The organism is Phycisphaerales bacterium (assembly GCA_020852515.1).
Lineage (GTDB): Bacteria > Planctomycetota > Phycisphaerae > Phycisphaerales > UBA5793 > UBA5793.
The window spans coordinates 403,701-461,371 of record JADZAS010000013.1; the positions used below are offsets into that span (position 1 = coordinate 403,701).

The following is a 57,671-nucleotide window of genomic DNA, read 5'->3' on the forward strand; positions in this document are numbered from 1 at the left end:
ACGACCGGCGGTCCGGAAGAAGCCCAGCGCGTCGCGGCGGCATACGAACAGACGCTCGGCCAGTACCTCGAAGCCTTGCTCGACGCGATTCGCACGACCGATGACAAGGTCTCACTCAGCGTGCTCGGCCTGCCGCTCGAATCGCGGCGCAGCCTCGACCCCAAGGCGGCCAACCGCAACTACAAGGGGGTGCTCGATCGCGTCGATGCGTTCGTCGCCGCCAAGAGCATTGTTCTCTCAGGCGGCACGGTGACCGAACGCATCGCCCTGCGCGACGGCCTGCCCAGCAGCCTGGCCCTGCGAGACGGCCGGCCGGTGCTCTACCGCGCCAACGGCTCGTGGCGCATCGCGCTCAACTCAGAGGCCCTCGCCGACCAGCCGCTGCGGACCATGGACGCCGACCAGGCGCAGGCCGCGGCCCAGGCGGGCGAAACGACCGAGGCGTCCGAGGGCGGCCTGATCGTCGTCGACGACGAAAGCGCAATGGAGGGCGACCCCTTCGCCGAGCCCATCGAGGATGACGTGTGGGCGGAAGAAGGCGAGGATGACCTGACCCTCCTCGCCTCAGCGACCGAAGGTGGCACGAGCGGCTCGAGCACCTCATCCGACGCCCACTTCAAGTTCCACACCGGCGACAACACCCCCATCGGCCGGCGCCGCAGCAGCGGCGGCGGAGGCGGCGGTAGCGGCGGCGGCTCGTTCGTCGTCGGTGGTGGCGGCGGTGGCGGTGGCGGCGGTGGCGGCGGAGGAGGCGGCGGTGGCGGAGCCGGCGGCCTGGAAGGTGAAGGCGGCTCCGAAGGCGGCTCAGGCGGCGGCGGCAACTCCGGAGGCGGCAACTCCGGAGGCAACAACTCCGGCGGAGGCAACTCCGGCGGCAACCAGGGCAACCAAGGCACCGAACCCTGGAACTCCTGGAACCACCTCCACGACTTCACCGGCCTGCCCATGACCGAAGACGGCTGGACTGACCTCCTGGCCATGTACCAGCACCCGCTCTACTACAAAGACAGCCGCATCATCTACGTGTCAAGCTCCGACGGCAACGACGCCACGGCAGTCTACTACACCCCGGAGGCCCCCATCGTCGGCCCCGACCCGTTCAACCCCGTCGGCCCCCTCCAGCCGTTCAAGACCCTGGCTGCAGCGTACAACCAGCTGCGCGATGGTTACCCGGACATGATGCTGCTGAAGCGCGGGGATGTGTGGGAGGAACAGATACCAACGTGGCAGATTTCTGGCCGCTCGCCATTGGAACCGATGATCGTTTACACATACGGTCCATTGGACACCGACCGTCCCACTGTCGGTGCGTTCCGGACACGCTATGGCCCCACTCATCCGCAGTACGCCTTCAACCATATCGTGCTGGCAGGCTTGCACATCAACGCGCCGAGCGGTATTGGGAGGGAGATTGGAGGAAACGGGTGGCTCATCGAAGATCTCTTCCTGCCGGAACATACCAATACTGGCATGTCAATCCAGGGTGTCGGTTCGATCCCGCTGCAGAATGTGGCCATCCGCCGCTGCGTGGTTGCCGATCGCTACGCGATTCCGGGAAGCGGCCATGTGCAGGGTGTCTTCGTGTCGGCGACTCACGGCCTGCTTGTCGAAGAGAATATTTTTGACCATAACGGCTGGCACGAGACGATTCCCAGCGGCGCCGCCACCATTCATAATCATAACGCCTACATTCAGCACACTTGCTCGGATGTCGTCTTTCGCAAAAACATCTCAGCCCGATCATCCTCTCACGGCGTGCATCAACGGCCGGGTGGGCTGATGGAGGACAACCTCTTCCTGCAAAACCCCATCGTCCAGATGGGCTACAGTCACAGTGCCAATGCCAATGGGCCATGGAGCGGCATTGTGCGGCACAACGTGATTCTGGACTCACGAGACATTGACGACAGTCCGCGAGGGTTCGGATTGTGGCTTGAGACTCTCAAGGGCGCTGAGATCTATGGCAACGTCGTGGCACATCAGCGGACGGGCACTTCCAATATTCGGGCAATCGTCTATGGCCACACGAGCCCAGAACTCCACCATGCTGAAGACATTACCATTCGCGACAACGTTGTGTATCGCTGGGAGCGCGGCGGCTACGGCGCAGGCGAGGGGATTCGGATTTACAAAGATGATGCCCCAATCCTGAACTTCGTCATCACCGGCAACATCATCCGCCAATTCGCCGGCTCCGTGATTCATGTGCCCACCGATCCTGGGTCACTCAGCGAAATTGCGGTCAGCAATAACAGGTATTTCGCAGAGAACTCCTCTGTTTTCGCTCCAGGCTCGACATTCATCGGTTGGGTTGCTGCCACGGGAGACAGCGGATCAGTCTTTTCAGAACCGTCTTTTCCTGATCCCGAGCGTGACATTGAGGCTTACATGTCCTCGATTGGCCGCCCGGCCGAGAGTTACGAAGCAGCTCTTACTGCATTTCTCGCCGAAGCCGCCAAGCAGCGACGCGGCTTCTGGAGAGCGGAATTCACTTCCCGTGCGGTCAATGCCTTCATCCGCGAGGGGTTCGGATTGCCTGCCGTGCCCGCGAATTAGCGCAGTGGGCGCTCACAGGCGGCATTGCCATAACTCAACGATTGCGGGGTGAGATCAGCGTACGAGTTGGTCGAGGCGCATCGACTGCGAGTATCACCATTGCCTCAGTCGCCTGCTGTTATTGAGTTCGTCGGTATACCCGGAAGTGGAAAAACCACAATCGCTCGCGCCCTCTTGAGTGCACTTGATGAGGCCGGCGTCTCGGTCCGATACGAAACTAACATCTTCAATTGGACCACTTCTACGTCAGATTATCAACTGCGCCGCAGGTGGCGTCGTCTGCTTGTCGACAATGCCTTCATCGCCGCGGTCCGAAATCCCGCTCTTTACTTCTCGATGCTTCGCTTCGCCTTGAGCATCCGCCCTTTCACCTTCAAGAACGTTCAGTACGGATGGCTGATCCTGGGCTGGGTGCGCCGCACTTCCACCAGTATCAGCTCTACAGGTACTGTGAATACAGTCAACGTGCAGGATGAAGGCGCCTTGCATCTTCTCACTAGACTTGCCATGTACGGCGATCGATACTCCGAATCTGCGCTGCGAAGTATCGCCTCGCAGTTGGCGGTCGCGCTGCCTCGGATTATGGTTGTCGTATCTCCGATCTGCATTGAGACGGCAGTCACGCGGTACGTGCTTCGCAAGGGCCTTTCATTGGCCGACTCGCTTAGGATTTGCCGAAACGGTGCTCTCACTTTTGAGGAGGCGGTTGCTTTGCGCCGTCGTCACCAGGAGGCAGTGAAGGCGATTGCGATGCGTTTGCACGAGTCGATGCCCGGCCGGCTGATTCAGTGCCTCAATGATGATACGCCGATCCAAGACCATGCAGCCGCCATCTTGGACGCCCTTCCTCGGGGCTGGTGCCGTGGCGCCGATAGCACGGAGGTCGCCCATGCAGCTTCACCCAGTTAGGCGGCAGCCGATTCACCTCATCAAGAGGGACGTTCCGTTATGACGCAGAAACGTGCCGTGAGAATGCTCGTCCCGGAGAGGCTCCGACGCGCCGTCTACGAGCGGCTTGGCGCTCGACAACGCCGTCTTCGCCCTCTTCGCCTGAGCAACGTCCTCGAGAATCACTTACGCTACGAGGGCGAGCTCTACGAACCGGTACGGTACTCCGATCGTTTGCGCGAAGGTAAGCGCGACTGGACTCAGCGATGGTCGATGATTAGCCGGGTGCTTCAGCAGTATGATGCCGGATCGATCCTAGATATCGGGTGTGCAGAAGGGTGGTTCTTGCGGCGGGCGGCAGAGGAGTTTGGCTGCTTTGCTTTGGGTATTGAAATCGACGACAGGCGACTATTCAGAGGCGAGGTTTCGCGACTAGTTGATGAGAGCGAGTGTCATGCGATCATGAAGGCCAAACTGACTCCGGCGAGCATTCTGCGACTGCCGACAGTTGATGTCGTGTTGTGCCTGTCCGTGGTTCACCATGTCGTGCGCGCCGAGGGAGTTGAAGGCGGAAGGGCATTCCTGCGATCAGTTGCCACACGTGCACGAAAGGCGCTCGTGTTTGAAATGGGTTGCCGCGAGGAGCACGAGATGTCGTGGAAAGAAATCATGCCCGAAATGCCCGAGGGCCAGGATAGGTTTATGATAGAGTACCTGCGCTCAGCCGGCTTTCACAACGTGCGCGTGCTTGGCGCGACGCCATCACTTCGACATGAAGCGACACGATCGCTCCTGGTGGCCGAACCATGCGACCGTCAATTGGCGAGTCGCGAAGCCGAGGCTCAAACCGTGACGGAGAAGCTATGAGCATCGCCGAGCTTCCGCAGTGTTGCTACGTGGTTACGGCGCGAACGGGGCGTGATCTACTGATCATGACCCATGCGGCCCTATTGACACTTCGGCATCACCACGCCGGAGCGAGGGTTGTCTTACTGACTGATGTTCCGACTCAGTCTTCCTGCCGTCAGCTCTATCCGGCACTCATGGACGCCGTTGATGAGACCATCGTCATTGACTCTGGTCTGGAGAACGGCCCGGCTTCATCGCGCTTCGTCAAGACCCGGATGAGGGAGGCCGTCAGGGGAGACCTGATTTACTTTGACATCGATACGGTTGTCTTGCGACCTGTCGACGCATTGGTAGATCACGACTGTGCGCTCTGCGGCGCGGAGTATGACCTTTCGAAGGGCGGTCGATTCGATTCGGTTCTGCTTGACAAGTTCCGTCGGGCGGGATGGCCGGCGCCGGTGTGCCCATATCTCAGCAGCGGCGTGCTGTTCATGCGCGACGACGAACAGGGTCGGCGCGTCGGCGCGCGTTGGCACGAGTACTGGAGAGCGACTCGCGAGATCATGGGCGACACCGATCAGCCGTCTCTGCACCGCGCGACGGTGGAGGCGGGTGCCTCTGTTCACCTTGTGCCTGAGGACTACAACCAACCCGTGCGTGACATGCCCCAGAAGCTCAAGAGGCCCGCGGTGTTGCATTACACGACGCGCGCGGCCTTGAACAAGCCCTACGTGTTGATGCATCACCTAATGAGGCATCTCGAGGAGCACGGTACTCTCGATGTTCGGGCATTGGAGCGTGCGCGTGATCGGAATGATCCGTGGGTCTCACCGGGCCCGGGGATCAAAGGGAATTGGTACACGGGGCGGTACGGCGCGGCTGCGAGAGAAGCTGCGCGCCGGGCGGTTCGATTCGCACTGCGAAAGGCATGAAGCAGCCGTTGACCAGATCGTTGGCAGTCCAAGGCGCCTTGTGGACGCTCGGCGGCTACGGCTGGAGCCAGATCATGCGCCTCGGCAGTCACCTCATCCTCGCCTGGCTGCTGGCGCCGGAGATCTTCGGCCTCATGGCGCTCGTCAAGGTCTTCATGCAGGGCATGGAGATGTTTTCCGATGTGGGCATCAAGCCCAGCATCATTCAGAGCAAGCGCGGCCACGACCCTGCCTTCCTCAATACCGCGTGGACGATTCAGATCATTCGCGGGCTGGGCCTGTGGCTGTGCACCTGCCTGCTGACCTGGCCGGCCGCAGCCATGTTCGCGCGCAACGACGAGACCGCTTGGGCGCTGCTTTACCTGCTGCCGGTCGCGGGCTGCGGGACCGTCATCGCCGGTTTCAGTTCGACGGCCCTGGCGACGCTCAACAAGGACCTGCGGCTGGGCCGGTTGACGACGCTCGAAATCGCCTCACAGATGGTCTCTCTCACGGTCATGGTCCTCTGGGCGCTGGTGAACCCGTCCGTGTGGGCGATGGTCGCCGGCGGACTGGCGAGCGTCTGCTTCAAGATGATCGCCAGTCACTTCATCGTTCCGGGCCACCGGGTTCGGGTGGCGTGGGACCGCGAGAGTGCGCAAGAACTGTTCACTTTCGGCAAATGGGTGTTCCTGAGCACTGCGTTTACGTTTCTGGCGCTGAATCTCGATCGGATCATCCTCGGCAATGTTCTGACCCTGGCTGACCTTGGGCTCTACAGCATTGCGTTCGTATTCGCGAAGGTGCCCTTCTACGTCTGCACGCGGCTGGGCGGGACGGTGCTTTTCCCGGTCTACGCCAGGCACCGCGACCGGCCCGAGCGGATGGTCGAGGTTGCGCTGCAGGCGCGCGAGGTGGTGCTCTGGGCGGGGGCAGCAGTGTGCATCGCCATGGCGGTGGTGTCACCGCTCTTTTTCGAGACCCTTTGGGATGAGCGGTACCACAGCGCCGGCGGGATCGCGCAGTGGATGGCGCTGTACATCTGGAGCATGATCGTGCTGCTCACGATGGACCGCCTGCCTCTGGCACTGGGCAATTCCAAGGCGCTGTTTTATGCGAACGTCTGGCGGACCGCAGGAGTCGTGTTCGCCGTTGCGGGCTATGCAGTGTGGGGGCTGGCGGGATTCGTCATCGGTCTGGCGCTTGGGCCGGTGATCGCGCATGTTTATGTGCTGCGGGAAGTGCCCTTCGGGCGCGAGGCGCTGACGCGCCAGGCGGTGAGGTTCACGCTCGGGGCGGCCGCGTACGGCCTGCCCGCGGCGCTCATCGCCAATAGACTGGATTCGGCATACGAGTTCTGGATTCGAGTCGCAGCGACGGCGGGTCTCGCGGGCATGCCGCTGGCAGTGGCGGCGGTTGTCGTGCGCGGCCAGGTCTGGGGAAGGCGCGAGCCAAAAGCGTCCGCCTCGCCGGCGGTAGTCGTTCCGGAGGCGCCATGATCGCTCCCGTTGATCTTGCGCGCTGGGAGCCGCTGATCCGCGAGGCGATTGAGTCCGGGCGGACCAGCGAGTGCGGCGGCTGCGAGTTTCTGCGGGGGCGCACACGCGGCCGTGGAATGCTGATGCGCATCACCGACTCCGGCGGCGACTCCGTTGTCGTCAAGGCCTGCCGGCAGCGGGACCTGAAGGAGCGGCTCCAGGGGCTTTCGGGCCTGAGCATGGCGCATCGCGAGTGGCGAGCCCATGAACACGTCGTGCGATCCGGGATTCGCGCGCCGCGACTGCTTCAGTTTCTCCGGCTGAACCTGAATTCGGGGGAGCGGTTCGAGGCGATCGTGATGGAGGATCTCGGACCGACCTGCAACGGCATGGTGCATCTCAAGGAGTTGATCGCACAAGGCGATGAGGATGCGGTCGAGAGCTTTGAAAGCCGGGTGGTGGGTCTGACGGAGCGTCTGCTCGCCGCGAAAGTCGTGGATGTGGATCACCAGTTCCGCAACATCGTGGTCGGCCAGGACCGGGAGCCCATGCGGGTTGATTTTGAGTGCGCTCGCGTGTTCAGAGGCGCGAAACCGCCTGCGAGTTCGCATGGCGCGATGCTTGGGTGGTTGATTGTGAGTCATGCATTCACCTGCCAGCCCGAAACCTCGCGCACCGAACGCTTTGCCGACCATCTCAGACAGTGTCTGCGGCCACCGGAGGCGGTGCTGGAAGTAGCAAAAGAACGCGTGAATAGAACTCTCGAACACCAGCGTCTGGCGAACGGAATTGACTCCCGGGTGCGTCTTGAGTGGTGACAAGTGACGCCGCTGATCCCGATCGCGCTGTTCGGCTGGCCGGCAGCGGTGCTGGTGCTCTTTGCCATACTCCAGGCTCGGGTGGCGGTGCTGGTGTCCTATCTGGGCGCGTGGCTTTTTTTGCCAATGGCTGCGTACGAGTATGCCGGTCTGCCCGGTTATGGAAAAATGGAAGCCGCGTCGTACGGCGTGCTTGCCGGAGTGATCCTCTTCGACTCGGCGCGACTCGGTCAGCTTCGCCTGAACAGGTTCGACCTGCCGATCGCAGTGTGGTGCGTCTCACCCTTCTTTACGTCTGTGCTCAATGGCCTCGGAGCGTACGACGGCGCGTCGATGGCCTACGGCCAGGTCATCAGCTGGGGCGTGCCGTATCTGATGGGTCGGCTCTACTTTTCCGACATGGAGGGGCTGAAGGCGCTGGCGATCGCGGTGGTGATCGGCGGCCTGCTTTACGTGCCGCTGTGTCTGTTTGAGATTCGAATGAGCCCCCGGCTGCACATCTGGGTGTATGGATTTCACCAGCACTCGTGGGGACAGTCGCACCGGTTCGGCGGATGGCGGCCGACCGTGTTCATGCAGCACGGCCTGGCTGTGGCGATGTGGATGACGACTGCTTCAATCGTGGCGCTGTGGATGTGGTGGTCGGGGGCGCGCCGTGGGCTCTGGGGAATTCCCTTGGGCTACATCGCTGCGGCACTGTCGACGACAACAGTTCTGTGCAAGTCCATCGGCGCCATTGCGCTGCTGGCGATCGGCGCGGCCGCGATGGCGTCTGTCAAAAAGCTGCGAACCGGAATAGTGGTCAGTCTGTTGCTGGTGGCGCCTGTGATGTACATGGGCTTTCGAGCATTGGGAGTCTGGGATGCTGCACAACTGATGTCTCTCGCCGACGCGGTGGCCCCGAGCCGGGAGGGATCGCTGCGGTATCGTTTAGAAGCAGAAAACATTCTCAGCGAACACGCGATGCGCAGGCCCTTCTTCGGCTGGGGAACGCACAGCCGCAACCGCCCATCTTCGATGGGATACGACGTCGATAACATCGCGACCGACGGCTTTTGGATCATCACATTCGGCCAGCAGGGCGCTGTTGGACTCGTTTCAGTGGCGGCGCTGATCTTGCTGCCGGCGTGGATGCTGTTCCGACGAACGCCCCCATCACTGTGGTCGAGTCGCGAAGTCGGGCCCGTCTTCGCGCTCGCGTTGTGCCTGGTGCTGTTCATGGTTGATTCGCTCTTCAACGCCATGATGAACCCAGTCTACGCAGTCATCGCTGGCGGCCTGTGCGGGGCGACGAGTGTCGGCGCTTTGAGGCCTGGCTTTGCGCGCCCTGCGCGTGTCGCCTCTCATGACTCCGCGATTCTCGCTTCCCGAATGGCGCACAAAACTTACTCATGAATGTATTCGCAACAAGTGTGGTGCGGCAGGACGTCAGCGGCGCGGTGGCTACCGAAGTGGATGCTCTAAATGATGAGAACTCGCACATCACCATGGAGGTCCTTGAACCTCTTCTGCGACCGTCGCTCGAAGCGCTTGAATTGCAGCTCGGTCCGAACCTCTCGCTTTCGCCGCTTGGCCGTCTCAAGCCTGGCATCGACTCTACGACCAAAGGACTCATCGAGAATGGTAGTGGTGAGGCCGTGGCCGTCGTCGTCTGCTCGCGGCCGTCATCACCCCTGCTCGTCGCGCGGGGTACGGAGCGTGCCGAGCGCATCCGCTCAATGCTCGGAGAGCGATTGGGTGCCGCGATCATTGCGCCGATTTACAGTGGCGTCATCGACGGACGAAGTTACGTCGTCCTGCCTGTGGCGCGCGATCTTCCTTCAAACCGGCTCGTGCTGCGGTGGCGGCTGTGGAGTTTGAGGCGAACGCTTCTCGACTGGCTGGCAGACGCGGTCCGGGCCGCGGCGATAGCGCAAAGAATTACGCCACAAAGCGACAGTCAGTTTTCACTGGCCCTCTCACACCTTGGATCACAGGCGTTCCTGGACTCCGCAACCAAGACGGCGGTTAATGAGTCGCTCAATCGCCTGCATGCGGGTCAGTGGTCGCCATTGCACACTTTCGACCATAACGATCTGTGGTACGGGAATATTTTGCAGCCACTTACTTCAGCAAAGCGCGACGGCACCAAGTGGCCATTTGTGCTGATCGATTGGGCCGGAGCGAATCCTCGCGGCTACGGCGTGTACGATCTGATCCGCCTCTCCAGGTCGCTTCAGCTTTCTTCCGCGCGACTCGGCCGTGAACTGGTTCGGCATGCCAGGGCGCTTGAGTGCGAGCCTGCAGACCTTCGTGGCCACTTTTTGGCTTCGATGGGACATCTTCATCGCCACCTTGAGCACTTTCCGCTTGAGCGCTTCGTGGAGGTCTTCAAGTCCTGCTGGCTGACACTCGATCGCGGATTGGACACGGTTCCTTCAAAGGCGCAATGATTCAGGCGCATCGGAACTTTGTTGGAGGATCGTCGACGTCGTCGCGGCCGCGCGGGTGGCAGAGCGTTCGCCGACCAGTGAAAGCTGCGCTTGGCTGCCTGGGCGTGCCGGATCTATACGCAAGACTTTCGCGCCGTCGCGGGGCGATTATTCTCATGTACCACAGTGTGGCCGGGCCCGACGAGGCGGCGTGGATCGATCCGGCGAACCACGTGCCTGCCGATGTGTTCGAGGAGCAGATGCGATTCCTCGCCGAGAGACGGAAGGTGCTGCCGCTGCTGTCGATCGTTGACATGCTCAACCGAGGCGCGTCTCCTCCTGCCGGCAGCGTCGCCATCACGTTTGACGACGGCTATCTCGACAATCTTCTGGTCGCGGCCCCGATACTTGATAGTCTCGGTCTCTGCGCAACGCTGTTTCTCGCGACCGGATACGTCGAACGTGCCGATCCGCAGTGGATCGATGTCGCATACGCCTGCTTCGCTCATCGAAAGAACGCCCGACTGGAGTGGGCCGAGGCGCCCGCCGGCACTTGGCTTCTGGACTCTGTCGATGTTGAGCGGCAGGCATACGGCGCCGTGTGTGATTCGCTTCTCAAAGCCGAACCAACCACTCGGCGAACGCTGCTGAACGATTTGCACACCCAACTTGCACCATCGCAGGAGCCGCCTCGCCTCACGCTAGATTGGTCTGATGTGCGACGGCTCGTGCAAGAATACCGCTGCTTTGAACTGGGAGCGCACACGGTTGATCACATCGATCTGACCGGAACCGAAGACCTGGCGGAACATCAGGTCCAAGAAGCATGCGCCGCCATCGCCCGACAGTCCGGTCGACAAGCGCGGCTTTTCTCGTTCCCTTACGGTCGAAGCTCGCCTCGCCTGCGCGATGTGCTCAAACGTTCCGGACTCGCAGGCGCATGCGGCGGCGGCCACGAGACGGTCATCGACTGCGGTTGCGACCCTTTTGCGATGTCACGTGTTCCCGCCCCCCGAAGCATGCACCAATTCGAATTCCTCACCAGCACCGCCAATACCGGAATCCTTCGCCGCTGCATGCGATAGCCGATGCGCCCGCTGGTTTCCGTCATCATCGTTACGTACTACTCTCGCTCAACGATCCGTCGTTGTATCGACGCGCTGCGTTCATCCGTGGACGCTGGGATCGCACGCTGCATTGTCGTGGACAATGCCAGCGACGACGGCACAGCTGAAGAGGTCGAGGCCAGCTTTCCCTGGGTTACGCTGGTTCGGAGTCCGCACAATCTGGGATACGGCCGAGGCTGCAACCTCGGCTTTCAGCGCTGCGATACAAAGTACGTGATGATTCTGAACCCCGACACGGTCCTCAGCCGGGAGGCGATACAGACTCTCTGCGAGTTTATGGAAGCTCACCCCTCCTGCGGCATAGCTGCCCCGGCAATCCTTGAGGACAACTCGCACCTTCAGGCGGCGGGACTGATGACGACACCATGGACGGTTCTCCGCGCCGCGATGGGATCTCGGCAGGCGTACACCCGTCGCCGAGTAATCATGCCCGGCGAAGAGGCGTTCCGGACGAATTGGGTCTGCGGCGCTGCCATGCTCATCACGAGCGATCTGTTCCGCTCACTCGGGGGATTCGATCCTTGCTTCTTTCTGTACTTCGAGGAGACCGATTTGTGCCGTCGTGCGACGTCGGCTGGCGCGGAGATCTGGGCGGTCGGTGCGGCGTCGATCTCCCACGTCGGCGGCGCGAGCGCCGAGGCAACTGGTGCCGCGCGCGTCGGCTCATGCATCGCAGCGTACTACTTCCCCAGCCGGTATTACTACCTGAAGAAGCATTTCGGGGTGGCTGCTGCAGCGATGACCGAGCTTCTTGAGACCATTGCCCTGCGAACTCGCGGGCTGCTGCGGTACATCTTGCGCGGCAAAGCGTTGAATGAACAGCTTCGCCGCCCGCCGCTGTTTCAGTCACCCAAGTGTCCATCGCCGAAAGCATGAAGTACTTCGCGATTCCCGCCCGTGAACTGTCAGATGATCTCATCGAGCGATGGCGCCTGATCCAACAGACCAATGATACATTTGCCAGCCCCTACTTCTGTCCTGACTTCACGCAAGCGGTCGCCCGGGTGCGACGTGACGTGTACGTCGGTCTTATTGAAGACGCCGGGAGAGTGGTCGGCTTCTTTCCCCACCACCGCCGATGGGATCGAGTCGCCCGGCCGGTCGGGCTGCGCCTCTGTGATTACCACGGCGTCGTCGTCGACACGAGTGTTGACTGGCGGGCGGAGGACCTGCTGCGCGGGTGCCGCCTCGTCCGCTGGGAGTTTGATCATCTTCCTGCGCGGCAACACCAGTTCTCAGCTGGCTTCGCCAACGAAGAGATCTCGCCCATCGCCGAATTGCACCACGGCTTTGACGCCTTCAAGCAGGCGTGCGGCAAGAATGGACGAAAGCAGATCCGGGAGGCCGAGCGCAAAGCGGAACGACTCGCGCAGCGCGCGGGACCCCTGCGTTTCGTGGAGAACTGCGACGATAAGCGTCCGCTGGAGTGCCTCTTGAAGTGGAAATCGAAGAAGTGCCAGCAGACTGGGGTCGTTGACTTCTTCGCCATCCGTTGGTGCCGAGCGCTGATCGAGCAGTTGATGGCGATGAAGCTCGCTGGCTTTGGCGCGCCTCTCTCCGTTCTCTATGCGGGTGACGATATCACGGCTGTTCATTTGGGACTGGCCACGGCCCGAGTACGACACTCGTGGTTTCCAGCGTACGACGAGCGCTTCGCCGCGGACTCGCCGGGTGCGATCCTCCTGCTTCACCTGTTGAAATGCGCTGCGGAGGCGGGAGTGGATCACTTCGACTTCGGCAAGGACGTTTCCGTGTACAAGAGCCGGTACATGACCGGCGCCATCCCGCTCGCTCAAGGTCGGTTCGAGGTGCCGTCAGTCGTCAACTGTGCCGCACGCTGGCGCTCGCAGATCGAATCTTGGAGTCGCCGTTCCCGCCTGCGAGCGGTACTGCGGCATCCGGGGCGCCTCATCCACGCTCTCGAGCATCGTGGCCGTTATGATTGAATCGCCCGCCGGTAGGAGGGGTCCAGATGTCTCAGCTTACCGACGTCGCTTCGGCGAGGTTGTAGGCCGGGGGTGGCATGGCGTATTCCGGCGCATTCAGTCACAATACCGGCGTCTGTTTCGAAAGCGGAACCATGTTTATGTGCATGAGGGACCTTTTTCCCCGCCGCACAACAGTTCCTTACGGTTTGGCCAGTATGTACGCTGTGAAGATCTTCCGATGTGCGTCGTCGAGTCGATTGTCACGCACGGCGGCAAATCGATGCTCGATCTCGATTTCCAGGAGATGCGTCAGAACGCCGTGATGTGGGTCGCATTCAGCAACGGCGATCCTGTCGGCATGCTGTTTACTCGACAAGGGCAGCACTTCGCGAGGTGGTTCGTTGATCTCAATCCTGACGACATCGTCATTTTCAGAATGCGCACTTATCCGGAATACCGTGGCCGCGGAATAGCTCCTGCACTGATGACGCATGCTATTTGGTCGCTCTGCGCGAATGGAACGCGAGCATTTATCGATTGCCGCGTGTACAACCAGCCTTCTATTCGGTCTATTCTTAAATCCGGGTTCAGGCGCATTGCCACGATGAAGCCGCTGAGGCGCGACGATGTGCTTCCCGATCGTGATGGACGACCGGACGCGTGAATAGCTACTCGCCCATTGAGGAGCGGCGCACGGGATCGCTTGCACTCTCCTGTTCGGCTGCTGCAACAACCTGCTCGGAAGGCCTCGTGCCAGTTCACGATGCCGGTATTCAAACACCCAGCTCGACTACCGCGACAGCGGGCCAAGCGGCCTCCGTCAGCGACGTCGATTGGGAGACATTCGTTGCGTCTCACGATGATGGGCATCATGAGCAGTGCGTGGAGTATTCGCGACAAAGAGAGAGCCGGGGATTTGCTCGCTCTCGAGTGGCGATCTGCAGAGGCGGAGCGGTCGTAGCCGGCTGCAACGCGATCATCGCCTCTACTCCAGTCGGCCGTCTCGGGCTCATCCAGCGTGCTCCCATCGTGCAGGACAATTGCGCTTCCCTCCTGACCGCGACGGTATCTTCTCTGGACGGGTTGGCGAGCGATAAGAGTCTCGCTGTGCTGCGGATCGACACCTTTCCGACGCAGACCGCAGTCCATCAGGTGCTGCTCGATGCCGGCTATTGCTGGTCTGCACCCTGGTGCGGCAAGCGCGCATCGCTGCTGATCTCGCTGCGCGCCGGCGATGCAGACCTTCTTTCACAGATGAAGACCAAGGGGCGCTACAACACACGTCTTGCGGAGAAGGCCGGTGTCATCGTCGAGACCGGTTCGCTGAATGAAGTGCCGGAGTTCTATGAACTCCACAGCAAGACGGCAGCTCATCATGGCTTTCCGGTGTTTCCTCTCGAGTACTTTGCGTACCTCTGGAGACTCTTCGCCACGCGGAACCGGATGGCCTTCTTCATCGCGAGATTCAATGGCCGACCGGTGGCAGCAATCTGCAACACCGTCGTGGGATCGCGAATGTACTACGGCTGGGGCGGCATCGATCGGGATCCTTCGTGCAGCCGCCTCATGGCCAATTACCTGCTTCACTTTCGAGCAATGCAGTGGGCTCGAGAGCACGGCTGCACCCATTACGACCTCTGCGGCGACACCGAGTTCAAACGGAAGCTTGGCGGCGAGCCGATTCTCTGGCCGCTGCCCTTGCGAAAGTTTTACGGCCCCTTCGCCGGCCTTCGCCGCTGCGCGTTGGAGACCTGCTGGAAGCGGCCGCTGCTGCGGCGAACTGTGGACCAGATCGCGTGGCGTGCTGGCTGCCGCCCGCGCCTGCCCTACTGAGATGCACAGCGCTCTTCACCGTACATTGCCCGCGTCGCTGGCGTCCTCCGTTCCGCACGAACGGGCGAGCGAGCCCAGTGAAACCGAAAGAAGAGCGCAAAGCGGCGCCGACTTTGACGCCGATGAGTGGAACGCGTTCGTTGCCGAGGCCCTCCACGGGTACCACGAGCAGACCTACATGTACGCGATGGTTCGGCAAAACTTTGGATTCGCGTGCCGACACGTATTCATTCGTCAGGCGGGAAGGCTCGTCGCCGGTGCTCAGGTTCTCCTGCGACGAACGCCGATCGGGCTCCTCGCGCACGTGTGGCGAGCCCCCATTGCCGTGGAAGATCAGCCCGAGCTGCTCGACCAGGCGGCGCGGGCGATTGACGATGCCGCGCGAGAGTGGCGCGTCGCTTCGATCCGGATTGATACGCTGCCGACACAGGATGCGGCGCGGCGGGCCCTGCGGGAGCAGGGATTCTGCCCCAGTGACGCGTGGATTGGAAAGAAGACCTCGCTCGTGATCCCGCTGGTTGGGAGCGACGATGCATTGCTCGCGCGCATTCGCCGCAAGACCCGTTACAACATGCGCATCGCCGCGCGCGAGGGAGTGGACATCCGGGTTGAGATGACCGGCAAGATCTCCGAGTTCTACGAACTCTACCGCCAATCCGCGGCGCACAACGGATTCGTTCCCTTTGAACAAAGGTACTTCGAGCAGATCTGGCGCACCTTTGCGCCGCGCGGCCGAGCGATGATGTGCACTGCATCGCTCGGCGACCGGCCAATCTCGATGCTGTTGAGCATGAAGTGCGGTGAACGCCTGTACCCCTCCTGGATCGGCACGGACCGTGACGCTCTCCACCGCAACCTGCAGGTCGGTGGTTTGCTCTACTACGAGGCAATGCGCTGGGGACGCGACCACGGCTGCTCGCTGCTGGACTTCCAGGACGCGATGCCGTACAAGCGTCTTTATTCGGATCAGGAACTCTCCTGGCCGGTGCCGATGCGGAAGTACTACGGCCCGCTCCGAGCCGCCAGATCGCGTGCGGTCGAATGCTCATGGTCAAGGCCAGCCCTTCGCCGCTCGATCACGGCCGCCGCGCAACGTCTCGGACTGCGGCCGCGAATGCCTTATTGACCATAGTGACGCACGACGCAAACTGTCCAATTCACTTTCGGTCCGGAGACGGCGGGTAACTCCGATGCCCGTGAGGGAGACTCACCAAATGCAACCTATTTATCTTTACGACACGACTTTACGAGATGGTACTCAAGGCGCCAACATCAGCTTCAGTTCCGCCGACAAACTGGCAATTTGCCATCGACTCGATTCGTTCGGAATTCACTATATTGAGGGTGGGTGGCCAGGATCAAACCCACGTGATCTGCAGTTTTTCGAGCTTGCGAGAAAGGCACGCTTCAAACACGCCAAGCTGGCCGCATTCTCTTCCACACGGCGCGCACATACAGATGTCACTGCAGATGCGAATATCCGGGCGTTAATCGACAGTGAAGCGCCCGTCATCGCGATCTTTGGCAAGAGCTGGGACGTACATGTTGAGCGAGCACTGTGCACAACTCTGGACGAAAATCTGCGCATGATCGCTGAGTCGGTCGCGTACATGAAGCAGCGTGGCCGCGAGGTGGTCTATGACGCCGAGCAGTTCTTTGATGGATTCAAACACAACCGCGACTATGCGCTGCAGACGTTGTTTGCTGCGGTAGATGCAGACGCAGATTTCATCACGCTATGCGATACCAATGGCGGCACTTTGCCAAGCGACATCAGTGCGATCACGACCAGCGTGCGTGACGCTCTGAGAGTCAGGTACGGCAGTTCCCGAACTGTCAGACTCGGCATTCACACTCACAATGACTGCGGCATGGCCGTAGCCAACACAATCGTCGCGGTACAGGCTGGCGCTGAGATGGTTCAGGGAACGATCAACGGATATGGGGAAAGAACGGGCAATGCTGATCTGACCTCCGTAATTCCTGTGCTGAAGCTGAAACTCGGGCTAAGCTGCGTGTCGGATGATCAACTCGCCGGGCTAACAGATCTGGCGCGTTACGTGAGCGAGACGGCGAACATGATTCCGCAGAACTCACGCCCCTTTGTAGGAAAGAACGCGTTTGCTCACAAGGCGGGCGTCCACGTCAACGCGATCATGAAGTTCCCTGAATCGTACGAGCACATGGAACCCGCACTGGTCGGCAATCAGAGGCGCATTGTGGTTTCGGACTTGGCGGGGAAGAGCAACATGGAGTTCAAGGCCAAGGAATTTGGCTTTGAGTTTGGAAAGGACGGTTTGGACAGCCGCACACTAGTCGCGGAAATCAAGCGCCTTGAGCAAGAAGGTTACCAGTTTGACAGAGCCGAGGGGTCCTTCAAGGTATTGATGCAAAAGCTCACGGAGCGATTCCGTCCGTTGTTTGAGCTTGAGGCGCTGCGAATCACCATCGAGAAGGACCGACACGACAGCAGTCTCGTTCATGCAGTACTGAAGATTCGGGTCGGCGACAGCATTGAGATGACCGCTGCGGAAGGAAGCGAAACTGTCGATGTGCTCGACAGGGCGCTACACAAAGCTCTGGATGTCCATTACCCGGAGCTCCAGACTCTGAAGACAATCGACTACAACATCAGAGTGATAGAGGGACACAATGGCTCTCCATCACGTTCCAGAGTCTCGATCGAGTCACGGGATGGCGATCATCGGTGGAGCACGATGGGCGTCTCTCCAAATGTGATCGAGGCCTGCTGGACGGCACTGGCAGATAGCTTTCACTATAAGCTCATCCGGCCGCAAAATGCCTCACCAATCGGCTGACGCTTCCGTGTCATTTGCTGTCAGGATCAGTTCAAGAATGGGTAAGGCAATCATTCTCGATGGCTGATACCGCCGTCATCATTATCGGACGCAATGAAGGCGAGAGACTGCGAAGGGCGATTGCTTCAATCCCACAAAACGAGGGCCATTCTCTTTACGTGGATTCCGGCTCCACAGATGGCAGTATCGAAATCGCGAGATCTCTCGTTGCGGTGCACCAACTCAATCCTTCGACTCCCTTTTCCGCCGCACGCGCCAGGGCGGAGGGCGTGGAAGTATTGGCACGAGAGTACGCCAGAGTCGATTACATCCAGTTTCTCGATGGTGACTGCGAGCTTGCTTCCGAATGGCTGCGACAAGCCGCGGCCTACCTTGATCAGCATGAAGACGTCGCCATCGTCTGCGGGCAACTCAGTGAAGCACAATCCGATGTGTTGCTCTATCGCAAGCTGAGTCCGCAAACCTGGAAGCAGCCCGCAGGTGATGTGGAGGCTTGCGGCGGCATCTTTATGATTCGAGCGCTAGCGTATGAGGCCGTCGGAGGGTTCAACCGCTCACTGCTTACCCGCGAGGAAAGCGATCTCTGTGCCAGGATCAGAGCCGCAGGGGGACGAGTCGTTCGGCTGGATCTCCCGATGGCCTGCCACGATTCGGGAATTGACACCTTTTCACAGTGGTGGGCGCGGGCCGTCTGGGGTGGGTATGGCGATGCGCTGAGCATCCGCAACAGTCGCGCAAACCGGCGGCGTCTTCGCCGAATGTGGACGGCTCTACTGCTACCACCCACGCTTCTTGTCATTGGGTGCTTTGGGATGATCTGGTCACTCTGGTTTGCGGCCGCCATCGTCTGCGGACTGGCGGGTATTGGAGTGCAGTTCACGAGAACAGCTGTCGCGCGTTGGCGACAGGGCGACTCAGTTTCCTACGCGCTCCAGTTCTCCGCTTTTTCGTCCCTGCGGGTGATCGCGGGGGGAGTCGGCTTTCTGAGATACTACACCCAGCGGGGTGCGACTGCGAAGCGCCCCGACCCGCGTCCGGGCCTGGACGCGACGGTAATCGATGCGGTGTCAGAGCACGATCGGTGTGCCGCCGACGCTGTCTGAGAACAATCGATGAGTGGCAATCGCACTGTTGTTGTACTCGGAGTCACTTGTAACGGGCTCTCCGTCGTCCGAAGTTTCGGACGACGTGGCATTCCCGTTGTCGCGGTCGATTCCTACACGGACCGCGCTGGCCTCGGTTCGCGCTATGCCAAGGTCATATTCGCTCCGACCAATATCATTGAGGACGAATCGCCCTGGCTTGACTTTCTGATCAAACTGGCCTCCCGCGAAGCGGAAAAGCCGATTCTCTTTCCAACCGAGGATGCCTATGTGTTGTTTATCGCGAAGCATCGCGAGGAACTGGGCACCTGCTACGACTTCAACCTACCGCCGGACGAAGTTGTTCAAGCATCCGTCAGCAAGCTGGGCACTCACGCACTCGCAGTCAAGTGCGATATTCCGACACCGTGGACCTATCTAGTGCAGACGTATGAGGACTATGAACGGATCAAGGATCAGGTTTCGTTCCCATGCGCCTTAAAGCCGTCGCTGGCACACGTGTGGTTGCGAAAGTACACTGACGAGAAGCTGCTGGTCATTGAACGACCCGAGCAGTTGCACGAGCGACTGCGAGAGCTGATGCGCCTTGGGATTGAAGTGATCCTTCAGGAGATCATCCCGGGTGGGGATGAACAGGTGTTCGTGTTCGGTGTCTACGTCGGCAGAAGCGGACAGGTGCTCGGGCACACCGTCATGCACAAGCTGCGCCAGTGGCCGGTCGATTTTGGAGTCGGGGCATTCGACGTGAGCGTGATTGAACCTGGACTGAAGGAGACGGCGTTCGAGTTGATTCGCAAGTCCGGTTACCGCGGAATGGCGTCAACAGAGTACATGCTTGACCCCCGAGATGGTCTCTACAAGCTCATCGACATCAATCCGAGAACCTGCATGATCGGGGAGCTGGCGATCGCGAGCGGAGTCGATCTTCCGTACCTCTACTATCGCGATGTCATCGGTGACCAGGTGGAGCCAGTGGAGCCGTGCAAGCTTGGGGTGAAGTGGTTCTGCTTCGAGTGGGACCTGAAGAGTTTCCTAGAGCACAGACGCCGTGGCGAATTGACCCTGCGAGGCTGGCTGGCCTCATTGCGCGGGAAGCGTGTGTGTGCGTACTACGCAGCGGACGATCCAAAGCCGTTCTTCACGGCGATGATTCAGCTTGTGCGGCGCACTTTCAGCAATGCCATTGGTCGCTCCGCGCCCAGATCAAATGAGCCGTGTCGGCAATCCGTACTTTCAGGTTCCGAGTGCCAGTCCTGATGCAGCAGGTGCGAACGCGTCTCGATCGAGCCGCCTCGAAAGCGGGAGTCTTGCGGGCGTACGAAGACTGCAGATCTCCTGGTGTGGCTGTGTTGATGTACCACCGCGTCCTTCCGGCGGGGCAGGCACGCGAGTATCCGCTGGCTTCGCTGGCGATGCCGGTTCACGCGTTTGAGGAGCAGGTCGCGTGGTTGGCCGGGCGGTATCACGTCGTCTCGCTTCGCGATGCGGCGGAGATGCTGCACCGCGGCGAGGCGCCAGAGAAGCGGGTCATCGCGCTCACGTTTGACGACGGCTACGCGGACAACTTCGAAAACGTGGGGCCGATCCTGGAGCGGTATGGTCTGCGCGGCACGTTCTTTGTCACGACCGGATTCGTCGAAGGCAGCGAGCCGATGTGGTTTGACATCGCGGCGGAAGCCTGGCTGAGAGGTTCGCCCAGCGCCCGGGAGGGCATGGTTGCATCCCTGCCGAAGCCGCCCGACAGACGCGTGGCACGGGAGGGCGGCATTCGAGTGTGGATGCAGGGCTTGAAGCAAGTGCGGCCCGGCGAACGGTTGGCGCTGATCGACCGAGCGACCAAACTGGCTCCGGGCGGGGCTGATCCGGCCAAGTACCGCGCGATGACGCGCGAGCAGGTAGCCGAGCTGCACGCGCGTGGACACGAAATCGGCTCTCACACCATTACGCACCCGATTCTGACGCAACTCGATGATGGTGAATTGCTTCGCGAACTTGTGGAGTCCAAGGACACACTCGAATCGTGGATCGGCGACGAAGTGTCGAGCTTCTGCTACCCCAATGGAGACTGGGACGAACGCGTGAAGGCGGCCGCGCTCGAAGCCGGGTATCGCGTCGCCTGCACGACGACGCCTGGCTTCAACCGGCGCCAGACGGATCGCCTGTTGCTCAGCCGGTTCGACATCACTCCGCAGAGGGTGCTGAATGCCGATGGCACTCACGATCTGCTCGGGTTTCGTGCGGAGGTTTGCGGGTGGCGGCACCTGTGCCGAAGGCTGATGTTTCGATGAGTTCAATCTTGGCAACACCTTCGATTGCGGAACAGCGGGCCGGCGAGAGCCGGGGCCCGGCACTCGGCGCTGCAACAGTCCGCGCAACCCTGATCGGCAGCGGCAAGATCTCTGAGCAGCACATCCTGGCGCTTCGGCATCGGGTCGGATGCGAAGTTGCGGCGATTTGCGACCTTTCGCCAGCCATGGCGCGCTTCACGGCGGAACGGTTCAGCATCCCGGCGACGTTCACTGACTTTGAGCGCATGCTCAGTGAGTGTGAGCCGCAAGTCGTGCACGTTCTCACCCCTGCCGCGTCGCATGCACGGATCGTGCGGCGATGCATCGAAGCCGGCCGGCACGTGATCGTGGAAAAGCCGGTGGCACTGTCGCACGAGGAGTTTTGCTCACTGCGGAGCCTCGCCGAGTCTAAGGGGGTTCTCCTCATCGAGAATCACAACTACCGGTTCAACCGGCCGTTTCTGTGGCTGGAGGAGCGGGTGGCCGACGGCGCCGTGGGCGAAGTTGAAGAGGTTGACGTCCGGCTGGCTCTGCGCATCCGCGACGGTGGACGGTACGCCGATGCCAACGCGCCGCATCCGAGTCATCAACTACCGGCGGGAGCAATTCATGAATTCATCTCGCACCTGTGCTATCTCGCGCTGCGGCTTTGCGCGGCAGAGCCGGATCACGTCCGCGCGGCGTGGCGCAACTTAGGCGGCGGAAGCATTTTCAAGTACGATGACCTGGACGCGGTCGTCGGATTCGGTCGGACGACCGCACGACTCCGCTTTACCTGCCGTCAGTGGCCGGATGAGTTCAGCGTTGCGGTGCGAGGCAGTCGTGGTCAGGCATTCATCGAAATGTTCAACCCGACCTGTCGACTCGTGCGACAGCGAGGCGGGAGCCCTCACCTCGTGCCCCTGTTCAATTCACTCTCGAATGCGCGCTCTTGCCTTGCTTCTGGATTCGGCGGCGTGTGGGGCAAGATCGCCGGAAGGACCGCGTACGAGGGCCTCGAGCGACTCCTGAACTTGACCTACGACGCCATCGAGAGCGGCGGAGACCCTCCCGTAACTCTCGATGACATGGACCGCACGAGCCGGTTGATCGATGCGCTCCTTGCACTGGAGAATCAGGTTTGAGACTGCTGATCACGGGTGCGGGAGGGTTCTTGGGCCGCGCTGTGGTAAAGGCGGCAGTGGAGCGTGGGCACTTTGTTCGAGCACTTGTTCGGCCGGCTGCCGGGCCGATCCCTCGAGAATGGGCGGGTGAAGAACATATCGAAGAAGTCCGGCATGATCTGCGACAGCGTCAGGGTTGTTCATCATTGCTCAATAATGTTGACGCCGTCATCCACCTTGCCGCAGCGAAGTCCGGCGACCTGTACGAGCAGTTGGGCGGAACGGTGGTCGCGACGGAGAACCTGCTGGACGCGATGACTGCAGCCGGAGTGAGTCGGCTGGTGTTGACGAGTTCCTTCGCGGTGTACGAGTACCTTGACCGGTGGTCATGGAGTCGACTCGATGAAGACTCTCCGCTGGCGAAATGCCCCACAAACCGCGACGAGTACTGCCAGACGAAACTCTTCCAGGAGCGGCGTGCTCGAGAACACGCCGAGAAGCACAAGTGGCGCCTGGTGGTGCTGCGGCCGGGGGTCATCTTTGGCCGAGGCAATTTATGGTCTGCTCGACTGGGTACTCAGGCGGGGAGATGGTGGATGTGTACGGGGCTGCTCAATGAAACTCCGCTGACCTATGTTGAGAACTGCGCCGAGGCGATTGTGTTGGCGGCCGAGCATGAAGGAGCAGTTCGCGAACTCGTGCTCAATGTTGTGGATGAGCGGCCGCTGGCGCTGACGTACATCAACGAGGTCCGGCGAAAGGTCGCGCCCGGCGCATTCATCGTCCCCATGCCCTGGATGCTGATGCGGACGATCGCCCGCTTTGCCTGGCTCATGAACAGGATCGTGTTCAAGGGCCGAGGAAAGCTCCCGGGGCTGCTTGTGCCCGTGCGGCTGCACGCCCGCTGCCGACCGCTGCGCTATCCGAACGATCGCATCCGCACCGTGCTCGGCTGGAAGCCGCGTTATTCATGGCGCGAGGGCCTGGATCGTTCTGTGCGGCAGTCCGCCCAATCGGCGCCACCGGCGGTCGAGGAACCGGCGGCTGTGCCTTTGAGACAGGCTGTCTGATGACCTTGCGCGTGGCCTATCTCTGCGGCGAGTACCCCCGTGCGACGGATACGTTCATTCAGCGCGAAGTCGCGGCGCTGCGATGCGAAGGGTTCGAAGTTGAGACGATCTCCGTTCGACGACCTGCGCAGCGAGAGGCTGGGACTGTCGAGCAGGAGGAAGAACGGCGGCGGACGCACTATCTCATACCTTGCGGGCCTGGGCGGCTGCTCACTGATCACCTTGGATGCTTCATCCGATCGCCGTGGCGGTATCTACTCGCGCTTCGAACGGCACTCGTAGTGAGATCTCCAGGATTGAAATCGCTTCTTTATCAGCTCTGCTATTTTGCAGAGGCGGGCCTCGTCGTAGCCGAGTCGCGCCGGCGACAGGTCAAGCACATCCACAACCAGGCGCCCGACGCAAGCGGCTATGTCGCCATGATTGCAGCGGAGATGGGTGATCTCACCTATAGCTTGACGCTTCATGGATTTGGCGCGCTGTCAGAACCGAGCCGCTGGCGGCTGCGCGAAAAACTTGAACGGAGCCTGTTCGCGATCTGCGTTAGTTCTTGGGCGCGGGGCCAAGCTATGCTTTGGAGCGATCCTGTGCACTGGGATAAGTACCACGTCGTGCACTGTGGAATCGATGCGAGCCAGTTTCAGCCGCACACGCACGATGGTCGAGGCAAACGCCTTCTGTTCATCGGGCGGTTCGATCCCGTCAAGGGCCTGCCCCTGCTGATCGAAGCAATCGATCGGCTCGCGAGGGATCACCCCGACGTGCACTTGGATCTGGTGGGCGATGGCCCTTTGCGCGGTGACCTCGAAGCCATGGTGTGCGGACTGGAACTGGAAAAGTACATCACGTTCCATGGCTACCTCTCTCAGGCAGAGTGTCGCGTTCGACTGCAGCATGCAGATGTGCTGGTGATTTCCAGCTTTGCTGAGGGCATCCCCGTCGTGCTCATGGAGGCGATGGCGTCCCGCGTGGCCGTGTTAGCCACGAATATCGCAGGCATTCCCGAACTGGTCGAACATGGCGTGAGCGGCGTGCTCGTGCCGTCTGGAGACGGCGAGGCTCTGGCGCAAGGACTCGACCAACTGCTTGCCAGCCCTAAGTGGCGCGAGCAATTGGCGGACGCGGGTCGGCAGCGCGTGGAGCGCGACTTCAGGTCCGATCTGGAGGCGGCGCGTCTCGTTCACATCTTTCGGGAACGACTTGCCGGCAGGCCCGTGTCGGTGCGTCCAATTGTTCGAGGCACAGATCGATCGCATTGGCAAGAGATTCCAACACCAACCCCAGTCGGGACGGGGCAGTGAATAGCGGGTTTCCTCGAAGCGAAGGGCTCGCTGCACACCCGGAGGCGTGCTTCGAACCCAGCGGGCCGGCATACGTGGCGATCTCCCCCTGCCGGGATGAGGCGGCGTACATGCGGCAGACGCTCGACTCTGTGATTGCCCAGACAGTGCGTCCGTCGGTTTGGGTCATTGTCGACGACGGCTCGACGGATGGCACGCCCGGGATTCTTGCGGAGTACGCGGCGCGTCATGAGTTCGTTCGGGTCGTGCGACGGGGGGATCGCGGGCGGCGCAGTGTTGGGCCGGGCGTCATCGATGCGTTCTACGCGGGTCTGGAGACGGTCGAGCTCGCCGACTTTGACTTTGTTGTCAAACTTGATCTCGATCTTGATTTGCCATCCGGTTACTTTGAGGAACTGATCTGCCGCATGGAGGCCGATCTTTCGATCGGCACGTGCAGCGGTAAGCCGTATTTCATCGATCCTCGCAGCCGGAAACTCGAAAGCGAAATGTGCGGCGACGAGATGTCTGTCGGGATGACGAAGTTCTACCGCCGCGAGTGCTTTGAGCAGATCGGCGGGTTCGTGCGCGAGGTGATGTGGGACGGGATCGACTGCCATCGCTGCCGGATGCTGGGGTGGAAGGCGTGCAGCTGGGATGATCCGGAGTTGCGGTTCATTCACCTTCGGCCGATGGGCACGAGCGACAAGGGCTGGTGGACGGGGCGCATGCGGCACGGGGCCGGGCAGTATTTCATGGGCACGGGTCTCGCGTACATGACGATCAGCGCGTTGTATCGCATGACGCGGCCGCCGCGCGTGCTTGGCGGGCTGGCGATGTGGTGGGGCTATGTGAAGGCAATGCTCCAGCGCCGGCCGCGCTATGACGATCTCGAGTTTCGCCGGTTCCTCCGGGGCTACCAGTGGCAGTGCCTTTTCAAGGGCAAGCGCCGGGCAACCCAGGAATTGGATGAACGCCAGGCGGCGGTGTTTGAGCAGCGGATGAAGGCTCAGTCCGCCTCGAGCAGCCGAGTGACGCGAGGCGCCGCTGTCGCGGCCGGATAGCGGCGTGATGACCATCGTTTCAAAACCCTCAAACGTCTTCTCCGCACCACGTCCCATACGACTTCTGGGCGCGCGGCTCGATTCGACGACGGAGCAGCAGTGCATCGCGCATGTACTCGACTCACTCGATGAGGGTCGAGGCGGGTGGATCGTGACCCACAACCTCGATCACCTCCGCCGGCTCACGCTCGATGGCGCGTTTCGAGCGCTTTGCGAGCAAGCGGACATCCGTGTCGCGGATGGGATGCCGCTTGTCTGGGCGAGCTGGGTCCAAGGTACGCCGCTGCCGGAGCGCGTGGCGGGTTCGAGTCTCATCTGGACGCTCAGCGCGGCCGCGGCGATGCGAGGCAAGTCGATCTTTCTGCTTGGCGGCGACGGCGAGAGCAGTTCGCGCGCCGCCGAGGCGCTGCGGAGCAAGTGGCCGAATCTCAAAGTTGCGGGCGTGGACCCGGCTCCAGTGGGCTTCGATCGAGATGCTGCACGGATGGAGCAACTCAGGCGGAGACTCATCGCCGCGGGGCCCGACATCGTGTATGTCGCGCTCGGCTCGCCCAAGCAGGAACAGTTGATCAGCGAACTGCGCAGCACCCTTCCCCAAGCCTGGTGGATCGGCGTGGGGATCAGTTTCAGTTTCGTCTGCGGCGAAGTGAGGCGGGCGCCGCGCTGGGCTCAGCGGGCCGGCCTGGAGTGGGTGCATCGCCTGGCCCAGGAGCCCGGGCGTCTCTGGCGGCGATACTTGTGTCAGGGCATCCCTTTCGCCGCCCGGCTGTTCGTTTCTGCAGCACTCAAGCGATTCGCGGTGCGTACAGAAACATGAACCGCCGCGTAACCGACGGATTCGCAACGCAACCGCAGGAAGCGCCAGTGCAAATGTCGCACACAGAACTCCAATCCCGACTCGACTCCGCGACCGCCACGATTGGCGTCATTGGCTTGGGGTACGTTGGGCTGCCGCTGGCGAGTGCGTTGCATGCCGGGGGGTTCCGGGTCGTCGGGTTCGACGTCGATGCGAGCAAGATCGAAGCCCTCGCGGCGGGGCGGAACTACCTCAAGCATCTCGGGCAGGAGATGACGGCGGCTGTGGCGGCGAGCGATCGGTTCGAGGCGACGACCTCGTTTGCGCGGCTGGGCGAGCCGGATGTAGTGATTGTCTGTCTTCCGACTCCGCTTGGCGCGCATCGCGAGCCGGATCTGAGTTACGTGATTGACGCGGGGGAGCGCATCGGCGCGACGCTTCGCCGCGGGCAGTTGATCGTGCTCGAGTCGACGACGTATCCTGGCACAACCCGCGATGAGTTTCTGCCGGCGGTGGTTGAAGCGGCTCGCCGGGCAGGTCGCGAGTCACTCGAATGCGGCAAGGACTTCTTTGTCGCCTACTCGCCGGAGCGCGAGGATCCGGGCCGGCAGTCGCACTCGACGCGCACCATTCCCAAGCTCGTCGGCGGCCTGGATGATGTCGCGACTGATCTCGCGGTGCGCCTGTACCGCCGGGCCGTTGAGCAGGTGATCCCAGTGCGATCTGCGGAGGTCGCGGAAGCGGCGAAACTGCTTGAAAATATCTTCCGCTCGGTGAACATCGCGATGGCCAACGAGATGAAGATGATTCTGGATCCGATGGGGATCGACGTGTGGGAGGTAATCGCTGCGGCCTCGACCAAGCCGTTCGGCTTCATGCCGTTTTATCCGGGGCCGGGGCTCGGCGGGCACTGTATCCCGATCGATCCGTTCTACCTGACGTGGAAGGCCAAGGAAGTGGGCCGGCCGACGAAGTTCATCGAACTTGCCGGCGAGATCAACACGTCGATGCCGCATTACGTGATGGGCAAAGTGACCGATGCGCTGAACCAGCAGGGCAAGGCGGTGCGCGGCTCGCGCGTGCTTGTGCTCGGGCTGGCGTACAAGCCGAATGTGGACGACATCCGCGAATCGCCTTCGTTTGAGTTGATCGAACTGCTGCGCGATCATGGGGCGCTGGTGGAGTATTCGGATCCGCACGTGCCGCAGACGCACCAGATGCGCAAGTACGATCTGCGGATGAAGAGCGTCGAACTGTCGCGCGAGTCGATCGGTTCGTTCGACGCGGTGCTGATTGCGACGAATCACGATGCGTTTGACTATGAATTGCTTGCGGCGCATGCGCGGCTCGTGATCGACACCCGCAACGCGATGCACGCGTTCGAAGCGCAGATGGGCGCGCGGCTGGTGAAGGCCTGAGCGAACGCGCAGCGCCGCCACGCGGCAGCGCGACGGCGACAGCACTTCGAAGATCGCGCCACTTTCGGGCAATGACGGCACCGAGATTCTCAATCTCGAAATGACTCCCTTCGACACAACTCAAGGCAAAACGAACGGCTCGCTGCTGCCGGAGCTGGCGCGCCTTGCGCCGGCGGCCGGAGGTTGCGTCGAGGCGTTTGTGCTGCTCGGCGGCGGACTCACGCCCTCGCCGCTGACGGCGGCTGCGCAGTGTTCGGTGCTCGATCTGCTGGTCGGGCCTGGCGATCGCACCGTTCTCAACCGCTGGATGGAAGTCATCGACGGGCTTGGAGATCTGGCTGCGGATCGGCTGTCGATCATCGTCGCCAACGGGGAGGACATTCCCCCGCCGCGTCTGTCGGCGGAGGCGGCGAGGCAGATCGAGGTCGTGGTCGATCAGGAGAGCTACCGCGGCGCGGCGGGCGTGGTGCACGATGTGTCGCAGCATCTGAGCGACGACTCGCTGCTGCTGGTGGCCGAGGCGGCGCGGTGCCCGGACTTTGACCTGGCGGCGCTGGTGAAGCATCACCGGTCCAATGCCTACGAAACAACGGTGCTGGTCAATCCGGACGGGACACCCGCGGGCGTGTATGTGGTTGCCCGCCACCTCATGCGCTACGTGCAGCGCGAAGGGTACATGGATCTGAAGGAACAGTGGCTGGCGAAAGTCATCGCCGGCGAGCATCGCGTGGGGGCGTTTCGATTGATTGATGGATACTCGCGGCCGCTGCGCACGCGGGAGCAGCTGCTGCATGCGGCAAGGCTCAGCGCGCAGCCCGCTTCGCAGAGCAGGTCGGCTCGATTTCGGCTTGAGGCTGCAGCGCGGCGAAGCGGATTTCAGTGCATCGCAGCGGATGCAACGGTGGACTCAACGGCGGTCGTGGTTGATTCGATCATCATGGCGGCGGCCAATGTCGGCGCGGGCAGTATCGTGACGCGGTCGATTGTTTGCGCCGGAGCGGTCGTGCCGGCCGAGGCGCGGCTGGTGGATGAGGTGTTCACCGCCGGCCACTCTCAAGTCGATGCGGCACGCAAGAACGGAAACCACCGGGGGCCGACACGTTGAGCACACTTCGGCGCACATGGGACTTTTCACTCGGGCTCTGGCTCGGCGTGCTGACACTCGTCGCCGTCGCGGCCACCATCGACCTCTGGCGCGACATCTTCGCCATCGGCTGGCAGGATCCCGAGAATTCGCATCTCATTCTGGCGCCGTTCGTCGCCGCCTGGCTGATCTGGGTGCGGCGCGAGCGGATTCGCTTCGTGCGGCCGAACCCGAGCGTGTCTGGCCCGCTTGTCGTGATCGCGGGTTGGATCAGCGTGCGTATCGGCTACCAATATGGCATCATCGTGGCGCAGCACGGCGGAGCACTGCTCATCGTCTGCTGCGCCGCACTCACGATGCTCGGGCCCCAGGTCGTGCGGCTCTTCCTGCCGGCTGCCGCGGCGCTGCTGTTCATCCTGCCGGTCCCCGGGCGGATTCGTGAGGCCATTGCCCTGCCGCTGCAGGAGCACACCGCGCAGATCACCCATTACCTTCTGACCGCCATCGGCATTCCGCTCGAACGCGGCGGCAGCGTGCTGACCATCAACGGTACCGAAGTCGCCGTGGCCGAAGCCTGCAACGGAATGCGCATGGTCACGGCGTTGATGCTCATCACGTTCGCGTTTGTGTTCTCGGTGCCGATGCGGCAGCGGATCCGGCTGTTCTTTCTCATCCTCAGCCCGGTGATCGCGCTGCTTGTCAACGTGATCCGCCTCGTGCCGACTGTGCTGCTCTACGGCTACGCCAGCGAATCGGTGGCTACGACGTTTCACGACATCAGCGGGTGGATCATGCTTTTCGTCGCCCTGGGGATTCTCTGGGCGATGCTCGGGCTGCTGCGGTGGCTGGAGATTGCGGTGTCGCCGCATCCGATCGGAGAGGAGGACTAGATGACGCGAGGCAACCGCCATCGACTCCGCTCGCGGGGCATTCCGCTGGTCACGCTGGCGCTGCTGATGTGCATGTTTGCATTCGGCGGACTCGGGCAGGACCCGCCGACGGGAGCGCCGGACTACTTCGCTCGCGTGGCGGCAAAGATGGATGAAGTGCCCTTCAGGGTCGACAACTGGTTTGGAGTCAATCTGCCGTACACGGACGTCGAAGTGGAAATGCTCCGGCCCAACAAGATGCTTCAGCGCACCTATCAGGATCAGACGACGGGGCAGAAGGCCAGCCTGTCGATTGTGCACTGCACGGATGTGCGCGACATGGGCGGCCACTACCCGCCGGTCTGCTATCCCGCGCATGGATGGAACCTGGAGTCGAGCGAACTCTCCGAAGTGTCTGTGCAGGGTCGGCCGCAGAGCGTGCGCGTCTACGTATTCTCGCGCATGAACCGTGGAACGAGAGAGGCCATCCGGATCGTGAGCTTTTTCATCATTCCGAACTCATCGGACATTCGCAGCGAGAGAGACGGGCTGGAGCGTGCCGCCAAGCGGCCACAGGCGGCGGGGCTTGGCGCTGCCCAGGTGCAGATTCTGACGCCCGATTCGCAATCGAAGGAAACCACCGCAGAGATGGTGTCGAAACTGATTGACGTCGTCGAGCCTGTCATCGCGACAGTCCAAGAAGGTGTGAAATGAACGCAGACGGACAGATGCAGGTTCACCGCGTGCAGGTCGGTGACGGCCTGGTCGGGCCGGCAGCCGAGGAGCGCCAGGCCGGGGCGGTGGCGCTGCTCCACCGCCGGCTGCGCGGCCGGTACCCGATCGCGATCATCCTGGCCGCGGTGTTCGCGTCGATCGGCATCGTTGGCGGCTACCTCTCAAGCGGGCCGCAGTACACGAGCGAAGGGTTCATTCGAATTGTTCCAACGCTGCCGCGCTTGATGTACCGCACGGAAGAGAACGAGATGCCGCCGCTGTTCGGCGAGTTTGTCGCCTCGCAGGCCGAGATCATCGACTCCCCCCGTGTTCTGCAGCAGGCCGCCGACGATTCGAAGCTCACAGAAATAGGATGGCCCATTGGCGGTGACGGCGCTTCAAAACTGAAACGAAGCATCGACGTCAACTATCGTCGCGGGACTCAGATCATTTTTGTGAGCGCGACGACCGATTCGCCGCGCGAGTCGGAGCGGGCGGTCAACGCGGTCATCGAAGCCTACATGGCTCTCTATGGCGACACTTCCGACTCTGAGGTTACCGAGAAGGTAAGTCTTCTGCGCTCCCGCCGCACCGATCTTGAGAACCGCCTCACCAGTATTCGCGGTTCCATCCTCGCGTTCAGCGACAACTACGGCTCATCCGATCTGGACTCGATCCTGGCGGCGCGCACGCAGGAACTCATTTCCATTGAGCAGGACATCTTCACTGTAAAGCAGCGCATTCTCGGGCTGGAGACGGCCGAGCCTCGTGAGACCGGCTCCCAAACAGGCGAGCCTGATCTCTCACTGGAGTACCTCGCCAAAATGGATCCTACCGGCCTCGGAGAACTCGTACGCCAGCGCGAGCAACTCGACGCGCAGATTGAAGAAGCCCAACGCTTCGGCCCGCGTCATGTTCAGACCCGCCGGTTGATCGAAGAGCGCGACGTCCTGAACTCGCAGATCAACAAGCGGCTGGAGGTCGTTCGCGGCTGGGCCCGCGACGGCAGCCTCACTCCAACTGAACTGGCCGGCAACACCGGCGATCTGACGCTTCAGCAGGCGCAGGATCTGCTCGCGAGGCTGGAGACCGCCCGCAATGCCGCCTTTGAGGAAATGCAGCGAATCTCCAAAGCCATGAGTGAGATCGACGCGAAGCGCGAGGAGGCGGAATCCGTAAAGGGCTGGCTTGCCGAGACGGCGCGCGCTCTCGAACAGCTGCTCGTCGAGACACAGAACTCGACTCAGGGTCGCATCGACCCTTCGCTGGGCGACCTGCCGACCCAACCCTCCAAGGACCGCCGCTTCCAGCTCGCCGTCCTCGGCGGCATGGCTGGCGCGGGCTTCGGCGTCGGCCTTGTGCTGCTCTTCGGCCTGCTCAGACCGAGTTTCCGCTACCTTGATGAGATCGAAGAAGCCGAGACGCTTCTGCCCGTGCTCGGCACACTGCCCGATCTGAGCAGCGAAGCTGAAGACCTCGAATCGATGGCCACGCTGAGCGTCCATCACTTGCGCAACATGCTCGCCATGCAGGCCCGGCCGCGCAAGCAGGGCGGAACGGCGTTCATGGTCACGAGCGCCCGGCCCGGCGACGGCAAGACGAGTCTGACGGTTGCGCTGGGCATGTCGTTCGCCGCCCAGGGCGTCAAGGTGCTCCTGATCGACGCCGACCTCATCGGCCACGGCCTCTCGCCGACGATGCGCATGGATGGCAAGGTCGGCCTGCGCCAGGTTGCCGGCGGCGCCTCGCTGGCCGAGTGCATCGTGCCATCGCGCATCGCCAATCTCTCCGTGCTGCCCGCCGGCCAGTCCACGCGTCAGAGCGCCGGGTCCAACGGCAAGGCTGCATCGAATGGGTCGCTCGAAGCCGAACACCTCTCCACCGAGCGCATGCACGAACTGATCGACGAAGCCCGGAGCAAGTTCGACATCGTGCTCATCGACACGGGGCCGCTGATGGGGAGCCTCGAAGCCAATGTGCTGGCGACGGTCGTGGACCGCGTGGTGCTCACCGTGCCGCGCGGCCAGGATCCGCGCCTGCTCCGTGCCGCCTTGGGCCGGCTGCGCTCGGTTGGCGCGACGTGCGCCGGCCTCGTCTTCAATCGCGCCACGCCCACCGATCTGCGCAGCAGCATGAGCACGATCTCGTTCCACTCGCAGAGCATGCGATCCAACGGCGAAGTGGGTCCGGAGTCCACAGCCGAGTCCCGGCACGCTCTCGTCCGCGCCATTCTGATGAGCGGCCAGCCTGCAGACAACAAGAAGGCCGCTGACAAAGCTTGACGCTACTCACGCGACATCCCGAGACCAGCGTCGAGCCCGCCGAGCCCGCGCGCCCGGTCTTCTGGGGCCTCGATCACAAGGCGCTGCACGATCGCTTCTGGGCTTCGCGCGGCGTGCAGGTCGTGCGGCCGGGCATGCTCGTCGAGCGCGCTAAGGGGCAGGAGCCGGTCCGGGTGCGCGAAGGGCCGGGCAAGCGCCATCGCGGCGACTTCTACCTGCTCCTGGGCGAGCGCGATCTCGTGCTCTTCCGCCTGGCCCCGCTTCTCGATCGCTTCTCTTGGCTCAAGCCTCGCTCGATGCGGCTGCGGCTGGTGGAGCAGGAGCCCGAGCCTTATCTGGAGCGCGTCGAGACCGATGAGCAAGGCCTGCTCAAGCGCATCCGTCGGCTTTACCACAGTCGATCGAGCGCCACGCAGCAGGCCTGGCTCACCGCCGACGGCAGCATCGCCCTGCTCTGGGCCCAGTCGCCCAGCCTCGCGCAGGCGAAGCGCGCCATCAAGCGCCGCCTGCGCCACGATGCGATCGTGCCTGAGATCGCCCGCGCGCGGCTGTTCAACACCGACGCGGACGCAAGCCGCATTGATCAATTCCTCCTTGTCCTGCAACGACTCTGGCAGCGGCCGGGGGCCACGCTCGACGGGGTCTACGAGTTCAGCCCCGGCATCTGGGTGCACGAACAGGCGCAGGTCGCGCCCGGCGCTCGTCTCATTGCGCCACTCTGGATCGGCGCGGGCACGCGCATCGACGCCGCGGAAGTTGTGGTGGGGCCAGGCGGAGTCGCCGACAGCGCTAGTGCCCACGTTGATCTCCAGCCCATCGACTGGGAGCACATTCGCTTTGCCTCGCGCAGCCGCTTCACGCGCGGCGACGCAGCCCCGCTGTCCCGACCCGGCAAGCGGCTCTTTGACATCGCCTTCGCCAGCGCGGCGCTTCTCGGCACCGCCATCATCTATCCTCTGGCCATCGCCGCGATCGTCCGCGAAGACGGCTGGCCCGCGTTCTTCATTCATCGCCGGCAGACGCTCGGCGGCCGCGAGTTTCCGTGTTACAAGTTCCGCACGATGTTCCGCAACGCCGAGGCGTTGAAGGCGGATCTCGTGCAGGCGAACGCGTGCGACGGCCCGCAGTTCCACATCGAAGATGACCCGCGCGTGCTCAAGGTCGGCAAGATCCTGCGCAAGTATCACCTCGATGAACTGCCCCAGTTCTGGAACGTGCTGCTCGGCCACATGAGCGTCGTCGGGCCGCGGCCCAGCCCGGACAAAGAGAACCAGTACTGCCCCACGTGGCGCGAAGCGCGATTGAGCGTGCGGCCCGGCGTGACTGGACTGTGGCAGGTCCGCCGCACGCGCCGACCCGAGAACGACTTCCAGGAGTGGATCCGCTACGACCTGGAGTACGTGCAGAACCAGAACTGGCGACTCGATCTTTGGATCATCTTCGAGACGATCCGCAAGATATTGATCCGATGACCTGCCTCATGTGGAGCTTGAAATGACACGACGCGGCAAGAAGCGTCTCCTCATTCTCGTGGGCATCACCGCGCTGCTCGGCGGTGCGGCAACGGGCGCGTATTTCGTCCGCGAAGCGCGGCGGGCCCAGCAGATCGCCCAAGCGTATGCAGAAGGCATGGCGGCCTATGACGCCGGCGACTACGAGAACGCGCTGCGCGGCTTGGGCAAGGCGCTCTCGGAGCACCGCGAGGATCCGGAAGTGCTCTACCGTGTCGCCGACGCCCGGTGGCATGTGCCGGTCGAGAACAACCGCCACCTGGGCGCCGCGATCCCTTACGCGCGCGAAGCGGCCAACCGAGCCCCGCAAGATGCGCGGCCGCTGGCGCTGCTGCTGGTCTTGTATCGCCGGGTGGGATTCGTCACCGAGCGGCTTGATGCTGCTGAGCGGCTGCTGGCGCTGGACGGGGCGCATCAGCAGGCTCACATCGCCAGGATCGAGTGCCTGGCCACGCTGGGCCGTTCGAGCGAAGTGCAGGCCGCGGTTGATGCGTTGCTCGCTGTGCACTCTCAGGACCTCTACGGCCACCAGTCGCGCATCGAGACGATGCGACTCAACGGCCACCCCGCAGAAGAAGTGCTCGCGTACACGAAAGATCTTGTCACGCAGTATCCCGAAAATCTCATGCTCGCGACGCTGCAGGTGCGCGTGCTGGCCGCATACGGCAATCGCGAGGAGGCCATCGAAGCAGCCAAGCGCGCCCAAGGGCTGAAGATTCCTGATGCTGAAGCCCTGCTCGAACTCGTCCGCATGCTCGATCAGATCGGCCTGCGCACGGATGCCGATGTGCTCCTCGATCGAAACGCGATGGACACGCAGTTCCGCGACGACGTGCACGCGTATCTCATCGAGCGAGCCTGGAAGGCTGGCCAGATGGATCGCGCCCGTCAGCACGCGGCGATGCACGCCGAGCCGCTCGATGCGACTCCTTCGCGACTGCTTGGCTGGATCGCGCTGACCGCGCTTCCGGTTGATGGCGGCTGGCAGTCCGGCGCCGTCGGCGCCGAACTGACCACGCGCACCGATGACCAGGGCCGCTATTGGCAGGGGCTGCTCGACAGCCGCGAGTTCATGGATGCGGCTGAGTACAGCAAGGCGCGGCAGCGTCTCTCGGAACTGGTGGCGCTTCCTGTAACCGACAGTCTGGCGTGGTTGATGCTCGGCGAGGCCGATCAGCGCCTCGGCGAATCGGAGATGGCCGTGCTGAGCCTTGAGGAAGCCGTGCGGCAGGATCCGACGTCTTCACGTGCGCAGATGATGCTGGCGACTTCGCTGCTCGATTTGGGCCGCCTGGATGAGGCTCGCCTTCCGGCCGAGCGAGCGGTCATGTCCAACCCCGGCGCAGCCGAGGCGCTGACGCTGGCCCGTATCTACGTCGCGCTCATCGATGCCAACCGCGCTGACCAGCGCATCCGCGATGGTGTGGTCACGATCCTGGAGGAGATGTCTGCACAGGCGCCGGACCAGGCCGATGTGCAGGCGCTGTTGGCGCGGACGTACGTGGCCGTCGGGCATCTCGAAGAGGCACAGGTGGTGATCGGTCAGATGGCGACGATGGAGCGGCTGCCGAACTCAGCCGTGTTGCTTGATCTGGCCAACGCCTGCAGGCGATCGGCGCCGCAACTCGTCGAGGGGGTGCTCGCCGTCGCCGCGCGGCTCGAGACCGTCGGTCCGGGGCTCATGGCGCTGCAGATGAGCGCCGGCTCGGCGGCGCTTGCGCCTGAGGTGGTGCGCGCCAGGTACGAAGATGCGATCAAGACCGCGGATGATGCGAACCTGCGCATGCAGTACGAAATCGCCTACGCACGGTATCTGGATGCAACGGGTGATGAGGGCGCACTTGCTGAACTCAAGCGCATCTCGACGGCGTATCCGGATCGGCCCGAGGCGCAGAACGCGCTGCTCGACTCCCGCGCGGGGTGGACGGATGAGAAGTGCATCGTTGATGCGATCGAACGTCTCAAAGCTGTGACAGGCGAGAACGCGGCCCGCTGGAAACTCGCAGATGCTCAGCGCCGCCTCGCGTTCGAGCCGGGCGACGAGGCGGCCTCGGCGGTTGTGCTTTCACTGACGCCGCTCACGCAGCCGCCCTCGTCGAATGTTCGGGCGATGATGCTGTGTTCCGACGCCATGCTCATGCTCGGCGACAAGCGGCAGGCGATCGACATTCTTCTGCGCGCCCTTGACCGTGATTCGAGCAATCCACTGCTTTACGCGCACACGATCGACCTGCTCCAGAGTGCCGGCCGGGCCACCGAGGCGGCGACGCGGCTGCGCGAGTTCCTCGCGATCCGGACGCTGAGCCCGGAGTTTCAGCGCCGGCGCGTTGAACTGCTGGCGCGAGCCGCCATGTGGGACGAAGCGATCCGCGATTGCGAATCGCTTCTGGCGGCGACCGGCGAGTCGCAGGATCGGCTGATGCTGGCCGTGCTTCATGGCGGCCACGGTCAATCTGCGGACGCCCGGCGGCTTTTTGATGGGTTGCTCGCCGAACCCGATGCGTCTCGCGACGTGCGCATCGCGGCGGCGGACTTCTACGCCGCGGCCGAGAGCGTCGAGCGCGGCGCGGAAATGCTCAAGCCACTTCAGGAGCAACTGACGGCCTCTGAATACATCGCGCTGCTGGCCGGCTACTACGAACGGCAGGGTCGGCTCGACGAAACAGCCAGACTGCTGGAGACGCAGGCCCAATCCTCCGGCGATGGCGATGACTGGGCTGCACTGGCCGAATTCCAGATCCGCACGCGCCAGGCGGATCAGGCCCGGTCGACCATCGCCGCCGGCCTGAGAGCCGATGCGGATCATCCGGCCCTGCTCGCGCTGCACAGCCTGATCGATTCGCTTGAGTCCGGCAGCCTTGGCCCCGAGTCCATTGACGACATCATCGACGCGCTCGTCGATGAGAGCCTTCGGCCCGCGATGAAACAGATCGCCGCGGCGATGCAGTACGCCGAAGCGAACCCGGGCGACTCTGCCGGCTACATCAAGCGGCTGCGCGACGCCGTGGACAGCGAGCCCGCTCTGATCCTCGGCTGGCAACTGCTCGCGGGCGCTCTGCTCAACGCGGGCCAGGCGGATGAGGCCGTGCTGGCGGCACAGAACGCGGCGCGCGTCCTCCCGAATTCGGTCCGGGCGGCAGAACTGCTGGCCACGACACTGGCGGATGCCGGGCGCTTCACCGAAGCACGGGCCGGGGCGGGCCGGTGGCGGCAACTCGATTCGGAGCGCCCGACTCGCGCCGATCTCCTCATTGCCCAGATCGAGACGCAGTCAGGACAGCCGGAGCGGGCCCTCACGGCGATCCAGCCGTGGGTGGAGCGCATCAAGGCGGAGGCGGACCAGTTTCCAACGCGCCTTGGCCTCTACGCGAGCATTCTCATTCAGGCTGGCCGCGCGGATGAGGCGCATGAGCTGATCTGGCCGCGAGCCGAGAAGAGCGGCGACTGGGCTCAGGCGTACGTGCGGCTCGCCGCAGAGATCGGCGACGTCTCGCTGGGCGTCCAGTGGGTGGATCGAGCGGAGCCGCTTGTCCCGCTGACGCCCGACACGCGCATGGGAATGGCTCAGGTCCGCTCCGAATTCGGGCAGCGCGGCGGCGGGGCGGATCAGTTCCGCAAGGCGGTGGCGCTGCTCGAGCCGCTTCAGTCGGATCCGGCCTTCCCGGCGGCGGCGCTGGCGATGCTCGCCGGCTGCCAGCAGCAACTCGGCGAAATCGCCGCCGCGGAGGCCACGTATCGCAAGGCGCTGGCCGCGGCGCCGGGCGACCCGATCATTCTCAACAACCTGGCCTACCTGCTGCTCGATTCGGCGGAGAACGCCGACGAAGCACTTCAGATGGCCACGCAGGCAGTCGCTGCCGCGAAGCAGCGCAATCTCCCCGCGGGCATCCGCGCCAACCTGGCGGACACGCTCGGCACGGCTCAATTGAGTGCCGGCCTGTTTGATGAAGCGCAGCGGAGTTTCCGCGATGGCCTGGTCCTCGACGGGCGCAATGCACTGCTGCAACTCGGCCTGGCGGAAGCACTTGCGCGAGCCGGGCGCGTGGATGATGCCCGGGTGCAATACGAGCAGGTCGCCGCACGGCGCGACGTCAATCGGAGTGATGCGGATCTGGCCGCCCGGCTGGACCGCGTCGCGGCGCTGGTGAACTAGCGCTGCATCGGGCTTCCCGTCCTGGGCTGGCCCGCGAAGTTATCCACAATTCAACCACCACTTGGCCAGCGCGCGAGCGAATCTCCGCGCGCTGGGGGTCGTTTCGTGCCCACTATCCGCAGCGCGCGAACGGCGAATGGCGTCCCACTTCCTCCAAATCACCTGTATTCGCAGAACTGGCAGGGGATTCTCGTGAGTTGCCGCGGAAGTTGATTCCTGAGGAAACAAAAACTTCACAGAATGTGGTATTTTGCGGCTTTGGGGGTTGACATCCGCCTGCTTTGGGGGGAAACTGTACGCGTTACAGTCCGGCCTGTCGGTCGCGACTGCGATGGAGAGATGATCGCTGCGGATTCTGTCCTTTTCCGCGGCTTCCGCCGTTCCGTGGTGGAACGTGTTAAAGGTTGAGTGATTCACAAGCGGCCGCTCGGCGTTTCTCGCTGCGCGCCCGTGGAAAGTCTTGCTCCGGGGGGAGCGGGTTCGGAGGATCCGGATTCGCTTCGAGATCGAGTGGAAGGTGTTCCGGAATCGGAGGATGAGATGAAGACGAATCGCATGAGTTTTATGGCTGCGACCTTGGCCGTCGGCACGATGGCCACAGTAGCGCTCGGCGCGGGTGAGAAGATCAAGGTCATCGAGACAGACCTTTGGGGTGCTGGTGGTGGTGGCGGGCCGTTCGAAGTTGAGCCAATCGGGTTTCCCACGAATCCTCAAGGGGTCGGCCTGCACGGCGCTGGAGCCGGAAACTTCGTCACCTTCTGCGTCGAGACGGACGAATTCCTGAGCGAAGGTGGCGTCTATTTCATCCAGTTCAATGACGCGGCAGAGGCCGGTGGTTCTGGAGGTCCCAGCCCCGATCCCCTCAGCGATGCGACCCGGTACCTCTACGCCCACTTTATTCGCGGCACCATCCAAGCCGAACTCGACGCCTGGGACGCACACGTCGGCCCGACTGAGACGTTCACGTACGGCGCCTTCGCCGACGGCGAAGCGCTCCAAAAGGCGATCTGGCACTTGGAGGAAGAGACCGGCGGAAGCAACAACTTCCTCGTCGGCCTCGCAACGTGGGCGCTCGCAAACGGCACGCTCAGCGACCTCTCCGAGATCAGCAAAGTCCGCGTGATGAACATGTGGGACAACGCCAACTTCACCGGCAACCGCCAGGACCTGCTCGTCATGATCCCGCTGCCCGCTCCCGTTTGGATGGGCGGCGTCGGGCTCTGCGGCGTGATCGGTCTCGCGTTCCGCCAACGCCGCCGGTCCCGTCAGCATGGCGCTGATCTGGCGGTCTGACGTCTTGGAATGAGGGTCCTCCAACCGGGGGCCCACCGGAACATCGCTATCGAATCTCTTGCGTGGGCTGGCGTAACGTCAGCCCACGTTTTCTAGACCGACTGGGAATCCAGTTGCGCCTCTTCGGAGATGGAGAACCACGTGGCCGCCACAGCCATGCGACGAAACCGAATCACACAGGCCGTCGGCATCATTGCCGCCGCAGCATGCCTCACGACTGCCGCCGCCCTCGCCGACCCCATCCCCGCCGGCGAGATCCGCATGGATGCCTTGCGGAACCACTTCAGCGTGCCCGGGGGCGGTTACGCAGGCGAGTTCGTCGTCAACGCCAGCCGCCTCACCTTCACGCCTGCGGGCCTCGGCCGCAACGGCGTCGACTCCAACCACTTCATCAGCTTCTGCGTCGAGACCACCGAGTTCATTCAGCTCAACAGGTGGTACGACGCCGAACTCAACACTGAATCGCGCAACACGTACCGGCAAGTCCAGGAGGAGACCGCGTTCCTCTACTACCACTTCGTCAAGGGCGACCTGGAAGGCTACAAGTACTTCGATGACGCCTCCGCCAGCGGCGCCGAAAAGGCCGCGTCGGTCCGCGCCCTTCAGGAAGTCATCTGGTACTTCCAAGACCCGGCAGGCTTCGTCGCCCGCTACGGCGCCAACGCCTTTGGCATCGGCGGCTACTTCAAAGGCACCGCCATGCACAAAGTCCTCGCCCGCAGCTGGTACGCCAACCTCGCCACCTGGCTCGACGGCTCAGGCAGCGAACTCGGCAAGGTCCGCATCATCAACATCTGGGAAGGCGGCAACGCCCGCCAGGACACGCTCGTCATGATCCCGCTGCCCGCCCCGGTCTGGATGGGCAGCCTCGGCCTGTTTGCAGTGATCGGCGGATGCAGGTTCAGGCGACGCTACGAGACGCGGCGATCGAACTCCCTCTGAATCGCAAATCGCGGCGGCCCGCAGCCGCAGAGAATCCCTTCGAGGGCCGTCGCATCCGGCGGCCCCGTTTCGTTTCTGGAGCGGCCTGGCCTCGAGCCGCCTCCGGGGAACGGGCGTTGACTCCAAGGTGTCGAGACGGGTCGAGTCGAAAGCGCAAGCCCATTGCGAGCCGCGCAGGCACATCCAGAGAGGGAAGTGCAGGTCATCCGTCACGCCGGGACGGATGAAACGCTCAGGGATTGCGGATGGCCACTCGTCAGTGTGTGTTCGTGACGCCGGTGAGCCTCCACTGGCTTGACGGAGACCGACCCGACTGGTGGGCAACGCCCGAGGTGGATTCCCGAGAATGCGTCTTCTGCATTGCACCGAAGCGGCCGCCGTGTATACTGGCATTGAAGTGCCAGTATCTATCCACCATCCTGAGACGCCTCGCATCGCCTCGCGGAGGCAAGCCGATCTGGATCGCCATCTCGATGCGCAACTGTTCAAGGCGCTTTCCGATCCAACGCGAACGCTCATTCTGTCCTGCCTCGTCAAGTGCGGCCGGCCGTGCTCGGTCACGGAAGTTGCTGAAGTGTGTCGGGTTGAGTTCTCTGTGGTGAATAAGCACATGAAGATTCTCGCCGAGGCTGGAGTACTCTCGGCCGCGAAGCAGGGCAGAACGGTCTGGTACGCCGCCCGCTGCGGCCATCTCTGCACGCGGCTCGCGGCGCTCATCGACGCGATCTCGGAGTGGTGTCCGAATCTGACGTCATCCGACGGGCGCCGTCCAGGCACTCCGTGTTGCAACGGCGAGAGAAAGTCAGATGTATGAATGGGCCGCCGTGAGTGGGTCAAACTCGCCTCGCTCATCGCGCTGATTCTCGGCGTGTCATTGCTGCCCGTCGGGGCGCCGGAGGTCCAGTCCGCCGTCGGCGAGGGACTGCGCCTCACCCAGTGGTACGCCCGCGAGCACGTCATCCTTTGTCTTCTGCCGGCGTTCCTGATCGCCGGGGCGATCGCCGCCTTTGTCGATCAGGCGGCGGTGATGAAGTATGTCGGTCCGGGAGCGAGCAAGTCCGCCGCCTATGGAGTCGGCGCGACGTCGGGATGCATCCTCGCCGTCTGCTCATGCACGGTGCTGCCCCTCTTTGCCGGCATCTACCGGATGGGCGCCGGACTCGGCCCGGCGGTTTCCTTCCTCTACGCCGGACCGGCGATCAACGTGCTCGCCGTCATCCTCACTGCGCGCGTGCTCGGCGTGGAGATCGGTCTGGCGCGCGCCTTCGGCGCCGTCGGCTTCAGCATCCTCATCGGCCTCGCCATGGCCGCAATATTCGAGCGACGGCGGAACGGCGCAGAAGAGCCGCCACGTACGATCATCACACCCGACGCGCGGCCGGCTCGGCCCCTCCGCCAACTCGGCGCCCTGTTCGGTCTGATGATTCTCGTGCTGATTTTCGCCAACTGGGGCGCCGCGGCTGATGCTTCGGGATTCTGGCACGCGATTCACGCCGCCAAGTGGCTGCTCACAACCTCTGCCGCGGTACTCCTCGGCGTCGTCCTCTGGTGGTGGTTCTGCTTCCCGTTGCTTGGCGTGATCGGCACCGGCTGGCTCGTGGGACTGCTCGCCTTCTTCTTTGCCCACGAACCGGCGATCCCGTTCGCTGCCGGCACGGTCGCGCTGTGCTTCATGATGCCCCGAGCCGGCGAACAGGGACGCGAATGGTGGAATCAGACCTGGGGGTACGCCAAGTTGATCACGCCCCTGCTCATCGGCGGGGTCTTCGCCGCCGGCGCGCTTCTGGGCACACCGGACTCGCGCGGGCTCATTCCACCGGAGTGGATTGAGCGCGCCGTCGGCGGCAACGACCTCGGCGCCAATCTTGGCGCCTCCGTCGTCGGCGCCTTCATGTATTTCGCCACGCTCACGGAAGTTCCCATCGTCGAAGGCCTGATCGGTTCAGGAATGGGAAAGGGCCCCGCGCTGGCACTGCTTCTGGCCGGCCCGGCGCTGTCGCTTCCCAACATGCTCGTCATTCGCAGCGTCATCGGCACCTGGAAGACCGCCGCCTACGTCACCATTGTGATTGTCGGGTCCACCTTGGCGGGGCTGCTGTTTGGAACATTGGCCTGACGCTCGAAAAGGAGGCCGCGCATGGCCACAGTGAAAATCGAGATATTCGGCACGGGCTGCCCCAAGTGCAAGGCATTGGAGAAGTCAACCCGCGAAGCGGTTGGGCAACTCGGCATCGAAGCAGAGATCACCAAGGTCGAGACGCTCGACGAGATCGTCAGCCGCGGCATTCTGATGACCCCCGCCATCGCCATCGACGGAGAGGTCAGATCGAGCGGCCGCGTGCTCTCGGCCGCAGACGTCCAGAAGCTGCTCAAGTGACGAGAGAGAGCGCATCATGGATTCACAAATACCGTCCGGCATGGCCAGGAAGTTCCGATTCACGCTCGCGCTGGGGCTGATTGCGATTGCCATCGCAACGGTCGCGATCGGGCTGATGCGCGAAAGCAGTCGGGCCGAAGAGGCCGCGAGTGAACCCGTCCCGGACGCCGCTCAGGATGACGGGGTCATCCGCGTCTACTACTTCCACGGCGATGTCCGATGCAAGACTTGCCTGGCGATCGAGGCGCGCACCAGCGAGATCGTCAGTCGCGTCTTTGCCGACGAGATCGCCTCCGGCTGGCTGCGCTTCGAGCGCGTCAACTATGACGAGCCAGCCAATCGACACTTCCGCGAGGAGTACCGTCTCGCCTTCAGCACGGTGGTCGTTCAGGGAGCCGGGGAAGACCGAAAATGGGAGAACCTCGCCGAAGTCTGGACGCTCATTCACCAGGATGAACCTGCACTGGAGGAGTACCTGACGCGCCACATCCTCCGCATGATTGACCCCACGGGATGATCCCTGAACTCATCAGCGCTGCCATGCTCGGACTGCTCACGGCGATCAGTCCCTGCCCGCTTGCGACCAACATCGCCGCCGTGTCATTCATTGGTCGCCACGCGGGCACTCCATCGCGCTCTCTGCGGGCCGGTTTGGCGTACGTCGTGGGACGGACGCTCTGCTACGTCATCCTCGCCGCTGCACTCACGGCGGGCCTGCTCGCCGCGACGACCACATCCGAAACCCTCAATCGCATCCTCGGTCTGATGGTCGGGCCGGTGCTGGTTGTCGCGGGCGCCATGCTCGCCGGGCTCATTCCCCTTCCCCAATGGCCGCTGCCCGGGCGCGCGATTGGTGAGCGACTGGCCGCCAGGGGAGACAGTGTTGGCTCATTCGCCCTGGGCGCGCTCTTTGCGCTGTCTTTCTGTCCCTCATCGGCGGCCCTCTTCTTCGGAGGGCTCATGCCACTTGCGGCCAAAGCGCAGTCCGCGCTGTTTGTGCCGATGGTGTTCGGCATCGCGACCGGACTGCCCGTCCTTGCCTTCGCCATGCTCCTGGCATGCGGCGTGCATCGCGCCGGTCGGGCCTTCGACCGCCTGGCGGCAATCGAGAAGCGGCTCCGGCTTATCACCGCACTGGTGTTGATCGGTGTGGGGCTGTACCTCTGCTTCAATGCGATCGTCCCCGACTGACCTGGACGAGTGTCCCCTGCGAACCGGGGCGGCCGGCCGCGTGATATGGACTGCATTCGCCCAGGCGAATATAGTTTGGCAATGGCCCCAAACCCTTACGAGCAGGCGTTCCGCGCATGCGCCGATCGAACTCGATTGAGGCTCCTGACCCTGCTGCGCGATGGGGAAACCTGCGTGGGTGATCTGGTTTCAGTCCTCCAGTTGCCTCAGCCCACCGTGTCACGGCACCTCTCCACCTTGCGCAGGGCGGGGCTCGTGGAAGTTGCGCGAGACGGCAACTGGATCTTCTATCGCCTGGCGCGTCCCTCGAATGGTTTCCATCGACAGTTGCTCGCGTGTCTCTCGTGTTTCGCCGCCGCCGACCCGACTTCGCGCAAGGATGTTCGCCGGCTTGAGCGGCTGCGCGTCGCGGGTGGGTGTTGTGTTCGCTCTGCCCAAGCATGCGGAGCCAAACGATCGGGCCGTGCATCGGCCTGTGTGGAGTAGCCCATGACGGCGAATGCTCAACCCCCGGTAGCTTGTACTTCCACTCAAACCTCCGCTGCGTGCATTGACCGTCCGAAGAAGCTGTCGTTCCTCGACCGCTACCTGACGCTGTGGATCTTCCTTGCCATGGGCGGCGGTGTGCTGCTGGGCAGGCTGCTGCCCGGCGTCAGTGAAGCGCTCGACCGCCTCTCGGCGGGAACGACCAACGTTCCCATCGCTATCGGGTTGATCCTCATGATGTACCCGCCGCTGGCCAAGGTGCGATACGAGAAGCTGCCCGAGGTCTTTCGCGACTGGCGAATCCTGGCCCTTTCACTCATACAGAACTGGCTCGTCGGCCCGCTGCTCATGTTCGTCCTCGCGGTCCTGCTGCTGCGCGATCATCCCGAGTACATGATCGGCCTGATCCTGGTTGGCCTGGCGCGATGCATCGCCATGGTGCTCGTCTGGAACGATCTGGCCAAGGGAAGCAGCGACTATGCCGCCGGGCTCGTCGCATTCAACAGCATCTTTCAGGTCCTGTTCTTCGGCGTGTACGCGTGGGTTTTCATCACCTATCTGCCTCCGCTGCTTGGGCTCGAAGGCGCCGTCGTCGATGTGAGCATCGCTCAGATCTTCCAGAGCGTGATGATCTACCTCGGCATTCCCTTCTTCGGAGGAATGATCACCCGCTTTGTGCTCCGGCCGATCAAGGGCGACGATTGGTACTCGAACGTCTTCATCCCGCGCATCGCCCCGATGACGCTGATCGCGCTGCTGTTCACAATCGTCGTCATGTTCAGCCTCAAGGGCGACCAGATCGTCGAACTGCCGCTGGACCTGCTCCGCATCGCCCTTCCTCTGGCGCTGTACTTCATCATCATGTTCTTCGTGAGTTTCCTGATGGCCAAGAGGGTCGGGGCGGACTATGAGCGAGCCGCGACGCTGGCGTTCACGGCTTCGGGCAACAATTTCGAACTGGCCATCGCCGTGGCGATTTCCGTGTTCGGCATCGGCTCGGGCGTCGCCTTCGCCACTGTCGTGGGGCCGCTCGTCGAGGTTCCGGTGCTCATCTCGCTGGTGAGCGTCTCATTCTGGCTCGGGCGGCGTCTTTACGGCCGCGACTTCCGCACGCGCGCGCCACGCGCCGGCGCACAAGCACCTGTGAGGTAGCGCAATGGCATCGACGGTCCTTTACCTCTGCACTGGAAACTCCTGCCGAAGCCAGATGGCGGAAGGATGGACACGCGCCCTGCGCCCGGACTGGCAGGCGCACTCGGCCGGCACGCGGCCTGGTCGACTCGATCCCCGGGCGGTCCGTGTGATGAGCGAAGCCGGCATCGACATCGCCGACCAGCACTCCAAGCACATCGAGGAACTCCGAGGGATCGCGCCCGACCTGGTCGTGACCGTCTGTGACTCGGCGCGCGAGGCGTGCCCGGTCTGGCCCGGGGTGACGGAGATGCGACACGTCGGCTTTGATGACCCGCCCCATCTGGCGGCGACCGCATCGAGTGAGGATGAAGCGCTGGCACACTACCGCCGCGTGCGCGATGAGATCAGGTCGCTGGTCGAGTCTCTGCCTCCGGGGTAGCAGGGAGGATGGGTGATGCAGCATGAGAGAGCATTGGCGATGATGCCGCCCGTCAGTCGCGCCTTCAACAGGCCGCCGCTGGCAACAAAGGAGCCGCCTTCCTCAGGAAGGTGAGCACACCATGTGGCGTGAATGGCGCCTGGAGGCGGTAGAAATGGACGGCACGAGAATCGACCAGATCCTGGCGAACCGAGCGCAGCCCGACTCCGCGGCGAATTGATTCGGGCAGTTGCGGTGTTCCCTTTTTCGCGGAGCACAGCAGTGAACCGCGCACTTTGGCGCGTCAGGCTGCACCGCCGAACGTTGGCAGGCGTCCGCAACTGGCGGACTGTTTTGGACGTGCATCCAAATCCAAAGCGGGCAAAGGGACTCGAACCCTCGACATTCAGCTTGGGAAGCTGACGCTCTACCAACTGAGCTATGCCCGCGCGGTCGGAGGCCGGGCAGAGTATAGGTGGGTGCCGCGGCATCGTCATTGTGTCGTCGAGCGGCTCGGCGGCCAGGAGAGGGGCTGCCTCATTCTGGCCGGGCTACTTCGTCACTGTTACCGCGACGGGGCCGGTGCGGGCAAGGACGTTGACGCCGACGTCCTGCTCATGCCTTGTCAAGTCCAGATCGATGCTCGAGTCGCCGACGCGCAGGTTGAGGATGCGCAGGGGAATGCCGGCGCGGCGGGCGATCTCGATGGCGCGATCGACGCGCTTCTCGAGATGCGGCCGAGGAACGCGAGGTACGAGCCGGCGTGGCGGTGCAGCGTGTAGAGGTGTTCGGGAAGACCGTGGTACACCGTCGCGAGCCATGCGGCCCCGGGCAGCGGCAGCCGTTGGGCGTGGGAGATGGACACGACGGGCATGCTGCCGAACTTTTGATAGAGCGGCACCAGGTCGGGAATGTCGAGCCGGCCGTGCAGCGTGGTCACCTGCGTCAGGCGCGACCGGCGCGAGAGCGGAAAGTGGAGATAGTCGATGTGAAAGTGAACGATGTCGAACTCGCCGGCCATGTCGAACACGCGGTCGAGCATCAGGATGTGGTGCGCGACCTGATCAATGCACTGGCGATCGAGCCGCAGCGAGCGCGCGGAGCATGGTACGAGTCGGGCGCTGGTGGTTGAATCGCCGCTGGCAAAGAGCGTGACATCGTGACCCTGGCGGACGAGTTCATCGGTGAGGTAGGAAACGACGCGTTCGGTTCCGCCGTAGTTGCGAGGCGGGACGCTTTCGTGCAACGATGCGACATGGGCAATTCGCATGGAGAGCAGACCTCGCGGCATAGCGGCGGCCGCCACGGCGCCGATGCGGCGCGGCGAGCGGAGCCGTTCGCCAGGAACGGCCACCGGAGACTACTCCTGAAGTGGATCAGGCAGGCTCCGCGAATTGCTCGTTTGCAAATGGCGGCGGCGCAGTGTCCCGCGCCGCTGCCGAGTCATCCATTAAGGCTGCGGAACGCCGCCTGCGGCTTTCCAGGCGTCATCGAGCGTGCCGAGGTATTTCGCCGGCTCGGCTTCGAATTTCTTGATGCAGCCCTTGCAGCAGAATCGCACGAGGTGGTTGTTGTACACCTTGTCGATGGGCTCGCCCATGCTGCCGAGTTCTTCGCCGGACACGACGCAGGTCTGCAGCGGATACGTCTTGCCCTGCCGCTCGATTACGGCCTTGTCGAGTCTGTCCAGCGTGGGTTTGGGGTCCTTCTCGAATGTGCCGACGCACTTTTCGCAGCAGAAGCGCACCAGGCGGTTGTTGTAGACGTAGTCCACAGGCTCACCCATGCCGCCGAGGTCTTCGCCAGAGATGGGGCAGGTCGCCAGCGGGTAGTACGGCGTCTGGGCTTCGATGATCTTCTCATCGATCTTCTTCCAGTAGCCGGCCTTGTCCGCCTCGAACTTCTTGATGCAGCTCTTGCAGCAGAAGCGGACCTCGCGGCCGTCGTAGGTCTTGACGATGGGATCGCCCATGGAGCCGAGCTTTTCGCCCGAGACGGGACAGGTGTCCAGCGGGTAGGGATCGGATTTAATCTCCTTCGACGGATTCTGGACGGCGGCGCCGAGGCCGGCGATGCCGAGCAGGGTGCAGCCGAGCAGTGCGGCGGCGGTGTTGCGAATGCGGTTCATCGGATTCTCCTTTGAAGATGTGGCGGATGGCCATTGTGGATTGAAGCGGCGTCAACGCGGCGCCGCGCGGTTTTCGTGAAACTGTCGATGCAGCGCGATGCGCTTGGCGAGATAGAACAGCGGCGGGTAGATAAGCAGCTCGAGCAGGAAACTGGTTGCCAGTCCGCCGATCATCGGCGCGGCGAGACGTCGCATGGTGTCGGCGCCGGCGCCCGTGGCCCAGAGCAGCGGGACCAGGCCGATGAAGGTGGTCATCACCGTCATTGTCTTGGGCCGGATGCGCTGCACGGCCCCGTCGTGGATGGCCCACCAGAGATCGTCGGCGTTGCGCATGCGCCCTTGCTGCGTGAAGCGCTCGAAACTGTTGTCGAGATAGAGCAGCATGACCAGCCCGGTCTCGGCGTCGAGACCGGCCAGCGCAATCACGCCGACCCACACCGCCAGCGAGAGGTTGTAATCCAGCAGATAGAGCAGCCACACCGCGCCCACGAGGCTGAAGGGCACCGCCAGCAGCACAATCCCGACGCGCAGCCAGCTGTGCGTCGCGAGGTAGAGCAGCAGGACGATGAGCACGCCCGCGACCGGCACCACGATCATCAGCCGCGCCCGCGCCGCCTGCATGTATTCGTACTGGCCGGACCAGACGATGCTGTAACCCGACGGCAGCGCGACCTGCCGCGCCACCGCCTGCTGAGCGTTGCGCACGTACGTGCCGACGTCGATGCCGGCGATGTCCACGAACACCCAGCTTGTCAGGCGGGCGTTTTCGCTCTTGATCATCGGCGGGCCCTTGTGGATCACGAAGTCGGCCAGTTGCCCGAGCGGAATCTGCGCGCCGCCCGGCGTGGCGACGAGCGTCTGCTTGAGCGCATCGATGTTGTCGCGCAATTCATGGGGGTAGCGGACATTGATCGGATAGCGCTGCAGTCCTTCGACGGTGCTGCCCAGCTTCATGCCGCCCAGCGCCGTCATGATGACATCCTGCACGTCGGCGACGAGCATGCCGTAGCGTGCGATGGCATCGCGGTTGATGACGATGTCGAAATAGTTGCCGCCGACGCTCTTTTCCGGGAAGGCGCTGGTGGTGTACTGGCCGGTGCCCTCGGCCGTCTTGATGACGGTGGCGATTTCATCGGCAAGGCGGGCCAGTGTGCCCAGGTCGGGCCCCATGACTTTGACGCCCACGGGTGTCTTGATGCCGGTGCTGAGCATGTCGATGCGGGTCTTGATGGGCATCGTCCACGAATTGGTCAGGCCGGGGATCTGGACTACGTCGTTGAGACCCTGAACGTGCGCACCATCCGGGAGCACGTAGCCATAGACGAGTTCGGCGGTGGTGATGGGGCGCGCCTCGCCAAAGAGCCATCGGCCGAGCCAGCGCGTGCCCCGCGGCCAGTGCTCGAACGTCACCGGCACGTGGCGCCACTGCGTCTTGTCGCGCTCCAGGGTGATGGTCGTTTCGATCATGCTCGGCGGCGCAGGGTCGGTGGCGGTGTCGGCCCGGCCGACCTTGCCCATCACGCTGACCACTTCGGGGATCTGCATGATGAGTTTGTCGGTCTGCTGAAGCAGCTCGCGGGCTTTGCCCATGCTGATGCCCGGGTCGGTGGTGGGCATGTAGAGCAGGTCGCCTTCTTCGAGAGGGGGCATGAATTCGCTGCCCAGACCGGGGAACGCTTGAGTGAGAGCGGGGAAGCGCTGCGCCGCCTCGTCACCGAAGAGTCGCTGGAAGCCCAGCAGCGGCACGGCCGTGCTCGCGACGAGCAGCGCCGCGGCCAGAAGCACGATCCAGCGGAAGCGCATGACCAGCACAAACAGCGGGTGGTACACTCCCTGCAGGATCCACGAGATCGGATTGGCGCGCTCGTGGATGATCTTCTGCGGCACGAGCAGCATGCCCATGAACACGATCCAGCCGATCGCAAGCCAGAGGCGATACACCTCCCACGCGCCCAGCGGCGCGGTCCAGAGGATCGCCGCCGGGATGAACATGGCCGCGAGCGTGATCGCCGCATTGCGCCACATCCCCCACTGCTTCGGCAGGACGCGCGGCGTGATGAAATAGGTCATGAGCACGGGGATGATCGTCACGGCCAGCAGCGAGGCCGAGCCCATCGCAAACGTCTTCGTCCACGCGAGGGGCTTGAACATGCGCCCGCTCTGCTCGCCGAGCACGAAGATCGGCAGGAACGAGACGGTGATGATGAGCAGGCTGAAGAACAGGCTCGGCCCCACTTCGCGCGCCGCTTCGGCGATGATGAGGCGCCGGTCGCGCGGCTCGGCCGGCTCGCCCGCGGCCGCCGCCTCGTGCAGACGCTCTTCCTCGCGATCGAGGTGCTTGTGGGCGTTCTCGACCATCACGATGGAGCTGTCCACCATCACGCCGATGGCGATGGCGATCCCGCCCAGGCTCATGATGTTGGCGTCGATGCCCAGGATGTACATGAGCACGATGCTCGCCAGCACGCCGGTGGGCACGACGAATACGGCCACGAGTTCGCTGCGCGCGTGCAGCAGGAACAGGATGCACACGAGACCGACGACGATGATCTCCTCCACGAGGGTGTGCTGGAGCGTGCGCACCGCGCGGTCGATCAGATCGGATCGATCATAACCGACGCGAACGGCCACGCCGGGCGGCAGGCCGCGCTCGAGTTCGGCGAGTTTGGCTTTGACGCGCTCGATGGTCTCGCTGGCGTTTTGGCCGAAGCGCATGACGACGATGCCGCCGACGGCTTCGCCCTGGCCATTCCACTCGGCGATGCCGCGGCGGATCTCCGGCCCGAGGCGCACTTCGGCCACGTCGCGCAGGTAGACGGGCCGGCCCTGCGGACTCGACGCCAGAGCGATGCCGCCGAGTTCATCGAGCACGCGCTGCGTGCGCACCGCCTCGACGGATTCGCCGCGACTCTCGATGCCGGCGCGCTCTTCGGCGCTGAGCGTGCCGAGGTAGCCCAGGCCGCGCACCATGTACTCGGTCTCGCTCATCTCGATAAGCCGGCCGCCGACATCAACGTTTGAGCCCTGGATAGCCTGCTTCACGCGCGAGAGCGGCACATCAAACGCGAGCAGCCGCACCGGATCGACGACGACCTGATACTGCTTGACAAACCCGCCCACGGGGGCCACTTCGCTCACGCCTTCGACGGCGGTCAGTTCGAATCGCAGATACCAGTCCTGCAGACTGCGCAAGCCCGCGAGATCGACCTCCGGCTCGGCCAGCGGCGCGCCATCCAGCGGACACTCCTCCATGCCGTCGAAGGTGCGCGCGCGCTCCAGCCGCTCGCGCGCCTCGGCGGGCGCATCATCCGGCTCCGCATACCACACATCCTCGACGGGATCATGCCACAGTCCCTGCGGATGCTCCGGGCAGTAGCGCCCCGTGACGAGCACGTACTCGTAGGCCCAGCCGACGCCGGTTGCGTCGGGTCCGAGTTGGGGCGAGACGCCCTCGGGCAAACGCGCGCTGACGGAACTGAGTTGTTCGAGCACGCGGCTGCGGGCCCAGTACATGTCCGTGCCATCTTCGAAGATGATGTAGACGAAACTCGAGCCGAACATGCTGTAGCCGCGCACCACCTTGGCCAGGGGCACGGCAAGCATGGCGGTGGTCAGCGGATAGGTCACCTGGTCTTCGACGATCTGCGGCGCCTGGCCGGGGTACTCGGTCCGGATCACCACCTGCACGTCGGAGAGATCGGGAATCGCATCGACGGTGATGTGCTGCGCCGACCAGATGCCGGCGCCGATAAGGCACGCCGTGAGCAGCACGACGAGCAGTCGATTGGCGATGCACCAGTCGATGAGGCGAGCGATCATGGCTCGCCTCCCCCGCTGCGCTCCTCAAGGAGCCGAATGTACTTCTCCGGATCGGCCTCGAAGTCATCGAAACAGGATTCGCAACAGAAGAGAAGTTCGCGGCCCTTGTAAGCGCGGCGGATGGGATCGCCCATCGAGCCGAGGCGCGCATCGCTCACCACGCAGATATCCAGCGGATAAGGCGTCAGTTCTTCGCCCGGCTCGGGCTCGCGCAGCACGCGGTCCTCGGGCGCGGGAGGCGGCGTGACGGCGGGCTGGCCGGTGATCATCCTCGCCAGGCTCTCGCGCATCCGCGCTTCGCTGTCGAGCAGGAACTGGCCGCTGGTGACCACCATCTCGCCGACCTGCAGGCCTTCGAGCACCTCGACCATGCCGCCTTCGGTTTGAATGCCCATGACGACGTCGCGCGGCTCGAATCGCCCCTTCCCGAGGCTCACGAAAGCAACGCTCCGCTCGCCGGTGTCGATGATGGCGGCGCGCGGCGCCAGCGGCTGATCCGTGGCGATGGTGTTGCGCAGTTCGATCTGCGCGAACATGCCCGGCTTGAGCAGCAGGTCGGGGTTGTCAAACTCCAGCCGCACGCTCGCCTGGCGCGTCTGCTCGTTCAGGTAGGGATAGATATAGATCACGCGGCCTTCGAGCGATTGGCCCGGCAGATAGGACAGCGTCATCGTGGCGGTGTCGCCGACACGGACGAACGGCAACTGGTACTCATAGAGTGACGCCTGCACCCACACCTGGCTCAGGTCCGCGACCTGGTAGATGCGCATGCCCGGATCGACGCGCATGCCTTCGTTGGCGCGCTTGGCAGTCACGATCCCGCCGAACGGGCTGAGCACCGTCATGGTCTTGGTCGGCTCACCGCGCTGCTCGAGCGCTTCGATCTGCCCGGGCGTTACGTCGAAATACTCGAGTTGCACGCGGGCATCGCTGATGAGGCGTTCCACGTCGATACCCGAATCGGGCAGCAGCTCTGACACGTTCTTGCCGCGCATTTCAAGAGCGGAGAGGTACTCCGCCTGCGATGCGTACAGTTGCGGCGAGTAGAGATCAAAGAGCGGCTCGCCTGCCTGCACGCGCGCGCCTTCGTAGTCGACGTACAACTTCTCGATCCAGCCGGCGACCTTGACGTTGACGTCGCGCACGCGGGTTTCGTCATATTCAACGCTGCCGACCGTGCGCACCGTCCGCACCACCGGGCCGCTGACGACCGGCGCGATGCGCACGCCGATGTTCTGGGTGACCACGGGGTCGATGCTGATCTCGCCGGTGAACTTGCTCGGGTCGAGCGGCACGAGGTCCATGTGGCAGATGGGGCACAGGCCCGGCTCGGGCAGGATGACCCAGGGGTGCATGCCGCAGGTATAGAAGTCGGCCTGGGCCGCAGGTTCGTCGTGCTGGGCATGTTCATCGTGCGCACCGTCGCCCAGCCATCGCTGGGCTTGCTGCCGGGCCGCGGGGCCCCAGAGCGTGCCGATGGCCAGCCCGGCCAGCACCGCCAGCGCGACCAGCAGCATGATCCACAGGCGCGGCCCTCGCGGCGGCTTGCGGCTCGGCGGCGGCGCTTTGGCGGATGCCGGCTTGGCTCCACCTGGCGAATCTGCTTTTTCAGGTGTGTTCATGGTTGCGGCTCCTGGGTCTGGGCGGATTGCTCGCGGTCCTGCGGATTCGTCGCGACCGGCTGCCGCGGCACGTCACGCCCTATCGCCGATTCGAGCTGCGCCACGCTGCGCTCGAGCGAGGCGAGCGATGACTCGTACATGAGTTGAAAGTTGATGACCTTGCGCCAGTTGTCGATGAGGTTGAGGAACGGCACCGTGCCCGCGCGATAGCCGTTCAGCGACGCCTGCACCGTCCGCTCGGATTCGGGCACGATCACGTCGCGCAGCAGCAGCGCCTGCTTCTGCTGCGCTTCGATGCGAGCCAACGCATCGCGCACCTGGAAGGCGATGCGATTCCGCTCGCCGGCGAGCGACGCGGAAGTCTCGATGAGACCGCGCGTCGCTTCGCGTTCAGCGGCGGAGAGGCGGTCATTCCAGATCGGCAGGTTGGCGCTGAATGAAAGCCACCACTGGTCGCGTCCGTTGGCGAGCATGGAGAGGCCCTCATCATCGACGGCGTTGTACGTCACGCCGACGGTGAGATCGGGATACCGCCCCAGACGCGCCTGCTCGCGCTGCTCGCGAAACTGGACGAGTCGCTCGCGCACGGCGGCGATCTCGGGGCTCGACTCCTCCGCCAGGGCCAGCAGCTGGTCGAGTTCGAGCACGAGTTGCGACAGTTCGATCGGCGGCGGATCGGCAATCGGAGTGTCCACGTCTCGATCGAGTTGGCTGTTGAGCATCGCCGCCGCGCTCGTGCGGTTCTGGCGAAGGGCGATGAGTTCGGATTCGAGATTGCCCAGTTCAACGGAGATGCGCAGAGCCGCCTCCTGGCTCGCCCCGCCGGTGCGGATGCTCGCGCCCACCGCATCGCGCACAAGCCCGAGCAGCGAGCGGCTCCGCTCGGTCGCGTCGATGGCCCTCACCGCGTAGTAGAGGCTCCAGTACGCCTGCCTCGTGTCCGCCATGACGCCCAGCCGCACGCGCTGCAGGTCCTGCTCGGCGATGGCGACGTCCTGCTGGGCGATGCGGCCGAGGTTGTCGAGTTTGCCGGGAAACGGCAGGCGCTGGCTCAGGCTGGTCATCAGCCCGACTTCGCCTGCGGCCGTCTCGGCCATGGCCCCGACCGGCGAAATCATGAACATCGGATCCTCCAGGCTCGTCACCTGCGCAATGCGCTCGCGCAATCGCAGGACGCGCTGCTCGGCGGCGAGGATGGCTGGATGCCGCTGCACAGCCGCCTGCACGTAGTCTTCCACTCCCGGCGACTCGGGCAGCGCGGCCAGCGTCTGGTCCGCCACTACTTCGCCCGGTTCGGCGCGCTGGAGTACTTCGAGTTCGGCGGGCGTGACACGATCCAGATCGTGGATCGCAAAGCGCGTGGCCGGTCCGTCGAGCGGACCTGATGAGCAGGCGCTCATCGCGCACGCGACTCCGGCCGCGGCGCTGCATGCGCTCAGTTTTCTGCTTTTCATTGGGAACCTCTTCCCGAACATCAGTTCAGTGCGCATCGCCACTGCGGCGCGCAGGATCAGCCGCGAACCGCACACCAAGCGGAACCGATGCTGCCTGAGAAAGTCGTGATTAGGTCAGCGCCGTCAGGGCGCGATCACTGCCTGGGGCGGCAGTGCAGCGCAGCGAGTCGGCGTGCACGAATCTCCATGCGCGCACCTTCTCCGCGACGCGGCGCTACGTGCGCCAGACGCCTTTGAGCGCCTGAACAGTGTTGTGGGAAGGAGGGCTGATGACGCGCTGCCGAGGCGTCCGAGTCGCAAGGCTCAGAGCCGGCTGCGGAAGAATGGCCGTTGCGGAAGCGGCGGGCATCTGCAGATCAACGCGCGTGTCCCGCGGCTGCGGAGCCGGCGAGACCGGGGCCCGGCGCCCGGAATGAGCCTGGCAGGCGCAGTCGGCCTCAGTGGGAGGCGGAGTCGCGGGCTCATCGCAGCATGACGGCGCCTGCGGCGCGCAGCAGGCCATCTGGCAATCCGCCGACATGTCGGTCGGACGCGCATCGACGGCGCCCGGCAACCAGAGTTGCGCCAGCAGCAGGCCGAGGATGATCGTCAGAGACCACTTCATGGCACGGACCAATTATACGCGGCTCCATCCGCATCGCCCGCAGGAGCACGGGGTCTGGACTCCCTATTCACCAAAGTTCGGCCAGCCAGGCGGCGGCCTTGACGGCGCGGCTACCGGATCATCGCGCCCGACGGTTATCGGGGCAGCGCGGCCGCTCCACTACTGATCCAGAATCGCAGCGCGGAACACCAGGCCGAACGTCCCCTGTGACCAGCCGCGGTATTGCGGGCGGAAGGCGAACAGGTGTACAGCGCCCTTGCCATGCTCGGCCCGCAGCCAGGCCCCCTGGCCCTCGATGATCTCAGGGCTCTTGATCCAACCTGAGAGGAGCACACGCGTCGGCGCGTAGCGCAGCAGCGTCTCCACCCGGCCGGCCGACTCGATGCCCGCGTCTTTGCGCTCCTTGTCGTTCATGGGCCGAAACGCCGAGGAACCCGAGAAGAACAGCGCGACCGACTCGGGCAGCCCGACGGTGAGATCGTGCTCTTCGGCGATGCCGCGCAGCACGCTGCCCGGGCAGGAGAACTCGCGCGCCTCCGGAGCGCGCGTCACGTTGGCCACCGGCAGTTTCATGAGGTCGATGGCCCATTGACTTGACGAGTCGAAGGTGATCAGTCTTCCGCCGCCGCGCACGAACTCCTCGACGGCGACGGCGCCCTCGGGCGACAAGCCGCGTGTGTATTCATCGGCGATGGAGCCGGGGCCGCGGCCTTCATCGAGTTGCCGCGCGCCAACGTCGGCGATGATGAGCACATCGAGGAAGTCCCCAAGCTGGCCGGCGCGGATCATCTCGTTGCGCACGGGGACGTACGGGATCTTCCACGTGTCGAGCACCCAGCGCATCCAGCCTTCATCCATGCTGCCCGACCACGGGCTGTAGAGGCCGATGCGCGGGAGGCGATCGACGACGATTGAATCGCCATCTTCCTGCGCGACCTCTTCAAGTTCGAAAAGCCCCCGCTGATCGCCGCTGGTGTTGAACTCCCACGTCCGGCCGTCAACCAGCGTTTGCGATACTTCCGTCCACGTCCCGCTGTGCCATGCTGAAAGCGGACCCGGCTCTCCGAACGCGCATCGATCGTCTCCGACGAACCTTGCCGTTGCCTCACCGACCTGGCTCACGCGCTTGAGCGGCGCCTCGATCGCCTGCATCACCTCCACGCGCCTGACCCCGAGCAGGTACGGCAGCGTCCAGCCGGCCACGTCGTAGGGCGGATCGCCCTCTGGGTAGCGCTGCACTTCCATGAGGTCTTTGACGTGCGTGCCGTAGGGCTGCTCGCGCTGGATGACGATCGAGCCGGTGGGATAAGTGCGACCGTCGGCTTCGATCTCTGCTTCGCTCACGTTGATCTCGACGCCCGTGGCGAGCAGCACATCGACAAATCGCGCCACGGCGTCGGGATCGCGATTGTCGCTGGGAATGATCCACGCGCGCGGCGCGCCCTCTTCGGCTGCTGCAATCGCCCGCTGCGCTGCATCGGCCGCGTTGCGCAGCCACAGCGACGGCTCGCGCGACAGACTGCCCACGAGTGAGCGGCCGAAGGCCATCTCGTAGTCGATGATGTCGCGGAGGCGCCACCACCCGCCGGGCCACGGCATCGGGAACTGGTTGGAAGGCGCGTACTCGCGCTGAACCGGCCCGGAAAGCCGATTGATGGGCAGGAAGATCGGCGAGGCCAGGTTGGCCGACGCGGCCTCGGTGAGAATGCCGATGATGTTGTGCCGCACGGGCACGTTGCGATTGCCGCCGTTCCACCACATATCGTACGAGACGCCGGTCGACACGCCGGTGAACCCTTCGCGCGTCAGGTCGAGCAGGGCCCGGCTGCCCAGTGCATCAATTCCCGTGA

The 57,671-nt window shown here is 63.4% G+C and carries 47 protein-coding genes, 1 tRNA gene and 1 pseudogene (2 of these 49 cut by a window edge); 41 read left to right on the forward strand and 8 right to left on the reverse strand.

The window, feature by feature from the left end:
- From IT430_07825 to IT430_08025, 41 genes and pseudogenes are all read left to right on the forward strand, one after another.
- On the forward strand, positions 1-2,556 hold the 3' portion of the coding sequence (locus tag IT430_07825) for a right-handed parallel beta-helix repeat-containing protein (protein ID MCC6907831.1). Its footprint begins 357 nt before the window's first position; the window shows 2,556 of its 2,913 coding nt (coding positions 358-2,913); its start codon lies off the left edge, out of view; its stop codon occupies positions 2,554-2,556.
- A gap of 48 nt (positions 2,557-2,604) precedes the next feature.
- The gene (locus IT430_07830) at positions 2,605-3,465 is read left to right on the forward strand and encodes a hypothetical protein (protein ID MCC6907832.1); all 861 of its coding nucleotides are present in this window, start codon (positions 2,605-2,607) and stop codon (positions 3,463-3,465) included.
- Between the two features lie 264 nt (positions 3,466-3,729).
- A complete protein-coding gene (locus IT430_07835) occupies positions 3,730-4,311 on the forward strand; it encodes a class I SAM-dependent methyltransferase (GenBank protein MCC6907833.1) in 582 nt (193 codons plus the stop codon).
- Positions 4,308-5,225: a hypothetical protein gene (locus IT430_07840; protein MCC6907834.1), complete on the forward strand. Its 918-nt coding sequence runs from the start codon at positions 4,308-4,310 to the stop codon at positions 5,223-5,225. The genes IT430_07835 and IT430_07840 overlap by 4 nt, the downstream gene beginning before the upstream one ends.
- An 8-nt stretch (positions 5,226-5,233) precedes the next feature.
- Positions 5,234-6,703 (forward strand): oligosaccharide flippase family protein, encoded by a 1,470-nt coding sequence (locus IT430_07845; protein ID MCC6907835.1) that lies wholly within the window; start codon positions 5,234-5,236, stop codon positions 6,701-6,703.
- A complete protein-coding gene (locus IT430_07850; GenBank protein ID MCC6907836.1) occupies positions 6,700-7,500 on the forward strand; it encodes a hypothetical protein in 801 nt (266 codons plus the stop codon). The genes IT430_07845 and IT430_07850 overlap by 4 nt, the downstream gene beginning before the upstream one ends.
- A 3-nt stretch (positions 7,501-7,503) precedes the next feature.
- Positions 7,504-8,895, forward strand: coding sequence for a hypothetical protein (locus tag IT430_07855; protein MCC6907837.1), 1,392 nt, complete (start codon positions 7,504-7,506; stop codon positions 8,893-8,895).
- Positions 8,892-9,932 (forward strand): hypothetical protein, encoded by a 1,041-nt coding sequence (locus IT430_07860; GenBank protein ID MCC6907838.1) that lies wholly within the window; start codon positions 8,892-8,894, stop codon positions 9,930-9,932. The genes IT430_07855 and IT430_07860 overlap by 4 nt, the downstream gene beginning before the upstream one ends.
- A complete protein-coding gene (locus IT430_07865) occupies positions 9,929-10,996 on the forward strand; it encodes a polysaccharide deacetylase family protein (protein MCC6907839.1) in 1,068 nt (355 codons plus the stop codon). Before IT430_07860 ends, IT430_07865 begins: the two co-directional genes overlap by 4 nt.
- 3 nt (positions 10,997-10,999) lie before the next feature.
- Positions 11,000-11,914: a glycosyltransferase family 2 protein gene (locus IT430_07870; protein MCC6907840.1), complete on the forward strand. Its 915-nt coding sequence runs from the start codon at positions 11,000-11,002 to the stop codon at positions 11,912-11,914.
- A complete protein-coding gene (locus IT430_07875; protein MCC6907841.1) occupies positions 11,893-12,984 on the forward strand; it encodes a GNAT family N-acetyltransferase in 1,092 nt (363 codons plus the stop codon). The genes IT430_07870 and IT430_07875 overlap by 22 nt, the downstream gene beginning before the upstream one ends.
- Before the next feature lie 220 nt (positions 12,985-13,204).
- Positions 13,205-13,630: a GNAT family N-acetyltransferase gene (locus IT430_07880; protein MCC6907842.1), complete on the forward strand. Its 426-nt coding sequence runs from the start codon at positions 13,205-13,207 to the stop codon at positions 13,628-13,630.
- A gap of 86 nt (positions 13,631-13,716) precedes the next feature.
- Complete coding sequence (locus IT430_07885; protein ID MCC6907843.1) at positions 13,717-14,799, forward strand: peptidoglycan bridge formation glycyltransferase FemA/FemB family protein; 1,083 nt, start codon at positions 13,717-13,719, stop codon at positions 14,797-14,799.
- Between the two features lies 1 nt (position 14,800).
- Positions 14,801-15,925: a GNAT family N-acetyltransferase gene (locus tag IT430_07890; GenBank protein MCC6907844.1), complete on the forward strand. Its 1,125-nt coding sequence runs from the start codon at positions 14,801-14,803 to the stop codon at positions 15,923-15,925.
- Positions 15,926-16,013: 88 nt separating this feature from the next.
- Complete coding sequence (locus tag IT430_07895) at positions 16,014-17,618, forward strand: citramalate synthase (GenBank protein MCC6907845.1); 1,605 nt, start codon at positions 16,014-16,016, stop codon at positions 17,616-17,618.
- A 59-nt stretch (positions 17,619-17,677) separates the two neighbouring features.
- Positions 17,678-18,721, forward strand: a complete 1,044-nt coding sequence (locus IT430_07900; protein MCC6907846.1) for a glycosyltransferase family 2 protein — start codon at positions 17,678-17,680, stop codon at positions 18,719-18,721.
- A gap of 9 nt (positions 18,722-18,730) precedes the next feature.
- The gene (locus IT430_07905; protein ID MCC6907847.1) at positions 18,731-19,978 is read left to right on the forward strand and encodes a hypothetical protein; all 1,248 of its coding nucleotides are present in this window, start codon (positions 18,731-18,733) and stop codon (positions 19,976-19,978) included.
- Between the two features lie 95 nt (positions 19,979-20,073).
- The gene (locus IT430_07910; GenBank protein MCC6907848.1) at positions 20,074-21,009 is read left to right on the forward strand and encodes a polysaccharide deacetylase family protein; all 936 of its coding nucleotides are present in this window, start codon (positions 20,074-20,076) and stop codon (positions 21,007-21,009) included.
- Positions 21,006-22,133, forward strand: a complete 1,128-nt coding sequence (locus IT430_07915; protein MCC6907849.1) for a Gfo/Idh/MocA family oxidoreductase — start codon at positions 21,006-21,008, stop codon at positions 22,131-22,133. The genes IT430_07910 and IT430_07915 overlap by 4 nt, the downstream gene beginning before the upstream one ends.
- Positions 22,130-23,182 (forward strand): NAD(P)-dependent oxidoreductase, encoded by a 1,053-nt coding sequence (locus IT430_07920; GenBank protein MCC6907850.1) that lies wholly within the window; start codon positions 22,130-22,132, stop codon positions 23,180-23,182. Before IT430_07915 ends, IT430_07920 begins: the two co-directional genes overlap by 4 nt.
- Before the next feature lie 434 nt (positions 23,183-23,616).
- Positions 23,617-24,483: a glycosyltransferase family 4 protein gene (locus IT430_07925; protein ID MCC6907851.1), complete on the forward strand. Its 867-nt coding sequence runs from the start codon at positions 23,617-23,619 to the stop codon at positions 24,481-24,483.
- 110 nt (positions 24,484-24,593) lie between these two features.
- The gene (locus tag IT430_07930) at positions 24,594-25,526 is read left to right on the forward strand and encodes a glycosyltransferase family 2 protein (GenBank protein ID MCC6907852.1); all 933 of its coding nucleotides are present in this window, start codon (positions 24,594-24,596) and stop codon (positions 25,524-25,526) included.
- A 7-nt stretch (positions 25,527-25,533) separates the two neighbouring features.
- Positions 25,534-26,343 (forward strand): WecB/TagA/CpsF family glycosyltransferase, encoded by an 810-nt coding sequence (locus IT430_07935; GenBank protein ID MCC6907853.1) that lies wholly within the window; start codon positions 25,534-25,536, stop codon positions 26,341-26,343.
- A 53-nt stretch (positions 26,344-26,396) separates the two neighbouring features.
- On the forward strand, positions 26,397-27,740 hold the full coding sequence (locus IT430_07940) for a nucleotide sugar dehydrogenase (GenBank protein MCC6907854.1): 1,344 nt from the start codon (positions 26,397-26,399) through the stop codon (positions 27,738-27,740).
- Between the two features lie 100 nt (positions 27,741-27,840).
- Complete coding sequence (locus tag IT430_07945; GenBank protein ID MCC6907855.1) at positions 27,841-28,845, forward strand: hypothetical protein; 1,005 nt, start codon at positions 27,841-27,843, stop codon at positions 28,843-28,845.
- Complete coding sequence (locus IT430_07950; protein MCC6907856.1) at positions 28,842-29,714, forward strand: exosortase/archaeosortase family protein; 873 nt, start codon at positions 28,842-28,844, stop codon at positions 29,712-29,714. Before IT430_07945 ends, IT430_07950 begins: the two co-directional genes overlap by 4 nt.
- A complete protein-coding gene (locus tag IT430_07955; GenBank protein ID MCC6907857.1) occupies positions 29,715-30,407 on the forward strand; it encodes an exosortase-associated EpsI family protein in 693 nt (230 codons plus the stop codon).
- Positions 30,404-32,689 (forward strand): AAA family ATPase, encoded by a 2,286-nt coding sequence (locus IT430_07960; protein MCC6907858.1) that lies wholly within the window; start codon positions 30,404-30,406, stop codon positions 32,687-32,689. The genes IT430_07955 and IT430_07960 overlap by 4 nt, the downstream gene beginning before the upstream one ends.
- Positions 32,686-34,161, forward strand: coding sequence for a sugar transferase (locus tag IT430_07965; protein ID MCC6907859.1), 1,476 nt, complete (start codon positions 32,686-32,688; stop codon positions 34,159-34,161). Before IT430_07960 ends, IT430_07965 begins: the two co-directional genes overlap by 4 nt.
- Positions 34,162-34,183: 22 nt before the next feature.
- Positions 34,184-38,353 carry a tetratricopeptide repeat protein gene (locus IT430_07970; protein ID MCC6907860.1) on the forward strand — a complete coding sequence of 1,390 codons (4,170 nt, stop codon included), beginning with the start codon at positions 34,184-34,186 and terminating at the stop codon, positions 38,351-38,353.
- A gap of 540 nt (positions 38,354-38,893) precedes the next feature.
- Positions 38,894-39,646, forward strand: coding sequence for a hypothetical protein (locus IT430_07975; protein MCC6907861.1), 753 nt, complete (start codon positions 38,894-38,896; stop codon positions 39,644-39,646).
- A gap of 141 nt (positions 39,647-39,787) precedes the next feature.
- Positions 39,788-40,588: a hypothetical protein gene (locus IT430_07980; protein MCC6907862.1), complete on the forward strand. Its 801-nt coding sequence runs from the start codon at positions 39,788-39,790 to the stop codon at positions 40,586-40,588.
- A 346-nt stretch (positions 40,589-40,934) separates the two neighbouring features.
- Positions 40,935-41,402 carry a helix-turn-helix transcriptional regulator gene (locus tag IT430_07985; GenBank protein MCC6907863.1) on the forward strand — a complete coding sequence of 156 codons (468 nt, stop codon included), beginning with the start codon at positions 40,935-40,937 and terminating at the stop codon, positions 41,400-41,402.
- Entirely contained in the window at positions 41,403-42,704 is a 1,302-nt protein-coding gene (locus tag IT430_07990) for a permease (protein ID MCC6907864.1), read from the forward strand.
- 21 nt (positions 42,705-42,725) lie between these two features.
- Entirely contained in the window at positions 42,726-42,965 is a 240-nt protein-coding gene (locus IT430_07995) for a TM0996/MTH895 family glutaredoxin-like protein (protein MCC6907865.1), read from the forward strand.
- A 16-nt stretch (positions 42,966-42,981) separates the two neighbouring features.
- On the forward strand, positions 42,982-43,482 hold the full coding sequence (locus IT430_08000; GenBank protein MCC6907866.1) for a hypothetical protein: 501 nt from the start codon (positions 42,982-42,984) through the stop codon (positions 43,480-43,482).
- Positions 43,479-44,156, forward strand: coding sequence for a sulfite exporter TauE/SafE family protein (locus tag IT430_08005; GenBank protein ID MCC6907867.1), 678 nt, complete (start codon positions 43,479-43,481; stop codon positions 44,154-44,156). The genes IT430_08000 and IT430_08005 overlap by 4 nt, the downstream gene beginning before the upstream one ends.
- Positions 44,157-44,291: 135 nt before the next feature.
- Positions 44,292-44,642, forward strand: a complete 351-nt coding sequence (locus tag IT430_08010; protein ID MCC6907868.1) for a helix-turn-helix transcriptional regulator — start codon at positions 44,292-44,294, stop codon at positions 44,640-44,642.
- Positions 44,643-44,645: 3 nt separating this feature from the next.
- Entirely contained in the window at positions 44,646-45,794 is a 1,149-nt protein-coding gene (gene arsB / locus IT430_08015; GenBank protein MCC6907869.1) for an ACR3 family arsenite efflux transporter, read from the forward strand.
- 4 nt (positions 45,795-45,798) lie between these two features.
- Positions 45,799-46,215 (forward strand): arsenate reductase ArsC, encoded by a 417-nt coding sequence (locus IT430_08020; protein MCC6907870.1) that lies wholly within the window; start codon positions 45,799-45,801, stop codon positions 46,213-46,215.
- Positions 46,216-46,300: 85 nt separating this feature from the next.
- A pseudogene (locus IT430_08025) lies at positions 46,301-46,435 on the forward strand (hypothetical protein).
- A gap of 135 nt (positions 46,436-46,570) precedes the next feature.
- On the opposite strand, the gene IT430_08030 reads toward IT430_08025, so the two are convergent.
- From IT430_08030 to IT430_08065, 8 genes are all read right to left on the reverse strand, one after another.
- Positions 46,571-46,643: transfer RNA gene (locus tag IT430_08030), tRNA-Gly, on the reverse strand.
- Positions 46,644-46,819: 176 nt separating this feature from the next.
- Positions 46,820-47,548, reverse strand: a complete 729-nt coding sequence (locus IT430_08035; protein ID MCC6907871.1) for a glycosyltransferase — start codon at positions 47,546-47,548, stop codon at positions 46,820-46,822.
- A 96-nt stretch (positions 47,549-47,644) separates the two neighbouring features.
- The gene (locus IT430_08040) at positions 47,645-48,322 is read right to left on the reverse strand and encodes a hypothetical protein (GenBank protein ID MCC6907872.1); all 678 of its coding nucleotides are present in this window, start codon (positions 48,320-48,322) and stop codon (positions 47,645-47,647) included.
- Positions 48,323-48,373: 51 nt separating this feature from the next.
- Positions 48,374-52,141 (reverse strand): efflux RND transporter permease subunit, encoded by a 3,768-nt coding sequence (locus IT430_08045; GenBank protein MCC6907873.1) that lies wholly within the window; start codon positions 52,139-52,141, stop codon positions 48,374-48,376.
- Positions 52,138-53,763 (reverse strand): efflux RND transporter periplasmic adaptor subunit, encoded by a 1,626-nt coding sequence (locus IT430_08050; GenBank protein MCC6907874.1) that lies wholly within the window; start codon positions 53,761-53,763, stop codon positions 52,138-52,140. Before IT430_08050 ends, IT430_08045 begins: the two co-directional genes overlap by 4 nt.
- Positions 53,760-55,217 carry a TolC family protein gene (locus IT430_08055; GenBank protein MCC6907875.1) on the reverse strand — a complete coding sequence of 486 codons (1,458 nt, stop codon included), beginning with the start codon at positions 55,215-55,217 and terminating at the stop codon, positions 53,760-53,762. Before IT430_08055 ends, IT430_08050 begins: the two co-directional genes overlap by 4 nt.
- A 214-nt stretch (positions 55,218-55,431) precedes the next feature.
- On the reverse strand, positions 55,432-55,821 hold the full coding sequence (locus IT430_08060; GenBank protein ID MCC6907876.1) for a hypothetical protein: 390 nt from the start codon (positions 55,819-55,821) through the stop codon (positions 55,432-55,434).
- Between the two features lie 159 nt (positions 55,822-55,980).
- Positions 55,981-57,671 carry the 3' portion of a hypothetical protein gene (locus IT430_08065; protein MCC6907877.1) on the reverse strand. Its footprint extends 805 nt past the window's final position, so the window shows 1,691 of its 2,496 coding nt (coding positions 806-2,496); its start codon lies off the right edge, out of view; the stop codon is at positions 55,981-55,983.

Coding starts and splice junctions, on each gene's coding strand:
- IT430_07840 (MCC6907834.1), top strand. CDS start 4,308: ATGAGCATCGCCGAGCTTCCGCAGTGTTGCTACGTGGTTACGGCGCGA.
- IT430_07850 (MCC6907836.1), top strand. CDS start 6,700: ATGATCGCTCCCGTTGATCTTGCGCGCTGGGAGCCGCTGATCCGCGAG.
- IT430_07860 (MCC6907838.1), top strand. CDS start 8,892: ATGAATGTATTCGCAACAAGTGTGGTGCGGCAGGACGTCAGCGGCGCG.
- IT430_07865 (MCC6907839.1), top strand. CDS start 9,929: ATGATTCAGGCGCATCGGAACTTTGTTGGAGGATCGTCGACGTCGTCG.
- IT430_07870 (MCC6907840.1), top strand. CDS start 11,000: ATGCGCCCGCTGGTTTCCGTCATCATCGTTACGTACTACTCTCGCTCA.
- IT430_07880 (MCC6907842.1), top strand. CDS start 13,205: ATGTGCGTCGTCGAGTCGATTGTCACGCACGGCGGCAAATCGATGCTC.
- IT430_07890 (MCC6907844.1), top strand. CDS start 14,801: ATGCACAGCGCTCTTCACCGTACATTGCCCGCGTCGCTGGCGTCCTCC.
- IT430_07895 (MCC6907845.1), top strand. CDS start 16,014: ATGCAACCTATTTATCTTTACGACACGACTTTACGAGATGGTACTCAA.
- IT430_07900 (MCC6907846.1), top strand. CDS start 17,678: ATGGCTGATACCGCCGTCATCATTATCGGACGCAATGAAGGCGAGAGA.
- IT430_07905 (MCC6907847.1), top strand. CDS start 18,731: ATGAGTGGCAATCGCACTGTTGTTGTACTCGGAGTCACTTGTAACGGG.
- IT430_07910 (MCC6907848.1), top strand. CDS start 20,074: ATGTACCACCGCGTCCTTCCGGCGGGGCAGGCACGCGAGTATCCGCTG.
- IT430_07915 (MCC6907849.1), top strand. CDS start 21,006: ATGAGTTCAATCTTGGCAACACCTTCGATTGCGGAACAGCGGGCCGGC.
- IT430_07925 (MCC6907851.1), top strand. CDS start 23,617: ATGGGTGATCTCACCTATAGCTTGACGCTTCATGGATTTGGCGCGCTG.
- IT430_07930 (MCC6907852.1), top strand. CDS start 24,594: ATGCGGCAGACGCTCGACTCTGTGATTGCCCAGACAGTGCGTCCGTCG.
- IT430_07935 (MCC6907853.1), top strand. CDS start 25,534: ATGACCATCGTTTCAAAACCCTCAAACGTCTTCTCCGCACCACGTCCC.
- IT430_07940 (MCC6907854.1), top strand. CDS start 26,397: ATGTCGCACACAGAACTCCAATCCCGACTCGACTCCGCGACCGCCACG.
- IT430_07945 (MCC6907855.1), top strand. CDS start 27,841: ATGACTCCCTTCGACACAACTCAAGGCAAAACGAACGGCTCGCTGCTG.
- IT430_07955 (MCC6907857.1), top strand. CDS start 29,715: ATGACGCGAGGCAACCGCCATCGACTCCGCTCGCGGGGCATTCCGCTG.
- IT430_07960 (MCC6907858.1), top strand. CDS start 30,404: ATGAACGCAGACGGACAGATGCAGGTTCACCGCGTGCAGGTCGGTGAC.
- IT430_07970 (MCC6907860.1), top strand. CDS start 34,184: ATGACACGACGCGGCAAGAAGCGTCTCCTCATTCTCGTGGGCATCACC.
- IT430_07975 (MCC6907861.1), top strand. CDS start 38,894: ATGAAGACGAATCGCATGAGTTTTATGGCTGCGACCTTGGCCGTCGGC.
- IT430_07985 (MCC6907863.1), top strand. CDS start 40,935: ATGCGTCTTCTGCATTGCACCGAAGCGGCCGCCGTGTATACTGGCATT.
- IT430_07990 (MCC6907864.1), top strand. CDS start 41,403: ATGGGCCGCCGTGAGTGGGTCAAACTCGCCTCGCTCATCGCGCTGATT.
- IT430_07995 (MCC6907865.1), top strand. CDS start 42,726: ATGGCCACAGTGAAAATCGAGATATTCGGCACGGGCTGCCCCAAGTGC.
- IT430_08000 (MCC6907866.1), top strand. CDS start 42,982: ATGGATTCACAAATACCGTCCGGCATGGCCAGGAAGTTCCGATTCACG.
- IT430_08005 (MCC6907867.1), top strand. CDS start 43,479: ATGATCCCTGAACTCATCAGCGCTGCCATGCTCGGACTGCTCACGGCG.
- arsB (MCC6907869.1), top strand. CDS start 44,646: ATGACGGCGAATGCTCAACCCCCGGTAGCTTGTACTTCCACTCAAACC.
- IT430_08020 (MCC6907870.1), top strand. CDS start 45,799: ATGGCATCGACGGTCCTTTACCTCTGCACTGGAAACTCCTGCCGAAGC.
- IT430_08040 (MCC6907872.1), bottom strand. CDS start 48,322: ATGAACCGCATTCGCAACACCGCCGCCGCACTGCTCGGCTGCACCCTG.
- IT430_08045 (MCC6907873.1), bottom strand. CDS start 52,141: ATGATCGCTCGCCTCATCGACTGGTGCATCGCCAATCGACTGCTCGTC.
- IT430_08050 (MCC6907874.1), bottom strand. CDS start 53,763: ATGAACACACCTGAAAAAGCAGATTCGCCAGGTGGAGCCAAGCCGGCA.
- IT430_08055 (MCC6907875.1), bottom strand. CDS start 55,217: ATGAAAAGCAGAAAACTGAGCGCATGCAGCGCCGCGGCCGGAGTCGCG.
- IT430_08060 (MCC6907876.1), bottom strand. CDS start 55,821: ATGAAGTGGTCTCTGACGATCATCCTCGGCCTGCTGCTGGCGCAACTC.